Below are 55,752 nucleotides of genomic sequence, written 5' to 3'. Positions count from 1 at the left end.
AACCCGCCGTGACACCCCACTGCCAGGAGCCCATCCCGGTGACGGTGCCCCTGCCGAAGTCGGGCAGCGGGACGATCTTCACGTCGTCCGGGAACGCCTCGGTGTACCGGCCGTACATCCAGTGCCCCTGCCAGGAGAGGGGACTGCGCCCCTTGACGAAGGCCTTGCCGTCCTTGTTCGGGTCGACCAGCCCCTCCTTGACCCAGTTCTGCATGGTGGTCATCGCCCGGACCGCCCCGGGCCCGTTGAGGAAGCCCTCCGCCGTCCGGAAGCTCCGCGGGTCGATGAGGTCACCGCCGGCCGACCAGACGGCGGGCGCGAAGCCGTACGTGTTCCATTCCTCGGCGCGGGCCAGGTCGTTGAGGTGCAGGTCGAGCGGCTTTTCATAACCCTCCTGGCGCAACTTGCGCAGGATGCCGGTCAGTTCGGTCGCCGTCCAGGCGTCGTCCGGGCCACTGGGGACACGGACACCGGCCTTCTTCAGCACGGAGGGGCGTACGTAGAGGCCCAGCCCTGAGTCGAAAGTACCGATGCCCCACAACCGGCCCGCATAGGTGCCCTGTTCGCGGATCGAGCGCAGCAGATCGGACTTCACGTTCCCGGGCACGCAGGAGTCGATCGGCTTCAGCTTGCCCGACCAGGCGTAGTTGTAGAGGTTCGGACCGTCGAAGTCGAGCAGGTCGGGCAGTTCGCCGCTGACGGCGGCGGATTCGACCAGATCCGCGTACGGGCGCTCCTGGGGCAGTGTGATCAGCTCGACCCGTACGGCCTTCTGTACGGCGTTGAAGTCCTTGACCTGACGGCGCAGCGTGTCGACTTCGGTGCTCTGGCCCGTGTGGAACCACACCGTGATGTCGGTGGTGCCTTCGAGTTCGCCGTCGCACGTGGTGTCGCGGCGCTCCTCGGAACGCTTGCCGTCGTCCCCGTTCCCGCCGCAGCCGGCGGCCAGCAGGGCGGCGGACAACGCCCCCGCGAGGACCGCGCGGTGTGTCCGGAGCCGCCAGGCCTTCCTGTGGCGCTTCGTCATCCTGCACCCCCACCCGACCGACACGACACGGTCACCCCAGGGCAGCCGACATGCTACCGCGCGTCATTCGCCGCTGCGCTGCGTAAGCACGTACGAACTTTTCCGGCACAGGCCGTCAGCACTTTCCGGCAGCTGCTTTCCGGGTAGCGGGAAAGCCAGGACGGCAGCCGGTTGGCATGCTGTCCGCATGTCCATGCGCTGTCTCATCGTCGATGACAGCGCCCGGTTCCTGGAGGCCGCGCGTGCCCTGCTGGAACGTGGCGGGGTTCGGGTCGTCGGCGTCGCCTCGACGGGCGCGGAGGCCGTCGAGCGAGCCCACGACCTGGTCCCCGACGTCGCTCTCGTCGATCTCGACCTGGACGGCGAGAGCGGCCTCGACGTGGTGGTACGGCTCGCGGGCACCGTGCCCTCGGTGATCCTCATCTCGACGCATTCCCTGGAGGACTTCCAGGAGCTGGTGGCGGCCAGCCCCGCCCTCGGTTTCCTGCACAAGTCGGCCCTTTCGGCGCGGGCGCTCCGGGACCTCCTGGGGTGCTGATCCGGGACCTCCTCGGGTGCTGAGGGGGTCGCCGCGGGCCGGCCCGGCGACGAGCCGAAGAGCACGGCCGGTCAACGAGGTTGCGCACGAGGTGTTGTCCGGACGTGATCAACACGCTTCAATGCGGGATGACTTGAGCCGGGAACCACGGCGTTCGGGTGTGAACATCCCCCGTACGTCCGTCAGGTGACCCCTCCGACCAGCGCGAACGGCCCGAACAACCGTTGCGGACATTCACAGAAAGGTCTCTGCATGCGGCACGGCACACAGCACGCGGACGTCGCCACGGCGGAGCTGGAGACGGAACTGGAGACGGCCCTGCGGGTCGGCCCCTTCCATGTCGCCCTGCGTGCCGCGATCGCCGCCCGTGGACTGCCGCTGCAGCGCGTACAGCACCATCTGACGCGGTACGGGGTCAAGGTCGGCGTGACGAGCCTGAGTTACTGGCAGCAGGGTGCCCGGCGCCCGCAGCGCCCCGAGTCGCTGCGGGCCGTACGCGCCCTGGAGGAGATCCTCCAGTTGCCGGACGAGTCGCTGATCCGGCTGCTCGCCGCGGCCGAGGAGCGCACCGACGCGGAACGCCCCGCGGCCCGTTCGTACCGCTCGCTGATCGAGGCCTCCGGCGCCCTGGAGGAACTGCTGGCCGAACTGGACTCGCCGGCCGACGGCGGACTCCACGCCATCGGCCACCACGAGCGGGTCCTGATCGGCGCGCGGCGCGAGCTGCTGGGGCGCGACTCGCACCACATCGTGCGCGCCACCAAGGACGGCATCGACCGCTATGTGGCAGTCCACCACGGCGACCCGGGGTGCGCTCCGGAGGAGATGACGGTGCGCGCCCTGGAGAACTGCCGCACGGGACGCGTCCGTTGGCATCACGGCACCGGCGTGCTCGTGGCCGAGCTGCTCTTCGACACGCGGCTGCGGACGGGCGACACCTTCCTGTTCCGCTATGCCGTCGAGGACGGCACGGCCGGCGCGTCCACCGAGTACGTCCGCGGGTTCAGCCTCTCCGGCGGGCAGTACGCCCTCCAGGTGCGGTTCGCCGAGAACGCGGTGCCGGTGCGCTGCCACCGGTTCACCCAGCACTCGGCGGCGGCGCCCCGCAGCGGCCGCCAGGAGCTGGCACTGAGCGGGCGGCACCGCTCGGTGCACATGGTGGAGCCGCGGGTGCGGTCGGGGATCGTGGGGATCGGGTGGGACTGGGAGTGAGCGGCGCCTCCGGCGATTCCTCACCACGCGAGACGTAAACGCTTACGTAAGCGTTTACGTCTCGCGTGGGATGGGATAGGTTCGCCGACGAAAAGCCGGTTCCGGGAGGCGAGGCGCTATGGCGACGATGGCCGAGGTGGCCCGACGCGCGGGTGTGTCCATCGCCACCGTCTCGCACGTACTCAACGCCACCCGCCCCGTGCGGCCCGCCACGCGCCAGATCGTGCTCGACGCCATGGACGAGCTCGGCTACACGCCGAACACGCTGGCGCGTTCCCTGGTCACCGCGCGCACGCGGTCCATCGGCCTCGCGGTGTCGGCCATCAGCAACCCGTATTTCACGGAGACCCTGCAAGGTGTCGAGGCCGGTGCCCTGGAGCACGGCTACAGCCTCCTCATCGCCGATCCGCACGACGACCCCGAGCACGAGCGCAAGGTCGTCCAGCTGCTCCACGAGCGACGCGTCGACGGCATGATCGTCGCCCCCTCCGCCACCCCGCACGAACTCCTCGGCTACCTCGCGAGACATGACGTACCGACCGTGTTCCTGGACCGGCTGGTCGACAGTGGCCACCCGTCCGGCCCGGCGCCCGGCTTCACGTTCGACCAGGTCTGCGCGGAGAACACCGAGCCCGTCAGGCGCCTGGTCACCCACCTCGCCGAACTCGGCCACAAGAGGATCGGCCTGGTCGCGGGTCTGCCGGGGCTCAGCACCACGAGCGAGCGGATCTCCGGCTACCGGCACGGCCTGGCGTACGCGGGACTTCCGTACGACGAGCGCCTCGTGGTCACCGGCAACTCGGAGGCGGCGGGCGCCGAGCGCGCGACCGACGCCCTGCTGTCCCTCGCGGCGCCGCCGACCGCACTGGTCACCGCCAACAACGCGATGACCATCGGCGCGCTCAGGGCCGTGCGAGAGAGGGGCCTGTTCGTGCCCGGCGACCTGGCTCTGTGCTGCTTCGACGACTTCTCCTGGGCGGACCTCTTCTCGCCCCGGCTCACCGCGATCTCCCAGCCCGGCAGGGAGATCGGGGCCCAGGCCGTACGGCTGCTGCTGGACCGGCTGGACTCCCCCGGCCGCGCGGCCCGTACGGTCCGGCTGCCCTCAGCCTTCGTTCACCGCACCTCGTGCGGCTGCCCCGAGAACCCGAGAACCCGAGAGGAAACCGACTCGTGATCGTCGTCGCCGGTGAGGCCCTGATCGACCTGGTGCCGAGTGCGGCGGGCCCGCTCGCGAGGCTCGACCCGCGCCGCGGTGGCGGTCCGTACAACACAGCGGTGGCCCTGGGCCGGCTCGGTTCCCCCGCCGCCTTCTGCTCCCGGATCTCCGCCGACGCCTTCGGCGAGGCCCTGCTCGGCGGGCTGCGCGAGGCGGGCGTCGATGTGGCGTCCGTGCAGCGGGGCGCCGAGCCGACGACCCTCGCCGTCGCGTCGATCGGCGGAGACGGCTCAGCCCGCTACTCGTTCTATGTCGAGGGCACGGCTGACCGGCTGTTCTCGGCTCCGGACCAACTCCCGGACGGGACGAGGGCGGTGTCCTTCGGCACGTGTTCGCTCGTTCTGGAGCCGGGCGCGAGCGCGTACGAGGAGCTGATGCGGATCGCGTCCGCGCGGGGCGTGTTCACCGCGCTCGACCCCAACATCCGGGCGGGGCTGATCCCCGACGCGGACGCCTACCGGGCCCGGTTCAAGAGCTGGCTGCCGTCGGTGTCGCTGCTCAAGCTGTCCGAGGAGGACGCCGAGTGGCTCGGCGGCACTCCGCGCGAGTGGCTGGCCGCAGGACCCGCGGCCGTCGTCGTCACGCGGGGCGGTGCCGGACTGACCGTCTTCACCCGCGACGGCGCGGAGTACGCCATGCCGGGCGAACCGGTCGACGTGGTGGACACGATCGGCGCGGGCGACACGGTGAACGCGGCACTGCTGCACGGCCTCGCCGCCCGTGACGCGCTGTCCGGGCCGGCGCTTGCGGGCCTGGACGCCGACGGCTGGACCGGGTTGCTGCGGTTCGCCGCCCGGGCCGCGGCGATCACCTGCTCCAGGGCGGGCGCGGAACCGCCGTACGCCTCCGAGATGGGCATCAGCCCTTGACGGCCCGGAGCGCCCCCGGCCGGCAGCCGTTGAGACGGTCAAGGGCAGTGGCCGTGCTGTCGTCGGCGGGCAGGTACACGACCAAGCGCTGGCCGTCGTCCGGCAGGGCGAGCGTCTCGTAGGCGAGGCGCAGGTGGCCGGCCTCCGGGTGGGCGATGAGCTCGGCTCCGGAATGCCGGGGCATGACGGGTACGGATGCGAGCCGGTCGGCGAACGCGGCTCCGGCGGTGACGGTCAACTCGTCGGCCAGTGCGGTCATATGAGGATCACTGGACGGAGCCTCGTGCCTGAAGCGGGCGATCTGCTCGTCGGCCACCCGGTCCCAGTCCGCATAGGCGGTGCGCGCCCGCTCGTCGGTGAACACGTACCGCAGGACGTTGGGGTGCGCGCTGTCGAGCAGCCCCAAGGGGGCCGCGATCCGCTGATATCCGGTCGTGTACCCGAGGATCTCGCCGAGCCAGTTCAAGAGTACGGCGGGGGTGGGTTCCAGCCGGTCCAGCAGGGCCCGTGTGGTGGGGCGCAGGGCCCGGCACGGGGTCATTCCGGCGGTGCACAGCACGGAGTCGCCGCCCGCACCCTTCGACAGGCGGCGCAGCAGGAGCCGGTCGGGCACGGCCAGCCGCAGCGCGTCCGCCAGGGTGCCGAGCACCTCGGGCGACGGATTGCGGTCACGGCCCTGTTCCAGGCGGGTGAGGTACTCGACGCTGACCCCGGCCAGTGTGGCCAGCTCGGCGCGGCGCAGCCCCGGCGTGCGACGGCGGGGCCCGGTGGGCAGCCCCACCTCGGCAGGAGTGACCGCCTCACGGCGCGAACGCAGGAAGGTGCCCAACTCGTTGTCGCTCACCCGCTGAACGTACCAACACATGAGCCCCGGATCGTGGCCCTGTCACTACCATCCTCAGCCCGGTCTCCCTCCCGTCCCGCACCTCGCACACAGTGGGACTCATGACGAACGACATCTCCCCGACCCCTGTCACCGCTTCCGCTGTGACCACTTCCGCTCTGCCGCTGCTCCCCGGCGACTGGGAGCTCGACCCCCTCCACTCCGCCGTGAACTTCACGATCCGCCATCTCGGCATCGCCAAGGTGCGGGGCCGCTTCAGGGACCTGAAGGCCGAGCTGTACGTGGGTGAGTCGGCGGACGACGTCAGGGTGAGCGCCGAGATCGACCTGGCCTCCATCGACACCGGCAACGCCGACCGGGACGCACACACCCGCGCCCCGGACCTGCTCGACGTGGCGAGCCGTCCGACGATGACCTACCGGTCCACCCGCGTCTCCGGGAAGGACGGGGACTGGTCGATGGAGGGCGAGTTGACCATCGGCGGGGTGAGCCGGCCGGTGACGCTCGATGTGGAGTTCGGCGGCGTGGTCGACTCCGTCATCGACAACCGCAGGCACGCCGGCTTCGAGGCGACCGGCGAGATCCGGCGCAGCGACTACGGCCTGGACTTCGGCGGCGGGATGCTCGGTGACGTGGTCAAGATCCAGCTGGACATGCAGTTCGTCGAGCCGCAGGGGTAGGAGCAGGAGCGGGGCGGCTGACCGCGTGAACGCGCCGCGCCCCACGAGGAGTTCCCGTGGGGCGCGGCGCGTTCGCGCATGGTCTGCGATGCAGGCGTACGCGTACGAGCCCGGGTCAGGCCTTGCGGGCGCGTGTCGTCTTCTTGGCCGGGGCCGCCTTCTTCGTGACCGCGGCCGCCTTCTTGGTGGCCGTGCTGTTGGTGGCCTTGGCCGTCGTGGTCCTGGCCGTCGCCGTCTTCTTCGCCGCCGACTTGGCGGCCACGGACACCGCCTTCTTGGCCGCCGGCTTGCGCGGGGCCGTCACCTGCGTGCCGTCGCTGATGCGCTCGGCGCCCAGGACCTCACGCAGGAACTTGCCGGTGTGGCTGGCCGGAACCCCTGCGACGTCCTCGGGCGTGCCCTCGGCGATGACGAGGCCACCGCCGCCGCCGCCCTCGGGGCCCATGTCGACGACCCAGTCGGCCGTCTTGATGACATCGAGGTTGTGCTCGATGACGATGACCGTGTTGCCCTTCTCGACCAGGCCGGACAGCACGACGAGCAGCTTGCTGATGTCCTCGAAGTGCAGGCCGGTGGTCGGCTCGTCGAGGACGTAGACGGTGCGGCCGGTGGACCGCTTCTGGAGCTCGCTGGCGAGCTTCACCCGCTGGGCCTCACCGCCGGACAGGGTGGTCGCGGCCTGACCGAGCCGGACGTAACCGAGACCGACGTCGTTGAGCGTCCTGAGGTGGCGGGAGATCGCCGGGACGGCCTCGAAGAAGTTCATCGCTTCCTCGATCGGCATGTTCAGGATCTCGGCGATGGACTTGCCCTTGTAGTGGACCTCCAGGGTCTCCCGGTTGTAGCGCGCTCCGTGGCAGACCTCGCACGGGACGTACACGTCCGGAAGGAAGTTCATCTCGATCTTGATGGTGCCGTCGCCCGAGCAGTTCTCGCAGCGACCGCCCTTGACGTTGAAGGAGAACCGGCCGGGCTGGTACCCGCGCACCTTCGCCTCGGTCGTCTCGGCGAACAGCTTGCGGACGTGGTCGAAGACCCCGGTGTACGTCGCCGGGTTCGACCGGGGTGTGCGGCCGATCGGCGACTGGTCGACGTGCACGACCTTGTCGACGAGGTCGTCGCCGTCCACGCGCGTGTGCCGGCCGGGGACGCTCCTGGCGCCGTTCAGCTCGCGGGCCAGGTGCGTGTACAGGATGTCGTTGACCAGCGTCGACTTGCCGGAACCCGAGACGCCGGTGACGGCCGTGAGGACGCCCAGCGGGAACGACACGTCGATGTCCTGCAGGTTGTTCTCCCGAGCACCGTGCACGGTGAGCTGCCGGGACGGGTCGCGCGGGCGCCGGATGTCGGGCAGCGGGATGGCCTTCTTGCCGGACAGGTACTGGCCGGTCATCGACTCGTCGTTGGCGAGCAGCTCCTTCAGGGAGCCGCTGTGCACGACCTTGCCGCCGTGCTCGCCCGCGCCGGGGCCGATGTCGACGATCCAGTCGGCGACCTTGATGGTGTCCTCGTCGTGCTCCACGACGATGAGCGTGTTGCCCATGTCGCGCAGCCGGACCAGGGTCTCGATGAGCCGGTGGTTGTCGCGCTGGTGCAGGCCGATGGAGGGCTCGTCGAGCACGTACAGGACGCCTACGAGGCCCGAGCCGATCTGGGTCGCGAGGCGGATGCGCTGGGCCTCGCCGCCGGAGAGGGTGCCCGCCGCGCGGTTCAGCGACAGATAGTCGAGGCCTACGTCGACGAGGAACCGCAGTCTCTCGTTGACCTCCTTCAGGACGCGCTCGGCGATCTTCTTGTCGCGCGTGTCGAGCCTCAGCTTGCCCAGGAAGTCCGCGCAGTCGCTGATGGACATGGCGGAGACCTCGGCGATCGACTTCTCCATGACCGTGACCGCGAGGACGACCGGCTTGAGGCGCGTGCCCTGACAGGTGGGGCAGTGCACCTCGCGCATGTAGCCCTCGAAGCGCTCGCGGCTCGCGTCGCTCTCGGCCTCGCTGTGCCGCCGCTTCACGAAGGGAACGGCCCCTTCGAAGGGCGTGGTGTACACCCGCTCGCGCCCGTACCGGTTGCGGTAGCGGACCTCGATCTGCGTCTTGTGCCCGTACAGGAGTGCCTTCTTGGCGCGCTGCGGGAGACCGGCGAAGGGGATGTCGGTCCGGAATCCCAGCGCGTCCGCGAGGGCTCCGATCAGGCGCGCGAAGTAGTCCTTGGTGTGCCCGTGCGACCAGGGGTGGATGGCCCCCTCGTCGAGGGACTTGTCCTCGTCCGGGACGATCAGCTCGGCATCGACCTCCATGCGCGTGCCGATGCCCGAGCACTCCGGGCAGGCGCCGAAGGGCGAGTTGAAGGAGAAGGAGCGGGGCTCCATCTCCTCGAAGGACAGGTCGTCGTACGCGCAGTACAGGTGCTCCGAGTACATGCGCTCGCGCTCGGGGTCGTCGGCGGGCAGGTCGACGAAGTCGAGCACGACCATGCCGCCGGAGAGGCCGAGGGCGGTCTCCACGGAGTCGGTCAGGCGGCGCTTGGCGCCCTCCTTGACCGTGAGGCGGTCGACGACCACCTCGATGGTGTGCTTCTCCTGCTTCTTCAGCGTGGGCGGCTCGGTGAGCTGGATCGTCTCGCCGTCCACCCGGGCGCGGCTGTACCCCTTGGTCTGGAGCTCGGCGAAGAGGTCGACGAACTCGCCCTTGCGCTCGCGCACCAGCGGCGACAGCACCTGGAAGCGGCTGCCCTCCGGCAGCTCCAGGACCTTGTCGACGATGGCCTGGGGCGACTGGCGCGTGATCGGGCGGCCGCATTCGGGGCAGTGCGGCTTGCCGATGCGCGCGAAGAGCAGCCGCAGGTAGTCGTAGACCTCGGTGATGGTGCCGACCGTCGAGCGCGGGTTGCGCGAGGTCGACTTCTGGTCGATGGAGACGGCCGGCGACAGACCCTCGATGAAGTCGACGTCCGGCTTGTCCATCTGCCCGAGGAACTGCCGGGCGTACGAGGACAGCGACTCGACGTACCGCCGCTGGCCCTCGGCGAAGATCGTGTCGAAGGCGAGCGAGGACTTGCCCGACCCGGACAGACCCGTGAAGACGATGAGTGAGTCGCGCGGGAGGTCGAGCGAGACATTCTTGAGGTTGTGCTCGCGCGCGCCACGGACGATGAGACGGTCGGCCACGCCGGTCCGCACCTTTCTTGAGAGAAGTGACAGGGGCGGGGCCCCCGTCATTCACAGACTAGGGGGAGCCACTGACAGCGCCGGTCTGGTTTCCCTGGTTGGTAACAATCCCGGACCCCCAAGAATGCCTGACGCCGCCCCCGACCTTATAGCACGTGCATTCGATTAGCGGGGATGGCCCACCACCTTCACCCAAACGTGTGGCGGCACTATCGTCGGCCCCATGAACGATCATGTGCGCGACCTGGCGTCTGTACGTGACGCGACCGAACGGCTGCTCAGCGCAGTCGCCGAACTGGACAACGCTTCCGTGACCGAGGCGTCACGGCTGCCCGGCTGGAGCCGCGGCCACGTCCTGGCCCATCTCGCCCGCAACGCGGACGCTCTCGTGAACGTCCTCGAAGGCCGGCCGATGTACGTCTCCGGAGAAGCCCGGGACGCCGAGATCGAGCGGGACGCCCCGCGGCCCCTGGACGTGCACCTCGCGGACGTCCGTGAAAGCGCGGCCCGCTTCCAGGAGGCGGGGACCGCGCCCGCGGACTGGTCCCGCACGGTGGAGCTGCGCAACGGAGTCACCGACTCCGCGGCCGGGATCCCGTTCCGGCGGTGGATCGAGGTCGAGCTGCACCACGTGGATCTGGGGATCGGCTACGTGCTGGAGGATCTGCCCGACGAGTTCACGCAGCGGGAGATCAACTTCCTCGCCCGGCGGTTCCGCCACCATCCCGACGTGCCCGCGCTGCTGATCAAGCAGGACGACGGCCGCGCGGTGGCCACCGGTGCCGTCGAGGGCCTCGGCCCGGAGCAGATCGAGAGCGGCCGCGAGCCCAGGTTCGAACTCACGGTCAGCGGCCGCCAGGCGGACCTCCTCGGCTGGCTCTGCGGCCGTCGCGACGGCTCCGCCCTGACCGTCGACGGCGGCCCGCTCCCCGCCCTCCCCCCGCTATAGGCTGAGTGACATGACGTACAGCGGAGCGGTGACGGTCGGCGGCCCTGCCGATGTGCACGAGCTGCGGGACCTGATGATCTCCAAGGCCGCCGTCGGCCCGATGAACAACAACGCCTACCTGCTGCGCTGCCGAGCCACGGGCGAGCAACTGCTGATCGACGCGGCCAACGACGCCGGGACGCTGCTCACGCTGATCGGCGACGACGGCATCGCGTCCGTGGTCACCACGCATCAGCACGGCGACCACTGGCAGGCGCTGGCGGAGGTCGTCGCGGCCACGGGTGCGCGTACGTACGCGGGGCGGGACGACGTCGAGGGCATCCCGGTACCGACGGACGTGCCGGTCGACGACGGCGACACGATCCGAGTGGGGCGCGTGGAGCTGACCGCCCGCCATCTGGTGGGGCACACACCCGGCTCGATCGCCCTCGTCTACGACGACCCGCACGGGCACCCTCATGTGTTCACGGGTGACTGTCTTTTCCCGGGCGGTGTGGGCAACACACGTAAGGATCCGAAGGCGTTCGCCAGTCTCATCCACGACGTCGAGACGAAGCTCTTCGACGTGCTGCCGGACGAGACCTGGGTCTACCCGGGGCACGGCAACGACACGTCGCTGGGCGCGGAGCGGCCGCAGTTGCCGGAATGGCGTGCACGGGGCTGGTGAACCGCCCGGCCCCCAGGGCGAGTTGGTGAAGTGCCGGACGCCGGACAGATATCGGTGAAGTGCCGGACGCCGGGCGGGTGTTGGTGAGTCGTCCGGCACCGGGTGTCGGTCGGTGGGTCGCCCGACGTCGGACGAGCAGTCGGCGGCCGCACGCGTCGGCGCGCGCCCCGTGTGAACCGAGCGCACGCGCCGGTGTCACGCACGCGCTCCCGGTGCGTGGGGTGCACGCGGTCCACTGGGGGCAGTCCCGCGCAGGATGACGGCTCCTGAGCGGACGGGTCGCCGGCCTCTCGAACCCCGCCCTCGGCCGGCGGCCCCGCCCTGGCAGCGGTGGCCGACGTCCGGCGGCCACCGCCCCGGCGGCGTCCGCCGCCTCGGCCGCCCCGTCCGATCGACCCCACCGGACATCCGACGCGTCGTCGGTTCCACCCCAGTTCACAGCGTTGCAACACTCGTTCCCACTATGCGGACAGTTGCCCCTGTGACCTCGACAGACGGGCCCGCGCACTGTCACTCTCCCGCCATGCATCTTGCCCCCAGTACTCTGCGCGGTGCCGCGTCCGCCGCCACCCTCACTCTGCTCGCCGTCGCCGTCGGCTGCGCCCCGCAACCCGAGGAGAAGGCCGCGGACAAGCCCTCCGCCGCGTCGTGCGCCAAGGGCGAACTGGGCACCGAAGTCTCCGGCAAGCTGACGATCGCGACCGACGAGCCCGCGTACGAGCCGTGGTTCAAGGACGGCAAGCCGGCCGGCGGCAAGGGCTTCGAGTCGGCCGTCGCGTACGCCGTGGCGAAGCGGCTCGGGTACGCCGAGGCGGACGTCGTCTGGCAGAGCGTCCCCTTCAACAAGGCCTTCGCGCCCGGTGAGAAGACCTTCGACTTCGACATCAACCAGGTGTCGATCAGCGACGAGCGCAAGAAGGCCGTCGACTTCTCGTCCGGCTACTACGACGTGCGCCAGGCCGTCATCGCACTGAAGGACTCCAAGGCCGCGAAGGCGAAGAGCATCGCCGACCTCAAGGGCGTGAAGCTGGGCGCCCAGGTCGGCACCACCAGCCTCAACTACATCGACGACGTGGTGAAGCCGACCCGGGCGCCGGCCGCGTACGCGAAGAACGACCAGGCCAAGTCCGCGCTGCAGAACGGCCAGGTGGACGCCATCGTGGTCGATCTGCCGACCGCGTTCTACATCACCGCGGCCGAGGTGACGGACGCGACGATCGTCGGGCAGTTCGAGAACACCGGCGGCAAGCCCGAGCAGTTCGGGCTCGTACTGGACAAGGGCAGCCCGCTCACGTCGTGCGTGAGTGGCGCCGTGGACGCCCTGCGCGAAGACGGCACGCTCGCTTCGATCGAGAAGCAGTGGCTGTCCGACGCCGTCGACGCACCGGTCCTCAAGTGACGTTCGTGAAGGAGGAGTCGGGCGAGGAGCCGGGCGAGGGCTCCGGCGAAGGAGACGTGCACGAGGCGTCGTACGTCCCGTCGAAGCGGCGGATCGAGCGGGAGCGCTACAAGCGCGCCCGGGCCCGCCGTGCGACGGCGATAGGCGCGCTCTCCACTCTCGTGACCGGCGTCGTCCTCTATCTCGTCGTCGTCAACGCGCCCGGCTGGCCGCGCACCAAGGAGACCTTTTTCAACGCGGAGTACGCGCGCGAGGCGTTCCCCAAGGTCCTTGAGGGGCTGTGGCTGAACGTCCGGCTCCTGCTGGTGTGCGGCGTCGCGGTCCTCGTGCTCGGCATGCTGATCGCCGTCGCCCGTACGCTGCGCGGCCCGGTGTTCTTTCCGCTGCGCGCCCTGGCCGCCGCGTACACCGACTTCTTCCGCGGACTGCCCCTGATCATCAACCTGATGATCGTCGTCCTGGGCGTACCGGCGCTGCGGCTGCAGGGCATCACCGTCGATCCGGTGCTGCTCGGCGGGACCGCGCTCACGCTGACGTACTCGGCGTACGTCGCCGAGGTGTTCCGCGCCGGCATCGAGTCCGTCCACCCCTCGCAGCGCGCCGCGGCCCGCTCGCTGGGCCTGAGCAACCGGCAGTCCCTGCGCTACGTCGTGCTGCCCCAGGCGGTACGCCGTCAGATGCCGCCGCTCCTCAACGACCTGGTGTCCCTGCAGAAGGACACCGGGCTCGTCTCGATCGGCGGCGCGGTCGACGCCGTGCGCGCCGCGGACATCATCGTGGGCCGCAGCCTCAACTACACGCCGTACATCGTCGCGGGACTGGTCTTCGTCGCACTGACCATCCCGATGACCCGCTTCACGGACTGGGTCACGGCGCGAATGGACCGCCGGCAGGCGCAGGGAGGGAGCATATGAGCGAGACACCCACAGCCTCCGGTGTACCGGCGGTACCCGTGGTGCCGGTGCTGCGGATGGAGGCCGTCCGCAAGACCTTCGGCAGCTCGGTCGTCCTGCGGGACGTCGATCTGGAGGTGGCCCCGCACACGGTGACGGCGCTGATCGGGGCTTCCGGTTCCGGCAAGTCGACGCTGCTGCGCTGCGCGAACCTTCTGGAGGAGATCGACGACGGCGCGATCTGGCTGGACGACGAGGAGATCACCGACCCCCGGGCGGACCAGGACGCCGTGCGCCGCCGGATCGGCGTGGTCTTCCAGGCGTACAACCTCTTTCCGCACATGACCGTCCTGGAGAACGTCACGCTCGCCCCGCGCCGCGTGCACGGCGTGCCTCGTGCGGAGGCCGAGACGCATGCCCGTGAGCTGCTCGACCGGCTCGGTCTCGGTGCCAAGGCGGACGAGTATCCAGACCGGCTGAGCGGCGGCCAGCAGCAGCGGGCCGCGATCGTGCGCGCCCTGGCCGTACGCCCCCGGCTGCTGCTGCTCGACGAGATCACCGCCGCCCTCGATCCGGAGCTCGTGGGCGAAGTCCTCGCCGTCGTCCGGGACTTGAAGGGCGAAGGCATGACCATGGTGCTGGCCACGCACGAGATGGGCTTCGCCCGCGATGTCGCGGACCAGGTCTGCTTCCTCGACGGCGGGGTGGTGCTGGAGCGCGGCACGGCCGAGGAGGTCTTCGGCGACCCTCGGGAAGAGCGCACGCGGCGATTTCTGCGACGGATCGTGGAGGCGGGACGACTCTGAGTGACCATGCGTCGATAGTGGCACCCGCCACTGACAATCGGCCGCCGGCCGATCCCGCCCCGGCCCGTCAGGCCTGCGCCTGCCCCGTGCCCGCCAGTACCGCGACGCGCTCCACCCCGAACACGTACCCCTGCACACCGCAGCCCGCGATCACACCGTCGGCGCGGAGTGAGACGTACGAGTGGTGGCGGAACTCCTCACGCTTGTGGATGTTGGAGATGTGGACCTCCAACACGGGCAGACCGTCACAGGTGTTGAGCGCGTCCAGGATCGCGACGGAGGTGTGCGAGTAGGCGCCCGGGTTGATCACGATTCCGGCGTGGTTGAGGCGCGCTTCGTGGATCCAGTCCACCAGTTCGCCCTCGTGGTTGGACTGGCGGAAGTCCACCGTGCCGCCGTGCGCGGCCGCCGCCTTGGCGCACATCGCCTCGACGTCGGCGAGGGTGTCGGAGCCGTAGATCTCCGGCTGGCGCTGGCCCAGGAGGTTCAGATTGGGGCCGTTGAGAATCATGATAGGTGCGTTGGCGAGGGTGCGGGGCACGGTTCCTCCGGTCCGGTCGGGCGGGTCGGCCCGTTCAGGACCGCTGCTCGGACCCGGTCTATCACGGTGCGTGGACGCCGAGACGGCCTCTTCTCCGGTGAACGGCCCTGCCCGGCGCGTCAACGGTGACGTACTGAGGGCGCGTCACGGGTCGCGCTGAGGCCGCCGGGCCCCCGCACGCCCCCGTAACCCCTGGTGACCGTGGGTAGTTGACGCGGCATGCACCGTGTACGCACAGTAAAGCCCCCTTCCATGCCGCGGCTCGCGGCCGCCTCGCTCGCCGGGACGGCCATCGAGTTCTACGACTTCTTCGTCTACGGGACCGCTGCCGCGCTGGTCCTCGGGCCGCTGTTCTTCCCGACGTTCTCTCCGGTGGCGGGGACGCTGGCGGCGTTCGGGACCTTCGGAGTGGGCTTCTTGGCGCGGCCCCTGGGCTCGATCCTGTTCGGGCACATCGGGGACCGGCACGGACGGCGGCCCGTTCTCGTCGCCTCCTTGTTGCTGACCGGCGCCGCGACCGTCGCTGTCGGCTGCGTACCGACGTACGACACCATCGGTACGGCCGCTCCCGTGCTGCTCCTTGTGCTGCGCTTTCTGCAGGGCCTCGGGCTGGGCGGGGAGTGGGGCGGGGCGGTGCTGCTGACCGCGGAACACGCGCCGCCGGAGCGGCGCGGGCTGTGGGCGAGCTTCCCGCAGATCGGTCCCGCGGTGGGGTTCGTCCTCGCCAACGGCGTGATGCTGGTGCTGTCGGCGACCCTCTCCGACGCGCAGTTCGCCGCCTGGGGCTGGCGGGTGCCGTTCTGGGCGGCGGGCGTGCTCGCGGCGGCGGGGCTGTGGCTGCGCTCCTCCCTCGCGGAGAGTCCGCAGTTCCTCGAACTGCGGGAGCACGCGCGCGTGCCGCTCGCCGAAGTGGTGCGCGGCCACTGGCGGCTCGTCCTGCTGACGGCGGGGGCGCTCGCGGTCGGATACGCGGTGTTCTACGCGGTGACGACCTGGTCCCTCGCCTACGCGACCGAGCGGCTCGGAGTGAGCCGTACCGTCATGCTGGCCTGCATCATGGCGGCCGTGGTGGTGAAGGGTGCCCTGACGCCGCTGATGGCCCTCCTCGGCGACCGCTACGGACGGCGGCCGCTGTGTCTGGCGGGCTGCGCGGGCGCCGCCCTGTGGATGTTCCCGATGATCGCGTTGCTGTCGACCGGCGAACCGCTGCTGATGTTCCTCGGCTTCGTGGTGGCGCTGATCGCGTTCGTCACGATGTTCGCGGTGATCGCCGCCTATCTGCCGGAGCTGTATGAACCGCGGGTGCGCTGCACAGGTGCCGCCGTGGGCTACAACCTGGGCGGGGTGCTCGGCGGCGCGCTCACACCGATCGCGGCCACGGCGATCGCCGAGCAGAGCGGGCGGGTCCCCTGGGGCGTGGCCGCCTATCTGACGGGTATCGCACTGCTCAGCCTGGGCTGCTTCGCCCTGCTGCCGGAGACTCGCCCCGAGCGCGTGGTGGCGGTGGAGCCCGCTGTGGCATGACGTGTACCGATGGGCTCGACACACGAACGAGCACCGGGAGCGGTGGCCGGCAGTTCGCCGAGCCTCGCTCCCGGTGCTGGTTGTTCCTACGTTCGGCCTGCGTCCGGCCTACGTCCGACGCGGTCAGACGTCGATGCTGTCCTTCTCAGTTCCTTCGGCCTGCCGGGCCTCTTCGGCCTCCTGCTTCTTGGAGGCCATCAGGCTGGTGATCGTGGTGATCAACAGGACACCGCCGATCACGCCCAGGGAGACCGGAATGGAGATCTCCGGGACGTGGACGCCGGACTCGTGCAGCGCGTGCAGCACCAGCTTGACGCCGATGAAGCCGAGGATGACCGACAGGCCGTAGCTGAGGTGGACCAGCTTCCTGAGGAGTCCGCCGATCAGGAAGTACAGCTGCCGCAGCCCCATCAGCGCGAACGCGTTGGCCGTGAAGACGATGTACGGGTCCTGCGTCAGGCCGAAGATCGCGGGGATCGAGTCGAGCGCGAAGAGCACGTCCGTCATGCCGATCGCGAGCATCACGACCAGCATCGGCGTCATGACCCGCTTGCCGTTCTGCTCGATCCACAGCTTGGTGCCGTGGTAGCGGTCGGCGACACCGAAGCGGCGCTCGGCGGCCTTGAGCAGCTTGTTCTCCTCCCACTCCTCGTCGTCTTCGTCGGCCCGGGCCTCCTGGATCAGCTTCCAAGCGGTGTAGATGAGGAACGCGCCGAAGATGTAGAAGACCCACGCGAAGCTCGCGAGGATGGCGGCGCCCGCTGCGATGAAGATCGCGCGCAGAACGAGGGCTACCAGTACACCGACCAGGAGTACCCGCTGCTGATACTGCGAGGGCACCGAGAACTTCGCCATGATCAGGACGAAGACGAAGAGGTTGTCGACGCTCAGCGATTTCTCGGTGATGTAGCCCGCGAAGAACTCTCCGGCCGGCTGCCCCCCGCCGAATATGAGCAGTCCGACTCCGAACAGTGCGGCCAGGACGATCCAGACGACTGTCCAGATTCCGGCTTCCTTGATCGATACGTCGTGCGGCTTGCGGCCGATGAAGAAGTCGATGGCGATGAGGGCGCCAAGGCCCACGATGGTCAGGACCCACAGGGTCAGGGAAACATTCACTGCGCCTCCGGCAGTACGTAACGGCAGATTTCAGCGTCGTCGCTACCGGAGGTCTCTTCCACCCGCGGCATCCGTGACGCGAGATGCGCCTGATGTGCCTCGGGCCGACGCCCCGGGATCTGGCCTGATCCGTATTGACGGGTACGCCGCAGCTGGTAGGGAGTACTCCCCTCCGTACGGATGACAGTACCCCAATCACCAAGGAAAGGTAAAGTGATTGGCAAAGGAAAGGCCAAATGTCCTGGTCAGACGAGTTGACCAACTCTTGGGTAAAGGATGTGGCAGGAGTCGGGACAGCCCTCAGCGGTTCCAGGAACGGCGGGCTTCCGCGACCTGGGTGAGGACGCGCTGGAGCACCTTGCTGCCGGGCGGGACGCGCGAGGGGTCGTACGTCCACGCGTGCCCGACCCAGGGGTCGGCGAGGTGGTCGTCGGGCACCGGGGTGAGCCGGAGCAGCGAGCGCCACAGCGGGTCGAGCAGCGGCCCGTAGGCGGCGGCGTCCTCCCGGTCGGCGACCATCATGAGGTGGACGCCGACGGCCGGGCCCTCGTCCGCGAGGTAGCGCAGCTGGGTCACGGCGCGGTCGTCGAAGCCGTGCGGGAAGTCGTTGACGATCAGCAACTGCTCAGCTGTGTCGAGGTCGGGCGGCAGTGAGTCGGTCACGCCACCGCGGATCGCCATCTGCACCAGGTCGACGCGCTGGGTGAGCCGGGCCAGCACCTCGTTCACCCCCGCGGCACCGGCCGCGGGCGGGCCGCCGAGCACTCCGGTGCTCACGAGCGGCGCGAGCGACGAGGTTCCCGATCCGGCCGGGTCGATGACATGCACCGTGTACTCGCCCGCCGGGTGGACGGCGAGCAGCCGGGCGGCGTGCCCCACCGCCGTGTCCATGGCGAGGCGGCGCAGTTCGTCGGAGTCCGTGAGCGAACCGTCGAGGGACCCGCGGCCACTGTCGATCCACAGGCCGCGCTCCAGCGGCAGCCGCACCAGCATGGGAATGCTGAGGCCGTCGCTCTCGGGCAACTGCAGATCGCCCAGGCGCAGGGCCATGGGAATCTCCATCGGCACCCGGTAACCGTGCCAGACGGGGCTGGCCCAGCGTGCGAACGCGGCCGGCAGTGCGGGCTCGACGACCTCGGCTTCGGCGGTGAGCTGGGCGAGGTCGCGGTCGAAGGCCTCCCGGGCCCGGTCGACCAGCTCGGCGTGCTTGGCGCGGGCCGCCTCGCGTGCGGCGTCGCCCTGACCGCCGATGCGGCTGCGCGGGTCGGAGAGGGTCTTGTCGAGTTCCTGCTCCATGCGCGATTCGGCGAAGTCGACTGCGCTGCGGTACGCGGCCGCGCTGCGGGCGAGGTCCTCGAACATGCCCCACACCTGGTTGTAGAGCCGCTCCTCCATGGACCAGCCGGTCGCGTCGCCCGCCACCGGCTGCGCCGGCTGACCGGGCCGGGCCGGAGGCGCCGTCGGCGGGGGTGACGGAGGCTCGGCCGCCTGCCGTCCCGGATGGCTGTAGTCGACGGGGCTGTCGGCTCCGGTCATGGCGGGCTGCGTGGTGGCGGACGGGTCCGTCTGCCCGGGCCCGCCGGGGTAGTCGGCCTGCGGTGTCGCGTGCCCCGTCGGGCCGGACGCGGGGGATGCCGCCTGTCCGCCCGGGTGTCGGCGGTGCGGTGGTGCGTGGTCCGGGGTGCCCTGGGACGTGGTCCCGCCCTGGTCCTGGCCGTGCGCGGGTGTCGCCGCGTGCCGCGAGCGGTCGCCCTCGGCCGTACGCGGCGGGGGTGCGGCCACCGAACGCGCCAGGCCCTGCGCGACCGCCTCGTTGATACTGCCCGCGAGCTGGGGCGCCTGGGGCAGGCCCTGGTCGGCGAGGAGTTCGGCCAGGCCGCCCGCGTACCCCTGGCCGACGGCGCGCACCTTCCAGGCGCCCTGCCTGCGGTAGAGCTCGAGGGCGACGACGGCCGACTCGGCGTCGAGGCCCGTGACCGTGTAGCTGGCGACCTCCGAGCCGTCGAGTCCGGTGACCGCGAGGAAGGGCGCGGCGACGGCGCCGAACCGGACAGGACCGCCGACTCCGGACGGCAGCGCGAGCAGCACACTGACCCGGTGCACGGACTGCGGCAGGGCGTCGAGGTCGCAGGCGAGGCGGTGGTCGGCCGCCGCCTGCTTGGAGACCTCCAGGCCCGGGAGGGTGGGTGAGCCCGGGTGGGCCACCCACTCGACTCCCCGCACCTTGCCGTGCTCGTCGCTGAGGGTGACCCCGGCCACGATCGGCTTGCCGGCCGACACCCGGATCTCAAGTCGGGCCTGGGAGAGGGGGTGGTTCTGCCCTCGGACCAGCTCAGCCGTCATCGCCTTCGTTCCCCCTGTGTACTCGTGCGCCGCGTGCCGGGTTTCTTACAGGTGCGGCAGGATCGCCGGCATCAGGTCCTGGAAGGTACGGCCGTTGGCCGGCGTACCGAGAGCGGTCATCTGCCAGCCCGTGCCCGCGCGGTGGACCTTCGCCATGATCTGCGCCGTGTACTGGCCGCCGCCGGCCAGTGTGTAGCGGGCCAGCTCCTGGCCGTTGGTCTCGTCGACCAGGCGGCAGAACGCGTCCTGCACCTCCTGGAACGTCTGGCCCGTGAAGGAGTTCACGGTGAAGACGATCTGGTCGATGTGGACCGGAATGCGCGCGAGGTCCACGAGGATCGCCTCGTCGTCGCCGCCCTGGCCCACACCGCCGACGAGGTTGTCACCGGTGTGCCGCACGGAGCCGTCGTCACTGACGAGGTGACGGAAGAACACCACGTCGACCGGCTGCTTGTCCGCGAACAGCACGGCGGAGGCGTCGAGGTCGATCTCCCGGGTGCGAGAGCCGAACAGGCCACGTCGCGGAGCCGCCTGCCAGCCGAGCCCCATGCGCACCGCGGTCAGCGTGCCTCCGTCATTCTTCTGCAGATTGATGGCCTGACCCTTGGTCATGTTGACCGTCACGCGCTGTTCCCCTCTCGAACCGTCCCCTGTTGCCGCAGAACCCTGCGGTTGACCAGCAACCCTACGCAGGGCCACTGACAGCACCGAACCCTGGTGCACGCTTTGTGTCGTTCTTGCAACACTGCGCGCCGTCCCGGGTGTCAGGCGAGGCCGGCCTCCTTCATCTGCCGCAGCTCTTTCTTCATCTCCGAGACCTCGTCACGCAGCCGGGCGGCGATCTCGAACTGCAGGTCCCCGGCGGCCGCCCGCATCCGCTCCGTCATCTCCTCGATCTGTCCGGCGAGTTCCGCCGCGGGGCGGTCGGTCGGCACGGTCTCCTTGGCCTTGCCCTTGGCGGACCTGGCCGACTTCGAGCCGAGCGCGGGCACCGGGGCCTTGGCGGCCTTGCCGTCCTTCGCCTTGCGGTAGCCGGAGCCGAGCAGCTGCTCCGTGTCGACGTCCTCGCGGGCGATCTGCGCCACGATGTCGTTGATCTTCTTGCGGAGGGGCTGCGGGTCGAGGCCCCGCTCCTTGTTGTACGCGACCTGCTTCTCCCGGCGGCGGTTGGTCTCCTCGATGGCCTTCTCCATCGCCGGGGTGATCTTGTCGGCGTACATGTGGACCTGACCGGAGACGTTGCGCGCCGCGCGGCCGATGGTCTGGATCAGGGATGTCCCGGAGCGCAGGAAGCCCTCCTTGTCGGCGTCGAGGATCGACACCAGGGAGACCTCGGGCAGGTCGAGGCCCTCCCTGAGGAGGTTGATGCCGACGAGAACGTCGTACTCGCCGGCGCGCAGCTCGCGCAGCAGCTCGACTCGGCGCAGGGTGTCGACGTCGCTGTGGAGGTAGCGGACCTGGATGCCCAGTTCGAGGAAGTAGTCGGTGAGGTCCTCGGACATCTTCTTGGTCAGCGTGGTGACCAGGACGCGCTCGTCCCTCTCGGTGCGCTTGCGGATCTCGTGCACCAGGTCGTCGATCTGGCCCTCGGTGGGCTTGACCACGACCTCCGGGTCGATGAGGCCGGTGGGGCGGATGATCTGCTCGACGAAGCCGTCCCCGCGCGAGAGCTCGTACTTCCCCGGAGTTGCCGACAGGTAGACGGCCTGGCCGATGCGCTGCTGGAACTCCTCCCACTTCAGGGGACGGTTGTCCAGGGCGGAGGGCAGCCGGAAGCCGTGGTCGACGAGGGTGCGCTTCCGGGCGGCGTCGCCCTCGTACATGGCGCCGATCTGCGGCACTGTGACGTGCGACTCGTCGATGACGAGCAGGAAGTCGTCCGGGAAGTAGTCGAGCAGCGTGTTCGGCGGGGAGCCGGGCTCTCGGCCGTCGAAGTGCATCGAGTAGTTCTCCACGCCGGAGCAGGAGCCGATCTGGCGGAGCATCTCCAGGTCGTACGTCGTGCGCATGCGCAGCCGCTGGGCCTCCAGGAGCTTGCTCTGCTTCTCCAGCTCCGCGAGGCGCTCTCCCAGCTCCTTCTCGATGTCGTTGGCGGCGCGCTCCAGGCGCTCGGGTCCTGCCACGTAGTGGGTGGCCGGGAAGACGTAGAGCTGCTCGTCGTCGCTGATGACCTCGCCGGTGAGCGGGTGGAGCGTGGAGAGGGCCTCGATCTCGTCACCGAACATCTCGATGCGGACGGCCAGCTCCTCGTAGACCGGGAAGATCTCGATCGTGTCGCCGCGGACCCGGAAGGTGCCCCGCGCGAAGGCCACGTCGTTGCGCGTGTACTGGATGTCGACGAAGCGGCGCAGCAGGTCGTCCCGGTCGACCTCCTCGCCGACCTTGAGGTTGACCATGCGGTCCACGTACTCCTGCGGCGTGCCCAGGCCGTAGATGCAGGAGACCGAGGCGACCACGACGACGTCGCGGCGGGTGAGCAGCGAGTTGGTCGCGGAGTGCCGCAGGCGCTCCACCTCCTCGTTGATCGAGGAGTCCTTCTCGATGTAGGTGTCCGACTGGGGGACGTACGCCTCGGGCTGGTAGTAGTCGTAGTACGAGACGAAGTACTCGACCGCGTTGTTCGGCAGCAGCTCGCGGAACTCGTTGGCCAGCTGGGCGGCCAGCGTCTTGTTCGGCGCCATCACGAGGGTGGGGCGCTGGAGCTTCTCGATCATCCACGCGGTGGTCGCGGACTTGCCGGTGCCGGTCGCGCCGAGGAGGACGACGTCCTTCTCACCCGCGCGGACGCGCCGTTCGAGCTCGGCGATGGCAGCGGGCTGGTCGCCGCTGGGCTGATAGGGACTGACGACCTCGAAAGGCGCCACCGTGCGTTCGATCTTGGATACGGGCCGCATGGAATCCACCGTACGACCCCGCACTGACAACGGGGTCTGATCACCAGTTCTGCGGGGTGCGGGAGCCGGGGTGTCTGGGGCGCCGGCGCGAACCGGACGGGAACCGGCGGCCGGTGTGGCGGACCGTGTGGGCCGGGATGCCCGGCTTCTGCTCGGCGGGGCTCCAGTCGGGCTTGCCCATGACCATCAGCGGGTCGAACATCACGACGACGCCGGCCAGCAGCAGGAAGGCGAGGGGGCCGATCATCAGGGGCGCCAGCAGGGACGCGGTCGACTCCCCGGAGGGGTCGCTGGAGGCGCCGTGCAGATGCACGCTGAGGGCGGCCATGCCCGTGTAGTGCATGCCGCTGACGGCGAGGCCCATGACGAGGCTCGCGCCCACACTCCACAGGAAGCCCCGGACCTGTCCCGCCGCCCACAGGGCGGCGATCGCGGCGACGACGGCTATGACGACCGAGGCGGCGACGGTGAGGGTGTTGTACTCGAGCTTTCCGTTGAGTCGCATTCCGGCCATGCCGAGGTAGTGCATCGTGGCGATGCCGAGACCGGTGATCGTGCCCCCGGTGAACAGGGCCGCTCCCGAAGGTCCCCGGTAGCCGACGATGAAGATCCCGATGCCGACCATGACGATCGCGACGCCGAGGCTCGCGAACGTTGTCGGCTTGTCGTAGTGGATCGGGGTCTCCTGGACGGAGAAGCCCATCATCGCGATGAAGTGCATGGTCCAGATGCCGGAGCCGATCGCCGCCGCGCCGAGCGCGAGCCAGCCGGCTCTCCAGGAGCGGGTGACAAGCATCGATCTCGTGGTGCAGCGCAGGCCCAGCGCTCCGCCGAGGCAAGCCATCAGGTACGCCACCAGCGGCGTGACGAGTCCGTAGCTGAATCCGTCGACCGTGCCCTGCATGCGCGGTTGCCCTTCCGCCCTGTTGCGTCCCGGAATTTTGTGAAATGCCCCGTCCCAGGACCGCCACGGCGGCCGGGGTTGACGCAGAGAGTATGACTCGCCCCGGAACGCTCGAACGATTTTCCGGCAAAGAATCACGGCCTTGCCCCACTTGTGCGGCACAGGTGAGCGGACTTGGGCAACTCCATTCAATTTGTGGCCATCCTGCACCCCCCTAATGTTGACCCTCTGCTGTCACTCTGGGACCGTCCGTCATCACAGACGCAAGGAGTACGCATGCAAGCGCGCGCTGCCACCGCCACGACCACCGCGCTCCTGGGAGCTGCCGCCCTCGTTCTCCCCGCCGCCACCGCTCATGCCGACACGAGCACCGACCGGCCCCTGGTCATCGCCCACCGCGGCGCCTCGGCCTACGCCCCCGAGAACACTCTGGCCGCCATCGACAAGGCGGACGACCTCGGGTTCCGCTGGGTCGAGAACGACGTCCAGCGCACCAAGGACGGCGAACTCGTGGTGGTCCACGACGACAGCCTGACCCGCACGACCAACGTCGAGGAGGTCTTCCCCGAGCGGGCCCCCTGGAAGATCAAGGACTTCACCGCCGCGGAGATCGCGCGCCTCGACGCGGGCAGCTGGTTCAGCCCCCGGTTTGCGGGCGCGCGCGTGCCGACGCTGAAGCAGTACATGAACCGGGTCTCGCGCAACCACCAGAAGCTCGTCCTGGAGATCAAGAACCCGGCGCTCTACCCGGGCATCGAGCGGGAGACCCTCAAGGTCCTCAGCAACGAGGGCTGGCTGGGACCGGCCCACGTACGGAGCAAGCTGGTCATCCAGAGCTTCAGCGCGGACAGCGTACGGACCGTCCACGCACTGCGGCCCGACATCAAGACGGGCTTCCTGGGCACCCCGTCGGTCGCGGAGCTGCCCGCGTACGCGCAGTTCGCCGACCAGATCAACTCGTCGCACACGTCCATCTCGCTCGGCTACGTCGCGTCGATCCACGCGCTCCGCGGCCCGCACGGCAAACCGCTGGAGATCTTCACCTGGACCGTCGACACCGCGGAGGGCACGCGGCGCGTCGCGGAATTCGGTGTGGACGGCGTCATCACGAACAAGCCCGACGTGGTCCGGGAGGCGCTGAACGAAGGCTGAGCCCGTCATGACAGGCCCGTCATGACAGACGAGTCGTGACAGGCCAGTCGTGACAGGCCAGTCGCCGGTGGTGCGGACGTTCGTCGGCGTCCGCACCACCGGCGTTGTCAGTGGCGCGCCGTACGGTGGATCACATGAACAGCGATGGGCAGAACGAGCAACAGGTGGTGTGGGCCGTCGTCGACAGCTCCATCGGTCCGCTGCTGCTGGCCGCGACCGGCGAAGGCCTGGTCAGCGTCGTCTTCCACGCCACAGACGCGGTGCGCGACCAGGCGCTCGACCGGCTCGGATCCCGGCTCGGCACCGAGCCCGTGGAAGCTCCCGACTCACCACTCCTGGCCGAGGCGATACGTCAGGTCAGGGCGTACTTCGCGGGCGAGCGCCACGACTTCGAGCTGCCGCTGGACTGGTCCCTGATCTCCGGGTTCAACCGTCAGGTACTGCGCGAGCTGGCGTCCGGCGTTCCGTTCGGGAAGGTGGTGGGGTACGGCGATCTGGCCCGGCGGGTCGGCCAGCCGGGTGCGGCCCAGGCGGTGGGGATGGCCATGGGCGCCAATCCGCTGCCGGTCGTGGTGCCCTGCCACCGGGTCGTGGAGAGTGACGGCGGCATCGGCGGGTTCGGGGGCGGCCTGGAGACCAAGCGGAAGCTGCTGGCGCTGGAAGGGGTGCTGCCGGAGCCGTTGTTCTGAGGGGCGCGGGTTTCTGGGGGCGGCCGTTGTCGTGAGGGTGTCCTGAGTTCGGGACCAGGGGGAGACTGCGCCGGTGACCACATCGTTCGCGTTCACGTGCGGGCGCGCGTCCGGCTTCGCCGGTGAGTGCGCACGAGGGGCCGCCACATTCGGTCCCCTCGCTTCCCTTGCCTCCCTTGCTCTGGTGTGTTCGACGTGACCGCCGTCGAGCGCCCTGTCGCCGGGCCCGTCGACGCGGACGGACTGCCGGCGTTGCGGCGCCGGATATCCGCTGTGCTCGTCGCCAGTCAGATCCTCGGCGGTCTCGGGGTGGCCACCGGCATCGCGCTCGCCGTCGTACTGGCCCAGGAGGTCGCCGGCACCGAGTCGCTGGCCGGGCTCGCGCCCACCGCGACCGTCGCGGGGACGGCGGTGCTCTCCGTGCCGCTGGCCGCGCTGATGACCGCGCGCGGTCGCCGGCCCGGGCTCGTCCTCGCCTATCTCATCGGGGCGCTGGGGGCGGGGGTCGTCGTGGCCGGCGCGGCCGTGGACAGCTTTCCGTTGCTGCTGCTCGGCATGGCGGGGTTCGGTGCGGCCTCCTCCGCCAACCTGCAGGCACGGTTCGCCGCCGCCGACCTGGCCGAGCCGCAGCGGCGCGCGCGAGCCATCTCCAACGTCGTGTGGGCCACCACGATCGGTGCGGTCCTCGGCCCCAACATCGCCGCGCCCGCGGGCCGCAGCGTCTCCGGCCTCGGCATACCGGAGACGGCGGGCCCGTTCCTGTGGGCGGCCGGGGTCTTCCTCCTGTCGGCGCTCCTGGTCGCGGTGCTGCTGCGGCCCGACCCGCTGCTCACCGCCCGCGCACTGGCACCGGTCGAGGAGCAGTCCCCCGCGGCACGCTCCATACGGGCCGGGATGGCCGCGGTCCGGGCCTCACCGCGGGCCCGTCTGGCTCTGGTGACGGTGGCCGTCTCGCACACGGCGATGGTCTCGGTCATGTCGATGACGCCGGTCGACCTCGGTCACCACGGCGCGAGTATCGACCTGATCGGACTGGTCATCAGCGGCCATATCGCGGGCATGTACGCGTTCTCGCCCGTCATGGGGCGGCTGTCCGACCGGTTCGGGCGGCTGTCGGTGATCGGCCTGGCCGTGGCGCTGCTGGCCTGCGCGGCACTGCTCGCGGGCACCGCGGGCGCCGGCCATGGGCAGACCGCCGCGGGGCTCTTCCTGCTGGGCCTCGGCTGGTCGGCCGGTCTCGTCTCGGGCTCCGCGCTCCTGACGGACTCCGTGCCCGCGCCCGCTCGCGCCGCCGCTCAGGGGCTCTCCGACCTGACCATGAACACTTCGGCGGGCATCGGCGGCGCGGCTGCCGGCCTCATCGTCGCCCAGGCGAGCTACGGCTGGCTGAACCTCATCGCCGCCTGCCTTTTGCTGCCGCTCGGCGCGCTGGCTCTGTTCACTCGCCGGACCACCACATCGAGTGGCCCGACGCCCACGCCGTAGGAGCAGTCGCAAATCCATGTCCCCTGGACCCGCACGAAGGGTGGCCGGAACGTTGCGGCGGTAGCAGACTCCGCCATGCGCACAGCCACTGGCATCCGAAGTCACGGGGCCGAAGGGACGGCGATCACGTATGAGCGGGAACAGGGCAGTCGCGTACCTCAAGCCGGGCGCGGTGGAAGTCAGGACCATCGACTACCCGACGCTCGAAATGCAGGACGGGCCAGGGGTGGCATCCGAGAACGTCGGCCGCAAGTGCCGGCACGGGGTCATCCTCAAGGTGCTCGCCAGCAATATCTGCGGCAGCGACCAGCACATGGTGCGCGGCCGTACGACCGCGCCCGAGGGGCTCGTACTCGGGCATGAAATCACCGGAGAGGTCGTCGAGCGGGGTCCCGACGTCGAGTTCGCCGAGGTCGGGGACATCGTCTCGGTGCCCTTCAACATCGCCTGCGGGCGATGCCGCAACTGCAAGGAGCGAAAGACCGGCATCTGTCTGAACGTCAACCCGGCCCGCCCCGGTGCGGCCTACGGCTATGTCGACATGGGCGGCTGGGTCGGCGGCCAGGCGGAGTACGCGATGGTCCCGTACGCGGACTTCAACCTGCTGCGGTTCCCGGACCGGGACCAGGCCCGCGAGAAGCTCCTCGACCTGACCATGCTGTCGGACATCTTCCCGACCGGCTTCCACGGCGCGGTGTCCGCGGGCGCCGAGGTCGGCTCGACGGTGTACGTCGCGGGGGCGGGTCCGGTCGGTCTCGCCGCCGCGGCGTCGGCGCAGCTTCTCGGCGCGGCCGTCGTCATCGTCGGCGACCTGAACGCCGAACGTCTCGCGCAGGCCCGGAGTTTCGGCTGCGAGACGGTCGACGTCAGCCGGGGCGACGTGGGCGAGCAGGTGGAGCAGATCCTGGGCGAGCCGGAGGTGGACGCGGCCGTCGACGCGGTCGGCTTCGAGGCACGGGCCCACGGCCCCGACGCCGCGGAGGCACCCGCGACGGTCCTCAACTCGCTGATGGGCGTCACGCGCGCGGGTGGCGCGCTGGGCATTCCGGGCCTGTACGTCACGGACGACCCCGGCGGGGTCGACCAGGACGCGCGGACCGGAACCCTGAAGGTGCGGCTCGGCCTGGGGTGGGCGAAGAGCCATCGCTTCACCACGGGTCAGTGTCCGGTGATGCAGTACCACCGGGGGCTGATGAAGGCGATCCTCCACGAACGGGTCCACATCGCCAAGGCCGTCAACGCGACGGTGATCGGTCTGGACGACGCACCGCGCGGCTACGCCGAGTTCGACCAGGGCGCCAGCCGCAAGTACGTCCTCGACCCGCATGGCGCGCTGAACGGCGTACGGCCGGTCTGAGGCTCCGAGGGCCGGAAGGCATGAAGGCCCGAAACCTCGAAGGGGGTGTCCACGCGTGCGTGGACACCCCCTTCTCATGTCTGAGAGCTATTCGTAGTGCCGCGCTTCGAAGATGTTGCCGTCCGGGTCCCGGAAGTAGAAGCTCCGCTTGGCCATTCCGCGGGCTCCGAACGCGTCGTGCGTGAAGTCCGAGAGGGGCACGGCTCGTTCCTTCAGGCGGGCGCGGAGCGTGTCGAAGTCGTCCTCGCTGAAGGACAGGCATACGTGGTTGACCGGGTGGCCCGCACTGTCGGCCGCTCCGGGGACGACGTCCATGCGCGCGGCCATCGAGAGGGGCGCGAGGTCGAAGATGGTCTCCTCATTGAGGCGTACCGAGGGGAACGACGCCTGCCCCGCGGCGAACTCGGTGACCCTGATGGGCTCCAGCCCCAGCGCCTTCTCGTAGAAGTCGGCCGAGGCCACGGGATCGCGCACCCAGAGAACGACATGGTCGAGACGTGTCGAGTTGTCCGTCATGCCCTCAGGCTGCTGCTCTCTCGGGGCGGCCGCAAGGGTCTGGCCGGGCGCGTCGCCCACCGGAGAGGAGGCGGGCTCCCTCTCCTGGCCGTCCGAGCCCGGCCGAGCCGAGCAGATCCGGGCGCTGGTGGCGGTGGCTCTGGAGTCGGCACGCGCGCGTGATGTGCCGGCCCCAGATCCGCCGCCCCGGAACCGCAGCCACGCACAGGCCTCTTGGTCGGGCGTGGGCGGCGGCACCAGCGGAGGTGCCGCGCCGTCAACGCCCGTCCTTCACGGGACTCCGCCCCGCTCCGGAGTCACGCCTTGCGCCCCCACGCCGAAATCAGCGGCGCGGTGGCCAGATCCATGCCGCCCGCGGCCACCTGCGCCAGGTGGCGATCGACGTCCTGGTCCGTGGCGAGGCCCGCCGCGACGAGCGCGCCGCGGATCTGACGAACCGTCGCGGACTCCAGGGCGGCCAGGGCGGGTGAAGCGATCGGGAAGTACGCGTCGGCCTCGACCTTCCGCAGGCCGGCCTCGCGGAGCAGGCGGGGAAGCCGACGCCCGTACGCGAGGTCGGCGCCGCGTTCGGCGAGCAGTTCGCGGAACCCGTGGCGCAGCCGGTTGGCCAACTGCTGCTCAGGACCGCACTCGTCGGGGCAGGCCAGCGGCTGCAGCGCGGGGTCGGCGTCCTCCACCAGGAGCCGTCCGCCGGGCCGCAGCGCCCTGATCATCGATCGCAGGGCCCGCTCCCTGTCCGGCACATGGGCCAGCACGAGCCGGGCGTGCACGAGGTCGAAGCCCTCCCCCGGCGGCTCGTCCACGCCCACGTCGTGGACACGCAGCTCGATCGGCGGACGGATGGACGAGGTCGCCCACGAAGTGTCGATATCGGTCGCGACGACGCGACCGGTCGGACCGACCTTCTTGGCGAGCCACGAGACCACAGACGTACCGCCCGCGCCGACCTCCCAGCAGCGCCAGCCGGATCCGATGCCGAACCGTTCGATATGCCGGAACGTCGTGGGGTCGAACAGGGCCGCGAGGGCGGCGAAGCGCTGCCCCGCCTCGGTCTGCCGGTTGTCGAGGAGATATCCGTCGGTTCGCGTCATACGGGAATCATCCCAGTTGTCCGGCTTGTCGGTGATGGTCGACGCTCCCGTCGCCCACGCGTCGTATACGGAGCGGAATATTCCGTTCCCACAGGCCGCTCCAGCCGTCAAAACATCCTGGCAGACTGGCCGCGGAAAGGCGCAGAGTGCGGCGCGAGAGGATCCATGCAAGGAGATCCAGATGTCCATGGCAGGGAACCTGCGGAAGGTCACGAGCCTGAGCAAGGTCGGCGGCCTCCGCAGGGTGGCACGGCTGACACGCCGACGTGCCCGCGTCGACCTGAGCCACCCCGCCAGATCCCCATTGGGTTCCGCGGTCGTGAACTGCGTGGCGTACGAGGAGGGGGCCAGGGTCCCCGCCGGCCGCGATCTGGTCGAAACGGTGGAGCGGGTCCGCAAGGCCGACGGCGGCTTCGTCTGGCTCGGGCTGCATGAGCCCACAGAGGTGGAGTTCGCGGGCATCGCCGATCTCTTCGACCTGCACCCGCTGGCGGTCGAGGACGCGGTCGACGCCCACCAGCGCCCGAAGCTGGAGCGGTACGGCGAGACGCTGTTCGCGGTGTTCAAGACGGTCTGCTACGTCGAGCACTCCGAACTGACCGCGACCAGCGAGGTGGTGAACACCGGCGAGATCATGGTGTTCGTCGGGCAGGACTTCGTGGTCACCGTGCGGCACGGCCGGCACGGTTCGCTGGGTCCGCTGCGCGAGGAGTTGGAGGCGAACCCCGAGCAGCTCGTCAAGGGGCCGGCCGCGGTGCTGCACGCGATCGCGGACCATGTGGTGGACGAGTATCTGAACGTCACGGACTCGGTGCAGGAGGACATCGACCAGGTCGAGACGGACGTGTTCTCCGCGAACGGCGCACGGGCCGACCCCGGGCGCATCTACCAGCTCAAGCGTGAGCTCCTGGAGCTGAAGCGGGCGGTGGCTCCCCTGGGCCGCCCCATCATGGACCTCGCCACCCGGCCGATACGGGTGATCGGCCCGGAGATACAGGCGTACTTCCGGGACGTCTCCGACCACCAGCTGCGGGCCGCCGAGCAGATCGCCGCATTCGACGAACTGCTCAACTCGATTCTGCAGGCGCACCTGGCGCAGGTCAGCGTCGCGCAGAACGAGGACATGCGGAAGATCACGGCCTGGGCGGCGCTGATCGCCGTACCGACGATGGTCTGCGGTGTCTACGGCATGAACTTCGACAACATGCCGGAACTGCACTGGAGGTTCGGCTATCCCCTGGCGCTCAGCGGAATCGCCGTCGCGTGCTTCGCCCTCTACCGGGGCTTCAAGCGCAACGGCTGGCTCTGACGCCGCTCGTCCGGCACGGCCGACCGGCCGGACGAGCCCGCGCCCGCGCCCGGGGTCAGTGGGTCGCGCTCTTCGCGTAGACGCTCTCGACCCAGCTTGCGAGTTGTCCGTCCGTCAGATGCTGCGCCAGGTCGGCCTCGCTGATCATTCCGACCAGGCGCTTGTTCTCGATCACAGGAAGGCGGCGGATCTGGTGCCCCTGCATTTCGCCGAGTACTTCGCTGACATCGGCGTTCGCTTCGATCCAGCGTGGCGTGCCCTTGGCCATCTCGCCGGCGGTGATGCGTGCCGGGTCGTGGCCCATGGCCACACAGCCGATCACGATGTCGCGGTCCGTGAGGATGCCGCAGAGCCGTTCGTTCTCGTCGCTGATGGGCAGCGCGCCCACGTTGAGCTCGCGCATCAGCTGCGCGGCGCGGTCCAGGGTTTCGTGAGCGGGGATCCACTGGGCGCCGCGGTGCATGATGTCTCCGGCGGTGGTCATGAAGTACCTCCCGGTGCCGGACGGCCGGCGCGGCGCGGAGAGGCACCGCTAGTCCCGGCGCCCTACATTCTCGCCGGGTACGGGGAGATACGCACCCGGAGGTTCCCGGCTTCCGGCTGACGTCGCGCCGATGTCGCTCTGATGTCGCGGTCGGCCCGTGTCTCACGCCGAGAAGCCGACGATCCGTTCGGGCACCACACGGATGATCACCCGGACCCGGTCCTCCTTCTCCGCCGGAGGGTCGATGCCGAGGTACTTGTGCGAGAGCTCGTGAGCGAACCGCTTGCCCTCGTCGGGGAGGAGCTCGGCGGTGCCGCGGATCTCCACGGACGTATAGGGGTTGGCGAGGTCGAAGACCGAGAGGCTGATGCGGGGGTCGCGTCGGAGGTTGCGGACCTTCTGACGGCCGTCGGTCGAGGAGAAGAGGACGGTGTCGCCCTCGCGCTTGATCCAGACCACCGAGTTCTGGGGAGCTCCGTCGGGGCCGAGAGTGGCGACACTGGCGAAGTTCTTGCCGTCGAGGAGTGCGCGGACCGAGTCACCGAAGGAGATCGTCATGGCGCCAGAGTAACTACATGCACGCGCATGCAAAAGCCCTTCGCGAGGGAATGCAGGACGGAATAAGGCACGGAATAAGGAATGGTCCTCGGTCGCCGGGGTCAGCCGTTCCACGCCGGGTGGCGTGGGTCGTCCGCGCGGATCAGGATGTCGGCCGTGACGCCCGGGTCCGTCTCGCTCTCGTAGCGCTCGTAGGCGGGGAGCGTCCAGTGTTCGCTTTCGGAGGTGCGCCGGCGCAGGGCGCCCGGGGAGAGACGCAGGTGGACGGTGAGGTCGAACGGGAACCAGTGACGCAAGAGCAGTGGTCCGTGCAGTAACAGCAGGGTCCCGGGCGGGAGTTGGACGTACGGGCTGCGGGTGGCGCGGTCGGTGGCCGGGTCCCAGAGGTCGGGCAGGACACGGCCGTCGCCACCGGATTCCAGTGGGCCGAAGACCTCGCGCCACAGGGCTCCGGTGTCGAACCAGCCGTCGTAGTACGCCTCCACGTCCTGGTGGCCGTACTCGAACCGGAGGGAGGCGGGGCGCAGGAAGCCCTCCGCGCCGACGACGAGCGCGGATCGGCCGCGCGGGCGCAGGGCCTCGGCGACGCGTTCGGCGAGGTCGCCGGGGCGGGCGGCCGGGGCTCCGTCGAAGGCGATGCGCGGCCAAGGGCTGCCGTCGGCCGGCTTCAGGTCGAGCAGGCGCTCGGCGAGGAGGTCGCCGAGCCGTTCCCAGGTGATCGCTTCGAGTCGCACACGGCCCATGATGCCGCGCGGGCAGAGGCGACCGGCGTGCGCGTGGTCACGGTGGGGGCGAGGGCTTCTCGGAGGGGTTTCCCGGAGGGGTTTCGCTGGAGGGCTGCTCTGAAGGGCTTCCCGGATTCCGGAGAGCCAGGGCGGGTGAGGGGCGGGGCGAGGGGGTGGGGGCGGGGGCGGGGGGCGGGCCCCCAGAAGGAAGGCCAGATCCACGGCAATGAAGGAGCAACCAGCCAAGCCGCATACCCCCCGCCCCACCCCGGGAACGGAACCCCCATGGCGACCACGGCAACTCCCCCACCCCCCGGCGGCCTTCTCGTCATCCAGCCGCTCAAGAGGCGGCACTGCGCCGAGTGCCGGGGCGGGCCGCTCCCGTTGCTGGTGATGGAGGACGGGGCGGCGCGCTGTCTGGACTGTGCCGACCTCGGGCATCTGGTGTTTCTGCCGCGGGGCGACACCGCGTTGACGCGGAGGTCGCGGGAGGGGAGCGCGTTGTCGGTGGTGGTCGTGCGGTTCAACCGGCGGCGGAGTCGGTACGAACGGCAGGGGGTGCTGGTCGAGGAGGCGGCGCTCGCGCGGGCTGAGGAGCGGTGTCTGGCGGATGCGGAGGCGCGGCGGCGACGGCGGACTCGGGACGCACAGCGGCGAGCCGCGGAGGATGTGCGGTTCACGGATGCGTTCGCGGAGCGGATCCGGCGGCTGTTTCCCGGTTGCCCGGCCGATCGGGCGCGCGCGATCGCCGCGCACGCCTCGGTGCGGGGCAGTGGGCGCGTGGGCCGCAGCGCCGACGGGCGCGCTCTGTCGGAGGCCGCGGTGACGTCGGCGGTGCGCGCGGCGGTCCGGCACACGGACACTCCGTACGACCAGCTGCTGATGGGCGGGGTGCCGCGGCATGAGGCCCGGCGCCGGATCGCTCCGGTGGTCGAGGCGACGCTGCAGGGCTGGCGCGGGGCCGGGGCGATGCGGCCATGACCGTGCGCGTGTCAAGAGGTCCGCCGGACGCCTGGTGACCGTGACAAGAGGTCCGCCGGACGCCTGGCGGCCGTGGCAAGAGGCCTCTTCCGGGCTCCGGATGTCCGATCGAGGGCGCCCTGGTCGGATTCCGCCGCTGCCCCGAGACGCTGGAGCATGCACCCGAGTCGCTCGACGATGGTGACCCTCCTCGTACGACGGTTCACTTGTGGTCACAGAGAGTGCCGTGCAGGATTTCGGGTTCGGGGTCTTCCGGCCCGGCGGTTCTGGGAGCGGTGCGCGAGTTGTTGTTGGCGGGGACAGTGCTTACGCGGGAGTTGCCATGATCGAGGGACCGTACTTCGTACTTACGGTGCTGGGGGTGCTCGGGACCGGGCTGGTGGCCGGGGTCTTCTGCGCGTTCTCCACGTTTGTGATGAAGGGGATCGCCGCGTTGCCGCCCGCGCAGGGCGTCGCCGCGATGCAGGCGATCAACGTGACCGCGCTGCGGCCGCCGTTCATGATCGTGTTCGTGGGTTCCGCCGTGCTGTGCGCGGTTCTGGCGGTGGTGACCTTCGTGCTGTGGCCGGACGAGGGGACGGTGGAGTTGCTGCTGGGCAGCGCGCTGTATCTGTTCGGCTGTTTCGGGGTCACGATGGCCGCGAACGTTCCGCGCAACGACAAGCTCGACACGATGGAGCCCGGTACCGCGGAGGCCGCCACGTACTGGCCCTCGTACGTGAGTGAGTGGTCGACGTGGAATCACGTCCGCGGGGTCGCGTCGGCCGCCGGGGCGATCTCGTACGTGCTGGCGCTCACCTGAGGCTCGCCGACGACAGACGCCGGCCGTGCTCGCCCGAGGCGGGCGCGGCCGCGGCGTCGTATCGTGGCGGGAAGAGTCTGCCGATAGGCCCTGCCGGCCCGTCTTCCGAAGACGTGAGACGGAGTGCGGCGGGTCCCGTTCGCGTACGTGAGGGAGACGGCCATGGCCGATCCCAAGGGTTTCCTCAACGCCTCCCGCCAGGAGTGGCCGCGTCGCGCTGTGGAGGAGCGGGTCCGTGACTGGGACGAGGTGTATGTCCCCGGGGCGCTGCTGCCGATCATCCGCACGCAGGCCGACCGGTGCATGGACTGCGGCGTTCCGTTCTGTCATGAGGCCTGTCCGCTGGGGAATCTGATCCCCGACTGGAACGATCTGGTCTCCCGCGACGACTGGCGTACGGCGAGTGATCGCCTGCACGCGACGAACAACTTCCCCGAGTTCACCGGGCGGTTGTGTCCCGCACCGTGCGAGGCAGGTTGTGTGCTGGCGATCAACCAGCCCGCGGTCACCATCAAGAACGTGGAGGTCGCGATCGCCGACCGGGCGTTCGAGGAGGGGTTCGCGCCGCCGCGTCCGCCGGACCGGCTGTCCGGGCGGACGGTCGCGGTGATCGGCTCGGGCCCCACCGGCCTGGCGGCGGCGCAGCAGTTGACCCGGGCCGGGCACACCGTCGCGGTGTACGAGAAGGACGACCGGCTCGGCGGGCTGATGCGGTACGGGATCCCCGAGTTCAAGATGGAGAAGCGGCACCTGGAGCGGCGGCTCGCCCAAATGCGGGCGGAGGGAACCAAGTTCCGGACGTCGACCGTGGTCGGCCGGGACATCGGGGGCGCCGAGCTGCGGGCCCGTTACGACGCTGTCGTCCTCGCCGTCGGCGCCACTGATCGGCGTGAACTTCCGGTTCCGGGACGGGAGTTGAGCGGCATCCATCAGGCGATGGAGTATCTGCCATGGGCCAACCGGGTGTGTGAGGGGGATCTTGAGGTGTCCCCGCTGTCCGCCGCGGGCAGGCACGTCGTGATCGTCGGGGGCGGTGACACGGGAGCCGACTGTCTGGGGACGGCGGTGCGCGAGGGTGCGGCGTCCGTGACGCAGCTCGACATCTACGCGCAGCCGGGTCCGGAGCGCGACGAGGACACCGATCCGTGGCCGACGTACCCGAAGGTCTACCGGCTGTCGGCCGCGCACGAGGAGGCCCGCGACCTGGGTTCGGCTCCCGCCGCGGACGCGGACGCGCGGCTCTTCTCGGCGTCCACGCTCCGCTTCACCGGCGACGCGGACGGGCATGTCCGCGCGCTGCACCTGGTCGAGGTCGACGCCGAGCGCCGCCCGCGTCCCGGGACGGGCCGTTCGCTTCCCGCCGGCCTCGTCCTGCTCGCCCTCGGTTTCTCCGGCCCCGACCGCGGCGACGGTCTCGTCGACCAGCTCGGTCTCGCCCTGGATCCCCGTGGCACGATCACCCGCGACGCGGAGTTCGCGACGAACGTTCCCGGCGTGTACGTGGCGGGCGACGCCGCGCGCGGCCAGTCCCTCATCGTCTGGGCGATCGCGGAGGGCCGGGCGGTGGCAGCGGCGGTGGACCGCCACCTGACGGGCGGCGACTCACATCTGCCGGCACCGATCGGGCCGTACGACCGTCCGATGAGGGTGTGACCGTCCACCCGCCGTCCACTGACTGCCTGCAGCCGGACGCGTCAGGCCCGCATGCCGGCCCCCGTCAAGCCCGCGCGCGTCAAGCCCGCGCCCATCAGGCTCGCGTGCCTGTCAGGCCCGGGTGTCCGTCCCCGCTGCCTTCGCCGTCGACAGGGCGATCCGGTTCCATGTGTTGATCGCGAAGATCAGCGCCAGCACATGGGCCAGCTCCTGGTCGTCGAACTGTGTCGCGGCCCGGGCATAGACGTCGGCCGGGACACCGCCGTCCGCGACCAGGGTCACGGCCTCCGTCAGTGCGAGCGCCGCCCGCTCCTTCTCGGTGAAGAAGTGCGGGGCCTCGCGCCACACCGCGACCATGTGCAGCCGGTCCTCGCTCTCGCCCGCCTTTCGGGCGTCGTTGGTGTGCATGTGCAGGCAGTAGGCGCAGTGGTTGAGGTGCGAGGCGCGGATCTGGATCAGCTCGACGAGGGCCGGGTCGAGTCCGTCCCGGGCCGCGGCGTCGAAGCCGATGAGGGCGCGAAAGGCCTTCGGGGCGGACTTCGCGAAGTCGAGGCGAACGTTTTCGGCTACCCCGGCGCCGGTCATCGCATTTGCGGTGTTCGTCATGCTCGTCGCGTTCATCGTTTTCGTCGTCATAACCAAGAATCTACGGGCCGGAAAGACCCACGGTATGGTGCATTTCTATGGCGGATTCATGGGTCAATTCAGCGGAGCGCATCGGCGCCGACCTGTATCTGGAACTGTCGGGCCCGCCGGGCCCGCCGGCTCCGGGTGGCCGCCGTGCCGCCCTGATCGGTGCCCTCAGGGAGGCCGTCCGCAGCGGACGTCTCGCTCCGGGCACCCGCCTCCCGCCGTACCGCTCGCTCGCCGCCGACCTCGGTGTCGCCCGCAACACGGTCGCCGACGCGTATGCCGAACTCGTCGCCGAGGGCTGGCTGACCGCGCGCCAGGGCTCGGGCACCCGGGTCGCCGAGCGTGCCGAGCCGTTGGGTACCCACGCGCGCGTGCCGAAAGAGGCGCCTCCACGCGCGCGTGGACCGCGGTTCGATCTGCGGCAGGGCACGTCGGACGCGTCGTCGTTCCCGCGTGCCGCGTGGCTCGCCTCGTACCGGCGGGCGCTGAACGCCGCCCCCAACGAGGTCTTCGGGCCCGGAGATCCGGCGGGCCGGATCGAGCTGCGGCGGGCGCTCACCGAGTACCTGGCACGCGCACGTGGCGTCCGCACCGAGCCGGAGCGGATCGTGATCTGCTCGGGCTTCGCGCACGCCCTGCGGCTGCTCTTCACGAGCCAGGGCCAGGGACAACGCCAGGGACAAGGCCAGATCCGAGGCGGCGTGCTGCGCGGTCCGCTGGCCGTGGAGGCGTACGGCCTGGGCTTCCACCGTGAGTTGCTGGCGGCGGCGGGCGTACGGACCGTCCCGCTGCCTCTCGACGAGGACGGCGCCCAGGTCGACGGACTGGGCGGGGAGCGGGCCGTGCTGCTCACGCCCGCGCACCAGTTCCCGACGGGCGGACCACTGCATCCCGCACGGCGTGCCGCGGTGATCGGCTGGGCACGCGCGCGTGGCGGGGTGATTCTGGAGGACGACTACGACGGGGAGTTCCGCTACGACCGCAAGCCCGTCGGTGCCGTACAGGGCCTGGATCCGGAGCGGGTCATCCACATCGGGTCGGTCAGTAAGAGTCTGTCGCCCGCGCTGCGGCTGGGGTGGATGGTCCTTCCGGAGCGGTACGTCGCCGGGGTGCTGGCCGCGAAGGGCGAGCGGGAGGCGTGGGTGAGCGTGCTGGACCAGTTGGCGCTCGCGGATTTCGTCGTCTCGGGGTCGTACGACCGTCATGTGCGGCGGATGCGCCAGCGGTACCGGAGGCGGCGGGACCGGCTGGTCGCCGCGCTCGCCGAGCGGGCGCCGCACGTCGAGGTCACCGGGATCGCGGCCGGGCTCCACGCGGTGCTGCGGCTGCCGCCCGGCAGCGAGCGGTCCGCGGTGAAGGCCGCCGCGTGGCGGGGTCTCGCGCTGGACGGGCTCGCGGAGTTCCGGCACCCGGAGGCGGCCGGGCCCGCGCCGGACGGACTCGTCGTGGGGTATGCGACGCCTTCGGAGTTTGCGTACGGCGCGGCGCTGGACGCGTTGTGCGCGGTGCTGCCGCCCGGCTGAGCGTCGGGCGAGCGGAATTCCTGACTGGCTGAGCGGGTTTTCACAGGGTGAATGGCCGAATGTCGTTTTTCACTGACATGTACTACAACAGGGGGTGGGATCATTGATTCCAGGAGGCGTGTCGTTGTCACGACCGTGAGGCCGTGAGCGGCGGCGGCCCGCCCCCATCCTTCGTTCCGCCGTCAGGCGTAGGGCCACCCCCGCGCGTCCCCCCTGTTGGCGGTCGGTCCTGGAGGGTGCGCGATGACGACGATCGACGAGCGTTTCGAAGACGGTGCGCGAGACGGGGATGACCGGGGCTCGCGCCACGACGGCGGCGCGAGGCAAGGTCCGCGACGCGCTCCGGATGCGCTCCGTCCGCGCGGCGCTCCGGACGTTCCCCGAGCGCAAGATCCAGTTGATTCCCTGTTCCTCCGGGCCGCGTTCGAAGCGGTCCCGTTGAGCGATCCCCGGGCCGCGCACATCCCGTTCGCCGGTTCCAAGGCCGCGCATCTGGCACGGGCGGCGCGGGCCGGGCTGCCGGTGCTGCCGGGGTTCGTCGTGCCGCACAGCGAGAGCGCGGACGGTGCGTGGGCGGACGGTGATCGGGCGAACGGCGGCGAGTGGGCGGGTGCCGAGTCGGAAGGGCTTCGCCGTGCCTGGCAGGAGCTCTCCGACGGCGGCACGCGCCCACTCGTCGTACGTTCCTCCTCACCGCAGGAGGACACGCAGGAGTCGTCCCTGGCGGGCCAGTTCGCGTCCGTACTGGACGTGCGGGGCCTGCGTGAATTCCGTGCGGCCGTCCGGACCGTGCTCGACTCGGCGCACCGGGCCGACGGCTCGGTCGCGCCGATGGCCGTGCTGGTGCAGCCGATGCTCGCGGCCCGCGTCGGAGGGGTGCTGTTCGGCGCCGACCCCGTGGCGGGGCGGGCGGACCGGATGCTGGTGAGTGTGGTGCGGGGCGGGCCCGACTCGCTGGTCAGCGGTGCGCAGCCCGGCACCGACTACTGGCTGAGCCGCCGGGGACGGGTCCTGCGCACCGAGCCCGAGGATGCCGAACGGCTGCTCGGCGCCGCCGACCTGCGCCGGCTCGCGCGGCTGGCCCGGCAGACGCGCCGGATCTTCGGCGGGCCGCAGGACATCGAGTTCGGGTTCGACGGGGACGGGCGGCTGTGGCTGTTCCAGAGCCGGTCCATCACGGCGATGGCGGCGCGGCCCGCGCGCGGGGCGCGGCTGCTCGGTCCCGGGCCGGTGGCGGAGACGCTGCCGGATCAGCTGGAGCCGCTGGAAGAGGACCTGTGGGTGGCTCCCATGGCGCGCGGGCTCGCCGCGGCGCTCGACATCGGGGGCACCGCGCCGCGACGGCTGCTGCGTACGACCCCGGTCGTCAGGGCGATCGGCGGGCGGGCCGCGGCGGACCTGCGGCTGCTCGGCGCCGCGCCGCCTCCGCACCGGTGGCTGGCGCTGCTCAACCCGGCGCCCGGCGCCCGTCGGCTGGCCGCCGCCTGGCGGGTGGGCCGGCTGTCCACGGCGCTCCCCGGCCTGGCGGTGGACCTGGTCGCGGACATCGACCGCCGGCTCGCCGAAACGCCGCCCGTGAACCGGCTCGGCCGCCCGGACCTCGTCTCCACCCTGCGCTGGAGCCGGGTCACGCTGGTCTCCCTCCACGCCCAGGAGGCCCTCGCGGGCGCCCTGCTGCCCGAGCCCCGCACCACGGCCGCGCGAGCGGGCCTCACCGCCCTCGCGGAGGCCCGCGCTCTCGGCGTGCCGGATCAACGGGTGGTGGCGGCGGAGCCGGTGGTGCTGGCGTTGGTGACACCCGGCCTGAGCCGGGAGCTGAGGCTTCCGGGGTACGGGCCGGGCGGCGCGGACCGCGCCCCGGAAGCGGTCCCGGCCGACGCCCGCGCGTCCACGGTCATGGCGGCCCTCCCCGCCGCACCGACCTCCTTCACCTCCGCTTCCCTCTCAACTTCCACCTCCACCTCCACCTCCGCCGCCGCCCTCCCCACGCGTGAAGCCCTCCGCCTCCGTATCCGCTGGGTGCAGGAGCTCCAGGTGCGGCTCGTCCGGGAGGCGGCCCGGCGGCTGGTCGTACGAGGGGCCCTGGGCGACGTCTCGAAGGTCGGTCTGCTGCGCTGGCGGGAGCTCGTCGAGGCGCTCGAAGTCGGACGCCTCCCCGGGGACTTCGAGGAACGCCTGCCGCAAGCCGCGTCGGCACCCCTGCCCGACGCGTTCCGGCTCGCGGCGGGCGGCAAGGTCGTCGCCGAGCGGCCCGCAGGCAAGGGCGATGGCGGGAGCGTGGGGCGGGGTGTGTCCGCCGGGCGGGCCGCCGGTACGGCCTGGGACGGAACCGGGACCCGCCCGCCGAACCCCGTGCTCGTCGTCCGCACGCTCGATCCCGCGCTCGCCCAGCTCCTTCCGGGTCTCGCCGGACTCGTCGCGCAGACCGGCAGCCCGTTGTCCCATCTCGCCGTGCTGGCCCGGGAGTTCGGCCTGCCGGCCGTCGTCGGGGTCACGGATGCCGTACGCCGCTTCCCGCCGGGGTCCCGCCTCACGGTCGACGGCGCCACCGGCGACGTACACCTCGACCGCCCCGACCACCTGGACGGTGCCGCCGGCGAGGGCCGGCCCGACGGCCCCGACGGCGACGGACACGTACCCCGCGGACACCTGCCCGACGGCCACGTGCGTTCGCCCGCGAACGAGCCTCAGGGAGACCCGCGATGAGGCGCCTTGTCTACTTCTTCGGGGGTGTGGCGGCCACGGGAGCCGGTACGTACGTCGTCGTCTACCTGTACCGGTGGCAGTGGCAACGGGCCATCCTGTCCGGGGTGTTGCTGCTCGTCGTCGAGGTGATGCTCCTCGGGGTCGTGCTCGTGGGACGGCTCGCACGGATCGAGGAGCGGATGCGCGAGGCGGACCGGCGGCAGGAGGACATCCTGACGCGGTTGCGGGAGAAGGAGGCGCGGCCGGCCGGCGACCGGTTCCGCTGGCTGGACGACGAGCCGGCGAATCCGACGTACGTCTTCGTACCGGTTCTCATGATCACCGGTGTGCTGCTCTCCGGTCTCGCCTGGCTGGTCCAGCGGATCGCCTCGGTCACGGCCCGGCCTTCGGCGGAGCGGCGCCTCGCCGGGCGGCTCGCCGTCCTGGCCGCGCCCGACCCGGCCCGCGGCGCCGGACCGGACGCCCCGGACGGTTGGGAGGACCTGGAAGACCTGCCGCCGCTCGGCGCCCCGCGGCAGCGCGGCCGTACCGCACGCGTGCTCTCCGTGAGTGTCATCGCGACCGTGCTGCTCGGCGCGCTCGTCGTCGGGCTCGCCGACCTCACCCAGACCCGGGAGGAGAAGGCGGAGGACTCCAAGGCGACCTCCGTGCTCCTGCGCATCGACATGCGCGGCACGAACATGACCGCCGAGCGGGAGTCGCTCGCCGCGCACCAACTCTGGGAACGCTGCCGGGACTCGACGTCCGTCCCGCTGAACCGTGCCACACTCGGCGAGCTGGGCGACGGCCTCTTCGCGGGCGTGGTCCAGCCCGCGCTCACCGATCACGACCGCATGCGGCTGCGCGGCTGCCTGGAGGACACCGGCCTGGACCGTACGCACCTCACGGTGGTCGGCATCGGCGACGCGGACTCGGACACGGATGACGACTGAGGGCCGAGGGCCGAGGGCTGAGCGGGTCCGTGTGCAGGTCGCGGTCCGACAACCTCCGCCCCTTCATGCACACAGGTAACTCCTGTCCCGCTTTACGTGTCAGTAGTTGACATCATTAGCGGGTAAACTGCCCCATACGCACACAAGCCATCACCTCGGAGACCGGGGTTACGATGCCAAATGCGTTCCCCGTCCCCAAACCTCCGGGTCGTTCATGGCTGTCATCACCCCACCCTCCCCCTCACTCACCCCGCCCACCGGTCGTTCCCGCAGGCCCCTGCGCAGAACCGTCCTGCGGGCTCTCGGCATTCTCGGCCTCGGTTACCTGGCTCTCTGGGCGACCGGCGCGCTGGGCATCCTCGCGCTGTCGTTCTGGACCCGCGACCAGACCCCGGAGCCCGAGGGCACCCGTGCGGTGCAGGGGATTCATCACTTCCAGCCCGTGGACGCCGAGGGAGGACTGTGGCGCGGTGCCGCCCCCTCCCCCGCGGGCTACCGGGCACTGAACCAGCTCGGCTTCACCACGGTCGTCGACCTGCGCGCCGAGGACCTGAGTGCCTCCCAGCTCGCCACACCGAAGAAGGCCGGCCTCGACGTCGTGCGGATGCCCATCCGTGACGGACAGACTCCGACGCCCGACCAGGTGCGGCGTTTCCTCGATGTCGTCGGTGCGGCCCCGGGGCCGGTGTTCGTGCACTGCGGTGCGGGTGTGGGTCGTACGGGGACGCTGGCCGCGGCATATCTCGTACAGGACCGCCAGGAGTCGCCGTCGGAGGCGGTCCGCCGCAACCTCGCGGTCGGACCGCCGTCGATCGAGCAGATCTACTACGGGTTGAGCCTCGGCCGGGACCGTGCCGAGCAGCCGCCGTTCCCGGTGGTCGCCGTCAGCCGGCTCGTGGACGCGCCACGCCGCATGTGGTCCTGGCTCTGAACAGACTGGAACATCGGATTCCACTGCATCATCAACTGCATCAACAGAACGCCAAGTTAGAGAAGCAGGCTGAACAAGAAGAGGCCTGACGGCGGCCTCAGGAAAGCAGGAAGTCCGCCTCCCCCGCCTTGGCGCCCTGGATGAACGCGGTCATCTCACCAGGTGTGTAGATGAGGGCCGGGCCGTCCGGGTCCGCCGACTGGCGGACCGCGATGCGGCCGTCGGAAAGCTTCATCGCCTCCAGGCAGTTGCCTCCGTTACCGCCGCTCCACGGCTTGTGCCAGCCCTCACTGCCCAGCTCCCGTGCGGGCATGCCGTTGTAGATCCGCGCATGGCGTATCCGGGACTTGATGCGATCCATTCACAACTCCTTGCGGAGATCCCGGAGGATCTCCTTCGTGCGATGTGCCGTGGCGGCCTGCGCCGCCATGCGGTCCATGACCTCGAGATGAGTGGCCACCTCGGAGCGCGCGTCCAGGTAGACGGCGCCGGTCAGGTACTCGCTGTAGACCATGTCCGGGAGCTCCGGCATGGCAAAGCGGAACAGCACGAAGGGCCCGTACGTGCCGGCGTGCGGCCCCGAGGAGAACGGGGCGATCTGCAGCGTCACGTTGGGCAGCTTCGTGGCCCAGAGCAGCTTGTCGAGCTGGCCGCGCATGACCTCGCGGCCGCCCACGGGGCGGGCCACGGCGGTCTCGTCCATCACGGCCCAGAACCGGGGCGCGTCCTCGCGCGTCAGCAGCTCCTGGCGTTGCATGCGCAGCGCCACATGGCGCTCGATGTCCTCGGGTCTCGTCTGGCCGATGGCGCCGGATTCCATGACGCCACGCGCGTACTCCTCGGTCTGCAGCACTCCGGGCACGAAGTGGGGTTCGTACGAGCGGATCAGGGAGGCGGCGCCCTCCAGGCTCACGTACATCGAGAACCAGCCCGGCAGGATGTCGTGGAAGCGCTGCCACCAACCCGGCTGGTTCGCCTCCTCCGCGAGCGCCACGAAGGCCTCGGCCTCTTCGTCGGAGACCCCGTACGACTTCAGCAGGAGCTGGAGGTACGGGATTTTGAGCGTGACCTCGGCCGTCTCCATACGGCGGACGGTGGCAGCGGTGACGCGCAGGATGCGCGCCGCCTCCTCGCGCTTGAGCCCCGCACGCTCCCGCAGGTCGAGCAGGCGCCGTCCGAGGACGACCTGCCCGACCGTCGGCGCGGACCGCGGCTCGCTCACGTCCACCTCCAGATAGTCCTGACAGCCCGGGCGGCGCCCGTTCGAGTCCCCGAACGGGTACCCAACTGACGCCGCGCCACGTGCTGTTGCGAGCAGTGTGCCACGGCCCTCCCGTGAGGGAACACTGCACTCTGCAATTTTCAGAGTGACACTTGCCAAGTGTTCACGACGGGGAGATAGTGGCAAGCGTGATTCCGTCCGCGCCGTTAGGAACAGATGCTGCCGGGGACCGGTTCGGTCTCGGTGCCGCTGGGGCGTGCCCCAGTACGGCCGCCGACCGCCGGTTCCGCTTCGAGCTGGCCGCACACCCGGGCTCTGCCGCGCAGGCCCGGCATCTGACGCGTGCCCGGCTCTCGGGCTGGGCGGTCTGCGAGGACACCTGCGACACGGCGGAACTGGTCGTCTCCGAGCTGGTCACCAACGCCATCGTGCACACGGCGAGCCGGCATGTCGTGTGCGAGCTGCGCGACGGCGAGGACCTGGTGCGGATAGCCGTCCGTGACGAGGGGTGTGCACCGGGTGAGCCCCACCCGTCGCCACAGCGCCCCGAGGAGGAGCACGGGAGGGGACTGCTCCTCGTAGCGGCGGTGTGCACTGCCTGGGGCGCCCAGGAAACCGGTCCCGGCCTGCTGGTCTGGGCGGATCTGCCGCGCTCGGCGAACAACGGCGCCGAGCCGCGGTCGGACCTGGGCTGGGGTGCGAGGAGCCGGCCGGCCCCAGTCGGCTCCTCGCATGCTCGGGCGCAGACTCCGGCGGCCGGGCTCGAGTGGTTCTGACGATGCTGACCTGAATCGTTCCAGCCGGTGTGCGGCTGGTTTTCGACAACGTGAGAACGGACGGGGCTGAATGGGTGTGAGGGCTACGTCGGCCGGTGCGTCAGGGGTGCTGAACCTGGACACCCTGATCCGCCTGGAGCGCGGACGGCGATCATCCGGCGCCGGACCCTCGCGGCGGCTGACCGTGCCGGAGGGCATGCGGGAGCCGCTCGGCTGCGACGCGGTGGCGATGCCCGCGGGACTCGGACCGCTGCTGATGCCCCGCCTGCCGCGGGTGGGCTGTGTGTATGCCGACAGCACCCACTGGTGGTGGCTCGTACCCTCCGACTCCGACGTCGCCCTGGAGTGGCCGGCGCCCGCGCACTACGCCACCGGCGCGCTCGCCCCCGCCTCGCCCCGCCTCCCCGGACTCATCCACCACCCGGGCGGCACGCTTCCGTACACTCCGCCGATTCCCCTCTATCTGGCCCTGTGCCGGGTGACGGGGACGGCACCGGCCTGGTCCCGGTCGGTCAGCGCCTGAGCCGTATGCCCTTGGGCTGCGCCTGGCCTGCATGGCCTGCATGGGCAGCTCTTGACCTGCGTGGCCTTGCACAAGCGCCCGGGCGTGCTCCGGTTGCGCCGTGGCCGACCCGGCGCGCGCCCTGCCCGCCGGCGTCGGGCGCCGCGATAGTGGCCGTTCGGCCACTATCGGGGGAGGTCATCTGTGGGACCGGCGGCATCGGCGGGACCGACTGATTCAGCTGGATCGAAGAAGTCGACGGAATCAACTGAACCGACTGAATCGGCTGAGTCGGCTCAATCGGCGAGGAAGAAGCGCGGTGCGGGCAAGCCCGAGCCGACCGAGTCGGAACGGCTGCTGTTCGGCGGCCCGTTGCGCTACGACATGGGCTGGTCCCAGCATTCCGACGCTTTCCTGGAGTTGAACTTCCGCGCCATGGTGACGCGGCTGCCCGCGCTGCTCGCGTCCAGCTTCCGGCTCGCCTGGCAGGCGGACCGCCGGGCCGCGCGGACCGTGCTGGTCGCCGAGGTGGCCCGTGGTCTGGCGCAGGCGGTCAGCCTGCTGGCAGTCAACAGCGTCCTGGGGCGCCTGATGACCAGCGGCCCGGTCGAGGACCGGCTGCGCGGCGCGGTGCCCGCGCTCGTCACGATCGCCGTCGTGATGCTGCTCGCCGCGCTGCTGCGGGCCGCCTCGACGTACGCCACGGGCCGTCTCGAACCGAAGGTGGAGCGCGTCGCGACGGAGCTGTATCTGGAGCGGGCGGCGGCGGTCGAGTTGTCCGCGATCGAGGACGACGCCTTCCACAAGCTGCTCGACACGGCGCAGTACGGCGCCTCGTCCGCCCGGCGCATGATCGGGATCGCCACCCGCGTGGTGAACGCGATGATCTCGCTGATCGCGGCGGCCGGCGTCCTGACGGTGCTGCACGCGGCGCTGCTGCCGCTGCTGGTGACGATGACGCTGCCGCGCGCGTGGAGCGCGCTGACCATCGCCCGGCGCCGCTACGCGTCGTGGCACGCCTGGGTGCAGCACGCCCGGGCCGGCCGGCTGATCAGCGGCCTGCTCACCGAGCCCGCCGCGGCGCCGGAGATCCGCGTCCACGGCGTCGGCCCCTTCCTGCTGCGCCACTTCCGCGCGATGTCGGAGTCCGCCGAGGCGGAACAGGCCCGCCTCGCCCGCCTGGAGGCCAGGACCGGTCTGATCGCCGCCGCCTGGACCGGTCTGGCCACCGTGGCGACGTACGCGACACTCGGCGGGCTGCTCCTCGCCGGTGCGATGGCGCTGTCCGTGGCGGGCACGGCGGTGATCGCGATCCGTACGGGCTCCGCGAACCTCGACACGCTCGTCCTGGAGGTCAACACCCTCCACGAGGAAGCCCTGTTCGTCGGGGATCTGCAACGCCTCTACGTAGAGGCGGCCGAGCGCGCCATCCCGGTCGGCGGCGAGCCGCTGCCCGAGGAGCCTCGCGAGATCCGCTTCGAGAACGTCACGTTCAGCTATCCGGGCAGCGCCGCCAGGCCCGCTCTGTCGAACCTGACGCTCAGCGTGCCGCTCGGCAAGATCGTGGCGCTCGTCGGCGAGAACGGTTCGGGCAAGACCACCCTGGTCAAGCTGTTGTCGGGGCTGTACGCACCGCAGCGCGGCCGGATCATGTGGGACGACGTCGACGCGGCGACCGCCGACCGGCACCAACTCGCCGAGCGCATCGCGATGGTGGCGCAGGATTTCAAGCGGTGGCCGTTCACGGCCCGGGTGAACGTCGCGATCGGCCGGACGTCCGCGCCGCTCACCGACGACAGACTCGACGAGTCCGTGGCCGAGGCCGGCGCCGAGGACGTCGTGGCCGATCTGCCGCGCGGGCTCGACACGCTGCTGGCCCGGATGTTCAGTGGCGGCCACGAGTTGTCGGGCGGCCAGTGGCAGCGGCTCGGCATCGCGCGGGCGGCGTACCGGCGGGGCGCGATCCTGGTCGTCGACGAGCCGACGGCGGCCCTCGACGCCCGCGCCGAACTGGAGGTCTTCGAGAAGATCCGGGCCCTGGCGGGCACCGGTCAGACGGTCATCCTCATCACGCACCGCCTCGCGTCGGTGCGCCACGCCGACCTGGTGCACGTCCTCGACCAGGGCCGGCTCGTGGAGTCCGGCACTCCGGACGAACTCCTCTCCACGGGTGGCGTCTACGCCGAGCTGTACTCGCTCCAGGCGGAGCAGTTCACCGTGAAGATCCCGGCGCCCAAGGCGGGGTGAGGCCCACCGGGCGGTCCGAGAGCGCCGAGGGAACCGCCGCGGGAGCCCAGGAGGCTCGTACGGCTCACTCGGTGAGGTCCCGCACGATCACCAGGAAGGCGTCCGAGGTCAGGTCCATCACGACCTCCGCGTGCTGCCCCTGCTGGCGGCACGCCTGCGCGAACTCCTCCGCCGGCCACGAACCGCGCGGTCCACCGGCGGGAAAGCGCTCAAGCACCATTCGCCCGTTCACCCTGTACCTCCATGTCCTGCCACTCTTCGAGAGAGCCCTTGAAGAGTTAAACGCCAATCATGGGGTGAACGTCTCGCGAAGTGACGTTACTGAGACGTAGTCGACACTTGGCCATAACGAAGTGTGAAACCCTTCTCGGGTCGTTTCCGGCCGTGGTGAGGCGATCGTTCCGGCTTTTGAGGCGCCCGTTCCGGCTTTCGTGAAGCCGCCGTTCCGGCTTTCGTGAAGCCGCCGTTCCGGCTTTTCCGCGGCGGTCCGCTCAGTCCTCGTACTCGTCGTGGTAGCGGATGCGCCCACTTCCGGCGGGCGCCCCCAACGCCGACGCGCGCCCCTCGGGCTTCTCCCACTCCTCCTGCCGTCCCAGGGCCGTGAGGTCCAGGAAGCTGGTGGTGGAGCCCAGTCCGTCGAGTCCTCGCTCGTACGTCGAGTACGTGTGGAAGATCCGCTCGCGGTCCCGCAGGAAGCAGCTCACCCCCGGCCGCTCGTAGAACTCGTCGTCCTCGTCGCCCCCTTCGCCTTCACCTTCGCCTTCGAGTGTCACCTGGAAGTCGTGGTTGAAGTCGCTTTCGTACGACGAATACCAGGGCACGGTCCATCCCATGCGTGCTTTGAAAGGCAGGATTTTCGTGTACGGCGCACGGGAAACCGCCGCGAACTCGGTGCCACGCGCGCGCAGATGCGCGAGATGCCCTATCTGGTCGAGGAACGCCGAGCAGCTGCGGCAGCCCGCGTCCCACTCGGGCGCGAACATGAAGTGGTAGACGACGAGTTGGTCCCGTCCGGCGAAGAGGTCGAGCAGCGTCGCCTTGCCGTCCCCGCCCTCGAAGACGTACTCCTTGCCGATCTCGACCATCGGCAGCCGCCGCCGCTCGGCGTTCAGCGCGTCCCGCGCACGGGTCGCGGCCTTCTCCCTGACCAGCAGTTCCTCGCGCGCGGCCCGCCACTCCTCGCGCGAGACGATCTGCGGAAGCGTCATTGTCCCGTCCTCTCCTCCGGCTCCGGTTCCGGCTCCGGTGCGGTGCCTTCTCTGAGGTGGACCGGAGGGCGGAGCGGAACTCATCGGTGGGGCGCGGGATTTCTGAGCGGGTCCGGCGAAGTCCGGTGCGGTACCGCACCCCGACAGGGGCGCGGGGCTGTGTCGACGTGCGGCTCCGCCGCGGGCGCGACCAGCCCCCACCGGCCCGCACTCACGGCGGAGCCGCACGTCGACACCGCATCACCGTTCCTCCAGCGGAGCGCTCACGTGTCGTAGTCCTGGATCTTCCTGCCGTGGCTCCGGTCGATCAGGGCGGGCATCCGCTCGTTCAACTCCCGTACGGTTCCCGGCACGTCGAGTGTCAGCAGCTCGCGGTCGCACATGAGGACACGCCCGTCGACGATCGTCGTGCGTACGTCACTGGAGCGGGCACTGTGCACGAGGGTCGCCGCGAGGTCGTGCACGGGCTGGGTGTGCGGGCCGGTCAGGTCGACGAGGACGATGTCGGCCCGCCGCCCCGGCGCGAGGCTGCCGATCTGCTCGCCGAGTCCGACGGCCCGCGCGCTCTGGAGTGTCGCGTGGTGCAGGGCTTGACGGGATGTCAGCCATCGCGGGTCGCCTTCGGTGGACTTCTGGACGAGTGCGGTGAGAGCCATGGAGTCCCACACGTCCAGGGAGTTGTTGGAGGCGGCGCCGTCCGTGGCGAGCCCTACGGAGATGCCGAGTTCCCGTAGCGCGCGTACCGGAGTGGTGGTGGGCCAGGCGAACTTGAGGTAGCCCCGGGGCGCGCTGGCCACGCCGATCCGGCCGGTGGCGCGGGCGAGTACGGGCAGGTCGCGCTCCATGATGCCGGTGCCGTGCGCGATGAGCACGTCGGTGTCGAGGAGGCCGGTGTCCGCGAGGATCTCGATGGGCGTACGGCCGTGGCGGGCGAGGCTGGTGTCGGCCTGGTCGCGGTTCTCGGAGGCGTGGATGTGCACGAGCAGGCCGTGTTCGCGGGCGAGTCGGGCGGTCGCGGCGAGGTCGGCGTCGTCGACGGTGTAGGGCGCGTGCGGGGCGAGCGAGGTGGTGATGCGGCCGTCGGCGGTGTCGCGGTGCCGGAGAGCGAAGTCGAGCGATTGCTCGCGCCCCTCGGCGCCCTGCGAGGAGAAGAAGGCCTGCCCGAGGTTGGCGCGCAGCCCGCTCTCGGCCGTCACCGCGGCGACCGTGTCCATCGAGAAGTAGTGGTCCGCGAAGCAGGTGACCCCGCCCCGGATCATCTCGGCGCAGGCGAGCCGCGCGCCCAACTCCACGTCCTTCTCGGCGAGGTTGGACTCGATGGGCCAGATGACGTCGTTGAACCACTCCTCGACGGGGAGGTCCTCGGCGATACCGCGCAGGGTCACCATCGGGGCGTGCGTATGGCAGTTGACGAGGCCGGGCATCGCGAGTTGGCCGTGGGCGTCGATGCGCTCGGCCGCGGGGAGGTCGCGTGCCTCGGGCCGGGTGGTGACCGTCTCGATGCGCCCGTCCCGTACGACGATGGTGGCGTCCTCGATGAAGTCGATCCGCTCATGATCGTCGTGCACGAGTGCGGTGCATCGGGTGATGATGAGATCGGCCGGGGTGTTCGCGGCGGACGAGGGCTCCGGCGGGATACCGGTCGGCGAGGTGTCGGCCTGCGCGGCACCGGCCGACGGGATGTTGGCCGACGAGGTGTTGGCCGACGAGGTGTTGGCCTTCGCGTCCAATGAAGGCTCGGGCTCGGGCGAGGTCATCACGCCACGGTACGACGGCATCGTGCCGTCGGGTGACGTGAACCGCGCATCCGGTCCCGGCCCTGTCGCCGCCCCCGTTTCGCGCGCACGCTGGCCCCACCATCCGACCGGCGGCGCCCCCTGGGCGAACGCTCCCTGGAAGGAGCCCGGCATGCTCCTCGGCACCTGGAACCTGGAGAACCTGTACCGGCCCGGCGGCCCCTTCGGCCCGCGCACCGAGGCCGCGTACAAGGCGAAGCTCACCGCCCTGGCCTCGGTCATCACGGAACTCGACCCGACGCTGCTCGGCGTGCAGGAGGTCGGCGACCGGGACGCGCTGGAGGAGCTGGCCGGGATGCTCGACGGCGACTGGCACATCGCGCTGTCGGAGCATCCGGACAGCCGCGGCATCAGGGTCGGCTTCCTCAGCCGTTCCGAGCCGCGGACGCTCACCGACACGAACACCTTCCCCGCGCCGCTGCGGCCCGTGCAGGGCGACGACGACGGTGAGCCGGTGCCCCGGACGGGACGCGGCTTCCTGGCGGTGGAGATCGTCAGCGGGGCCACGACTTTGACGGTGGCGGTCTGTCATCTGAAGTCGAAGCTGCTGACCTACCCGGGCGGCCGGTTCCAGCCGCGGAACGAGGGCGAGCGGGCCCGCTACGGCGCGTACGCCCTGTACCGGCGGGCCGCCGAGGCCGCCACCCTGCGTGCCGTCGCCGACGATCTCCTCGACGGCCGGGGCAAGGAGCGGAACGTGGCCGTGCTCGGCGATCTCAACGACGAGGTCGCGGCCGCCACGACGCAGATCCTGCAGGGTCCGCCCGGTTCCGAGATCGGCACGCCCGGCTTCGAGCGGCCCGACAGGGGCGACGCGGCACGGCTCTGGAACATCGCGCCGCTCATCCCGGAGGAGCAGCGTTTCTCCCGCGTCCACTCCGGGCGTCCCGAGCTGATCGACCACATACTCGTCAGCCGTCTGCTGCTCGACCGGGTGACCGCGGCGGGCACGGGGGTGCCCGCGCCGGCCCGGCAGACTCCGCTGCCGTCGGTCGACGAGGACCCGGGGAAGCGGCGGGACGCGGCGGGGTCGGACCACGCTCCGGTGTGGGCACGAATACAGCCGTGAAGCCATGAAGTCGTGAAGTCGTGAAGTCGTGATCATCAGAAGCTCTTGGAGGCCGGGACCCACAGAGCCCGGAGCTAGGCCGTGAGGAGGTCCCCCGGCCCTCTGCCCTCCCCGAGGCCCGCGCGCTCGCCCTGCTCCACGAGTTCGTCCAGGAGCGTGGCGAGGCGTTCGGTGTGGCGTGGGGTGAGCCGTCCCGTGTCGTCGAGGTGGACGGCGCAGGCGGTGGTGGTGTCCACGAGGCGTTCGAGCGTGGCGGCGAACTCGTCGGTGCCCTCGGTGTGCCGGGCCAGGGTGGGGAGTTCGGCGGCGGCCCGCTCGATCGCGGCACGCGCCTCGGCCAGTGTCCGGTAGGCCTCGCGGCGCAGCGCCCAGCGCGCCGCCCGGTCGTCCGCGCCGCTCAGTACGTGGGTGAGGTACGCGTGCGCCGCGTCCGATGCCCGCGCCAGGCGCGCCCGTACGTTCCCGCCGCGCCGCCCGGGCGCCGGCAGGTGCCCGCCGATCAGCACGATCGCGCAGGCCAGCAGGGTCTCGCCGATGCGGCTCCAGGAGGCCTGCGGTTCGCCGCCCACCATGACGAGGGAGAGTACGAGGACGGTGACGACGGCGGTCTGGGCGGCGAAGTGCCGGGTGGCCACGGGGATCAGCGCGCCGCTGATCGCCACGACCGCCACGAGTCCTCCCGGTTCGGGCAGGAGGGCCGCGAGCCCGGCGAAGAGGACGGCGCCGAAGACGGTGCCCGCCGCCCGGTTCAGTACGCGCGAGACGAGCGGCCCGAGATCCGGTTTCACCAGGAAGACGGCGGTGGCCGGCAGCCAGTACCAGTGCACGTGGTGCAGTGCCTGCGCGACGGCCGCGCTGGCACCGAAGCAGAGGGCGACCCGAAAGCCGTACTCGCGTCCGCCCGCGCCGGTGACGGTGCGCAGGAGCGCCTTGCCGCTGACGGTGCGGGCGTGCAGGCCCTGCTGCTGGGTCTGCTGGGCGGCGTGGTTGAGGGGATTGGGGTGCTCGGTGCCGTGGGAGGCGGCAACGCCCTTGCCCGCCGTGTCCTGTGTGTTCTGCTTCCTGCCGCCCCGGTCGAAGGCCTCGGCCGCGTGCAGCAGCGCGTCGTCGAGGGCCCGCAGCCCGGCCACGGACCGGGCGGGCGCGGGCAGCGGCCCGCACGGCTCCCCCGTACGGACGGAGACGGCGAGCCGTCGCGGCCCCTCCGCCGTACGCGCGGGCAACGCCTCCCCCGCCCAGGCCAGCGCGGTCGCGGCCTCGGCGAGCGGCAGCGCGGCGGCGTACTGCGCCCGCAGTCGCCGCTCGGCCGCGGAACTGGCGTACCGCCGCAGCCGCGGCCCCGCGAGCGCGTCCTGGGCGTGATCGAGCGCGGCGGTCAGCGCGGCCCGCCGGGCTCCGGCCTCGGGCCCGCCGACGGCGGCGAGCAACGCGGCGACGGCGTCATAGACGGCGCTGACGGCGATGCGCTCCCCGTCGAACCGGAAGTCGTTCGCCAGGGACCCCGCCCCGGGCGTGGGCAGCGCCAGCCGCAGCGCGATCAGCCAGCCGGCGCCGGCCAGGAAGAACAGCGCCCGCTGCCACCCCGGCTCGGGCAGCGGCATGCCGGCTCCGATGGCCGCCGCGACGAGCAGTTGCGTTCCGGCGCCCGAGGCCACGGGCCCCACCGCGCTCACGGCCCCGGCGACCAGCCCGAGCCCGGTCAGTATCAACGTGAGGGGCACGGCTCCGAGCTGCTGCCCCGCGTACGTCCCGACGACCAGCCCCGCGGCCCCGGCCAGCCCGGGCAAACCGAGCCGGTGCACAGCGGCCCGCCGGCTCCCGGGCCGGTCGTTGATCCCGGCGAGCATGGCTCCGAGCGCGGCCACCACTCCGAGGGACTCCCGCCCGGCGAGGACGGCCGCGAGCAGCAGGGGCCCGGCGGCCAGCGCCCCCCGCACGACGGCATTCCAGGGCACGGGCCCTCTTTGCGTACGCAGCGCGTGAGCAAGCCAGAGCGGCAGAACAGCGGAGAGGGAGACGGAGAACGGGCGCGGCACGGGACTCCTGTCGTGACGAGGGCGGGGGTCTGCCTTCGGGCGACGTCGGCCTGGGCGGTGGTGTCCACGGTAGGGCGGGTTCCTGGAGGGATTGGGGCGTATGTATTTCCGCGAGGTGACGATCGGCGCGATGGCCGCGTTCTTTATGTACGCAATCGGGAGCGGGGCGGTCGGCCGGCCGGCCGGCCGCGGAGTACGGCCTGCTCGTGCTCCGCGAAGGGTTACTCGTGCTCCGCGAAGGGTTCGGTGATGTCGGCTTCAATCGCCGTAAGGGACGCCTCGAAGAGCCCCTCGGCGTCGCCGACCGCGCGGGTCAGGTCCGCCGAATCCTGGCGCAGATCCCCGATGATGTCGTCGACCCCGCGCAACCCCGCCCGCTCCAGCAGCCGCTTCTCGTTCGTCACCCACTCCCCCCGCGCCGCCAGCACCGCGTGCCCGGCCTGCATCGCGGCCGTCGCGATGGCGCCCGCGACCTCCGTGCGGCGGCCGTGCGGGGCGTGGTTGGTCCGGGCGTAGGCGAGGGTCATGCGGGCGGTTCCGTGCCAGCGGTCGCGGGCGGTGCGGCGGAGTTCGGCCGGGTAGGTCGCGGGGCGGGGCAGCGTGCCGCGCAGGACCTCGTTGACGGCCAGTTCCGCGACCACCAAGTAGCTGGGGATTCCCGCGAGATGGAAGAGGAGGGGCTCAGTGTGGAAGCGGCCCTCCGCCGCCTCCGCCAGCTCGTGTTCGACCACGTCGAGGTCGCGGTAGTGGACGTCGACGCGGCGGCCGTCGATCGTGAGCCACGCGCCGCCGTTGAAGACACCGCCGCCCCAGGCGCCGATCTCGGAGACCTCGCCCTCCCAGCCGACGGCGCGGAGAGCGGCGGGGGTGAAGTCGCCGCCGCGGTAGTAGACGGCCAGGTCCCAGTCACTGTCGGGGGTGTGGGTGCCCTGGGCACGGGAGCCGCCGAGGGCTACCGCCCGGACGGCCGGGAGGGCGGCCAGGCGGTCGGCGACGGCGTCGAGGAAGGGCGAGTCGTCGTTCATGGGGATTCGGTCACTCCGGCATGGGGATTCAGTCACTCTCCGGGGCGCTCACTGCGGTCGTTCCGGGCCTCACGCCCGTCCTTCCTTGCTTGCACCAGAGAGGCTCGTCAGGTGGCCCGTCACCCGCGGCGCGGAGGCTGCCCGATCGTCAGGGCGCCGACCGTGTACGTCTGGACCACGGTGCTGTTCTGCACGCTGCCGCTGACGGTGTTGTGAAGGGTGCCCGGTGCGGAGGCGATCGACGGCTGGGCCAACTCGTCGAGCAGGGCTCGGAGTTCGGCGGCCGCCTCGGGGTCGTCGCGGAGCGTGCGCCGGAGACGGCTGCGCCAGGACGCCTGTACGTCGGCCGCGGCCTCCTCGTCCTCGCCGTCCCGCGCGGCGACGAGATCGGCCCGCGATTCCTCCAGCTCGGCCACGACGACGTCTTCGTCCCGCCCCCGTGAGAAGAGGGCGCCGACGCGATCCCGTACGCTCCCCCACCCGTCGGTCACCATCTGCTGTACGAGCGCCGTCGCCCCCGCCGCCGCCAGCGCCGTCAACTCCGCGTCCATCGAGCCCCCTTCGTCGATGTTCCGGGTATCCACGTTAGCCGGAGGGACCGACAACGCTCAGAGACGTTCCGGCCCTGTACGCAAAATCAGGCGGGCGCCGCGCCGGGCGGCGCGGCGCCCCGCCCGGGGCCGCACGGGCAGCCCCCCACCCCCGCCCGCCCCGGCGCGCGAGGGGAAGAGCGGGGGGGGGGGCAAGAGG

General features: G+C 70.9%; 50 protein-coding genes (1 of these 50 only partly in view). 27 read left to right on the top strand and 23 right to left on the bottom strand.

Translation table 11 applies throughout. From position 1 onward, the window contains the following. Positions 1 to 1,027, bottom strand: the 5' portion of a protein-coding gene (locus AB0I18_RS17750; RefSeq protein WP_363106413.1) for an extracellular solute-binding protein. Its footprint begins 353 nt before the window's first position; only the first 1,027 of its 1,380 coding nucleotides appear in the window; its start codon is at positions 1,025 to 1,027; the stop codon falls past the left edge of the window. Between the two features lie 187 nt (positions 1,028 to 1,214). On the opposite strand from AB0I18_RS17750, the gene AB0I18_RS17745 reads away from it, so the two are divergent. From AB0I18_RS17745 to AB0I18_RS17730, 4 genes are all read left to right on the top strand, one after another. After that, a complete protein-coding gene (locus AB0I18_RS17745) occupies positions 1,215 to 1,565 on the top strand; it encodes a response regulator transcription factor (RefSeq protein ID WP_363106412.1) in 351 nt (116 codons plus the stop codon). Positions 1,566 to 1,817: 252 nt separating this feature from the next. Beyond that, entirely contained in the window at positions 1,818 to 2,777 is a 960-nt protein-coding gene (locus AB0I18_RS17740) for a hypothetical protein (protein ID WP_363106411.1), read from the top strand. Between the two features lie 118 nt (positions 2,778 to 2,895). Beyond that, on the top strand, positions 2,896 to 3,954 hold the full coding sequence (locus AB0I18_RS17735; RefSeq protein ID WP_363106410.1) for a LacI family DNA-binding transcriptional regulator: 1,059 nt from the start codon (positions 2,896 to 2,898) through the stop codon (positions 3,952 to 3,954). Further along, positions 3,951 to 4,865 carry a carbohydrate kinase gene (locus AB0I18_RS17730; RefSeq protein ID WP_363106409.1) on the top strand — a complete coding sequence of 305 codons (915 nt, stop codon included), beginning with the start codon at positions 3,951 to 3,953 and terminating at the stop codon, positions 4,863 to 4,865. The genes AB0I18_RS17735 and AB0I18_RS17730 overlap by 4 nt, the downstream gene beginning before the upstream one ends. Here the strand turns inward: AB0I18_RS17730 and AB0I18_RS17725 are convergent. Beyond that, positions 4,855 to 5,709, bottom strand: coding sequence for a helix-turn-helix transcriptional regulator (locus AB0I18_RS17725; RefSeq protein ID WP_363106408.1), 855 nt, complete (start codon positions 5,707 to 5,709; stop codon positions 4,855 to 4,857). The genes AB0I18_RS17730 and AB0I18_RS17725 overlap by 11 nt on opposite strands. A gap of 101 nt (positions 5,710 to 5,810) precedes the next feature. Between AB0I18_RS17725 and AB0I18_RS17720 the strand changes: the two genes are divergently transcribed. Then, positions 5,811 to 6,389, top strand: coding sequence for a YceI family protein (locus AB0I18_RS17720; protein WP_363106407.1), 579 nt, complete (start codon positions 5,811 to 5,813; stop codon positions 6,387 to 6,389). A gap of 115 nt (positions 6,390 to 6,504) precedes the next feature. On the opposite strand, the gene uvrA is transcribed toward AB0I18_RS17720, so the two are convergent. Beyond that, positions 6,505 to 9,555, bottom strand: a complete 3,051-nt coding sequence (gene uvrA / locus AB0I18_RS17715) for an excinuclease ABC subunit UvrA (protein ID WP_363106406.1) — start codon at positions 9,553 to 9,555, stop codon at positions 6,505 to 6,507. A gap of 223 nt (positions 9,556 to 9,778) precedes the next feature. Here uvrA and AB0I18_RS17710 point away from each other — a divergent pair, with 223 nt between their 5' ends. The 5 genes from AB0I18_RS17710 to AB0I18_RS17690 all read left to right on the top strand — a co-directional run bounded on the left by AB0I18_RS17710 (position 9,779) and on the right by AB0I18_RS17690 (position 14,269). Then, complete coding sequence (locus tag AB0I18_RS17710) at positions 9,779 to 10,504, top strand: maleylpyruvate isomerase family mycothiol-dependent enzyme (protein WP_363106405.1); 726 nt, start codon at positions 9,779 to 9,781, stop codon at positions 10,502 to 10,504. Between the two features lie 10 nt (positions 10,505 to 10,514). Next, on the top strand, positions 10,515 to 11,171 hold the full coding sequence (locus AB0I18_RS17705; protein ID WP_363106404.1) for an MBL fold metallo-hydrolase: 657 nt from the start codon (positions 10,515 to 10,517) through the stop codon (positions 11,169 to 11,171). 523 nt (positions 11,172 to 11,694) lie between these two features. Further along, a complete protein-coding gene (locus AB0I18_RS17700; protein ID WP_363106403.1) occupies positions 11,695 to 12,570 on the top strand; it encodes an ABC transporter substrate-binding protein in 876 nt (291 codons plus the stop codon). Then, a complete protein-coding gene (locus AB0I18_RS17695) occupies positions 12,567 to 13,484 on the top strand; it encodes an amino acid ABC transporter permease (RefSeq protein ID WP_363106402.1) in 918 nt (305 codons plus the stop codon). Before AB0I18_RS17700 ends, AB0I18_RS17695 begins: the two co-directional genes overlap by 4 nt. Further along, positions 13,481 to 14,269 carry an amino acid ABC transporter ATP-binding protein gene (locus AB0I18_RS17690; RefSeq protein WP_363106401.1) on the top strand — a complete coding sequence of 263 codons (789 nt, stop codon included), beginning with the start codon at positions 13,481 to 13,483 and terminating at the stop codon, positions 14,267 to 14,269. The genes AB0I18_RS17695 and AB0I18_RS17690 overlap by 4 nt, the downstream gene beginning before the upstream one ends. Before the next feature lie 67 nt (positions 14,270 to 14,336). Here the strand turns inward: AB0I18_RS17690 and aroQ are convergent, their stop codons facing one another. After that, positions 14,337 to 14,810, bottom strand: a complete 474-nt coding sequence (gene aroQ, locus AB0I18_RS17685) for a type II 3-dehydroquinate dehydratase (RefSeq protein WP_363106400.1) — start codon at positions 14,808 to 14,810, stop codon at positions 14,337 to 14,339. A 219-nt stretch (positions 14,811 to 15,029) separates the two neighbouring features. Here aroQ and AB0I18_RS17680 point away from each other — a divergent pair, with 219 nt between their 5' ends. Continuing rightward, on the top strand, positions 15,030 to 16,334 hold the full coding sequence (locus AB0I18_RS17680; protein WP_363106399.1) for an MFS transporter: 1,305 nt from the start codon (positions 15,030 to 15,032) through the stop codon (positions 16,332 to 16,334). Positions 16,335 to 16,457: 123 nt separating this feature from the next. On the opposite strand, the gene AB0I18_RS17675 is transcribed toward AB0I18_RS17680, so the two are convergent. The 5 genes from AB0I18_RS17675 to AB0I18_RS17655 all read right to left on the bottom strand — a co-directional run bounded on the left by AB0I18_RS17675 (position 16,458) and on the right by AB0I18_RS17655 (position 23,594). Then, complete coding sequence (locus AB0I18_RS17675) at positions 16,458 to 17,453, bottom strand: TerC/Alx family metal homeostasis membrane protein (protein WP_363106398.1); 996 nt, start codon at positions 17,451 to 17,453, stop codon at positions 16,458 to 16,460. 300 nt (positions 17,454 to 17,753) lie between these two features. Next, complete coding sequence (locus tag AB0I18_RS17670; RefSeq protein ID WP_363106397.1) at positions 17,754 to 19,796, bottom strand: TerD family protein; 2,043 nt, start codon at positions 19,794 to 19,796, stop codon at positions 17,754 to 17,756. A 45-nt stretch (positions 19,797 to 19,841) separates the two neighbouring features. Next, the gene (locus tag AB0I18_RS17665) at positions 19,842 to 20,420 is read right to left on the bottom strand and encodes a TerD family protein (protein ID WP_363106396.1); all 579 of its coding nucleotides are present in this window, start codon (positions 20,418 to 20,420) and stop codon (positions 19,842 to 19,844) included. 140 nt (positions 20,421 to 20,560) lie between these two features. After that, on the bottom strand, positions 20,561 to 22,690 hold the full coding sequence (gene uvrB / locus AB0I18_RS17660) for an excinuclease ABC subunit UvrB (RefSeq protein WP_363106395.1): 2,130 nt from the start codon (positions 22,688 to 22,690) through the stop codon (positions 20,561 to 20,563). A gap of 40 nt (positions 22,691 to 22,730) precedes the next feature. After that, positions 22,731 to 23,594 (bottom strand): MHYT domain-containing protein, encoded by an 864-nt coding sequence (locus AB0I18_RS17655; RefSeq protein WP_363106394.1) that lies wholly within the window; start codon positions 23,592 to 23,594, stop codon positions 22,731 to 22,733. 276 nt (positions 23,595 to 23,870) lie between these two features. Here AB0I18_RS17655 and AB0I18_RS17650 point away from each other — a divergent pair, with 276 nt between their 5' ends. From AB0I18_RS17650 to fdhA, 4 genes are all read left to right on the top strand, one after another. After that, positions 23,871 to 24,746, top strand: a complete 876-nt coding sequence (locus tag AB0I18_RS17650) for a glycerophosphodiester phosphodiesterase family protein (RefSeq protein WP_363106393.1) — start codon at positions 23,871 to 23,873, stop codon at positions 24,744 to 24,746. 134 nt (positions 24,747 to 24,880) lie between these two features. Further along, positions 24,881 to 25,435, top strand: coding sequence for a methylated-DNA--[protein]-cysteine S-methyltransferase (locus tag AB0I18_RS17645; protein ID WP_363106392.1), 555 nt, complete (start codon positions 24,881 to 24,883; stop codon positions 25,433 to 25,435). Between the two features lie 195 nt (positions 25,436 to 25,630). Continuing rightward, positions 25,631 to 26,920 carry an MFS transporter gene (locus AB0I18_RS17640; protein WP_363106391.1) on the top strand — a complete coding sequence of 430 codons (1,290 nt, stop codon included), beginning with the start codon at positions 25,631 to 25,633 and terminating at the stop codon, positions 26,918 to 26,920. A gap of 130 nt (positions 26,921 to 27,050) precedes the next feature. Then, complete coding sequence (gene fdhA, locus AB0I18_RS17635) at positions 27,051 to 28,277, top strand: formaldehyde dehydrogenase, glutathione-independent (protein WP_363106390.1); 1,227 nt, start codon at positions 27,051 to 27,053, stop codon at positions 28,275 to 28,277. Between the two features lie 87 nt (positions 28,278 to 28,364). Here the strand turns inward: fdhA and AB0I18_RS17630 are convergent, their stop codons facing one another. Together AB0I18_RS17630 and AB0I18_RS17625 are read right to left on the bottom strand one after the other, a co-directional pair. Continuing rightward, positions 28,365 to 28,793 carry a VOC family protein gene (locus AB0I18_RS17630; protein ID WP_363106389.1) on the bottom strand — a complete coding sequence of 143 codons (429 nt, stop codon included), beginning with the start codon at positions 28,791 to 28,793 and terminating at the stop codon, positions 28,365 to 28,367. A gap of 296 nt (positions 28,794 to 29,089) precedes the next feature. After that, positions 29,090 to 29,884, bottom strand: coding sequence for a methyltransferase domain-containing protein (locus AB0I18_RS17625; RefSeq protein WP_363106388.1), 795 nt, complete (start codon positions 29,882 to 29,884; stop codon positions 29,090 to 29,092). 181 nt (positions 29,885 to 30,065) lie between these two features. Between AB0I18_RS17625 and AB0I18_RS17620 the strand changes: the two genes are divergently transcribed. Further along, positions 30,066 to 31,193, top strand: a complete 1,128-nt coding sequence (locus AB0I18_RS17620) for a magnesium and cobalt transport protein CorA (protein ID WP_363106387.1) — start codon at positions 30,066 to 30,068, stop codon at positions 31,191 to 31,193. Positions 31,194 to 31,248: 55 nt separating this feature from the next. On the opposite strand, the gene AB0I18_RS17615 is transcribed toward AB0I18_RS17620, so the two are convergent. From AB0I18_RS17615 to AB0I18_RS17605, 3 genes are all read right to left on the bottom strand, one after another. Then, complete coding sequence (locus AB0I18_RS17615) at positions 31,249 to 31,677, bottom strand: CBS domain-containing protein (RefSeq protein WP_363106386.1); 429 nt, start codon at positions 31,675 to 31,677, stop codon at positions 31,249 to 31,251. Positions 31,678 to 31,839: 162 nt separating this feature from the next. Then, complete coding sequence (locus tag AB0I18_RS17610; RefSeq protein WP_363106385.1) at positions 31,840 to 32,235, bottom strand: PPOX class F420-dependent oxidoreductase; 396 nt, start codon at positions 32,233 to 32,235, stop codon at positions 31,840 to 31,842. Between the two features lie 101 nt (positions 32,236 to 32,336). Continuing rightward, the gene (locus tag AB0I18_RS17605) at positions 32,337 to 32,978 is read right to left on the bottom strand and encodes a uridine kinase (protein ID WP_363106384.1); all 642 of its coding nucleotides are present in this window, start codon (positions 32,976 to 32,978) and stop codon (positions 32,337 to 32,339) included. A 267-nt stretch (positions 32,979 to 33,245) separates the two neighbouring features. Here AB0I18_RS17605 and AB0I18_RS17600 point away from each other — a divergent pair, with 267 nt between their 5' ends. The 3 genes from AB0I18_RS17600 to AB0I18_RS17590 all read left to right on the top strand — a co-directional run bounded on the left by AB0I18_RS17600 (position 33,246) and on the right by AB0I18_RS17590 (position 36,396). After that, on the top strand, positions 33,246 to 33,941 hold the full coding sequence (locus tag AB0I18_RS17600; RefSeq protein ID WP_363106383.1) for a DUF2293 domain-containing protein: 696 nt from the start codon (positions 33,246 to 33,248) through the stop codon (positions 33,939 to 33,941). Positions 33,942 to 34,263: 322 nt separating this feature from the next. Next, positions 34,264 to 34,743, top strand: coding sequence for an anthrone oxygenase family protein (locus AB0I18_RS17595; RefSeq protein ID WP_363106382.1), 480 nt, complete (start codon positions 34,264 to 34,266; stop codon positions 34,741 to 34,743). A gap of 162 nt (positions 34,744 to 34,905) precedes the next feature. Then, the gene (locus AB0I18_RS17590) at positions 34,906 to 36,396 is read left to right on the top strand and encodes a glutamate synthase subunit beta (protein WP_363106381.1); all 1,491 of its coding nucleotides are present in this window, start codon (positions 34,906 to 34,908) and stop codon (positions 36,394 to 36,396) included. Positions 36,397 to 36,507: 111 nt separating this feature from the next. On the opposite strand, the gene AB0I18_RS17585 is transcribed toward AB0I18_RS17590, so the two are convergent. Continuing rightward, on the bottom strand, positions 36,508 to 36,981 hold the full coding sequence (locus tag AB0I18_RS17585; protein WP_363106466.1) for a carboxymuconolactone decarboxylase family protein: 474 nt from the start codon (positions 36,979 to 36,981) through the stop codon (positions 36,508 to 36,510). Between the two features lie 98 nt (positions 36,982 to 37,079). On the opposite strand from AB0I18_RS17585, the gene AB0I18_RS17580 reads away from it, so the two are divergent. The 4 genes from AB0I18_RS17580 (at position 37,080) to AB0I18_RS17565 (ending at position 43,121) form a co-directional block, all read left to right on the top strand. Beyond that, positions 37,080 to 38,552, top strand: a complete 1,473-nt coding sequence (locus AB0I18_RS17580) for a PLP-dependent aminotransferase family protein (RefSeq protein WP_363106380.1) — start codon at positions 37,080 to 37,082, stop codon at positions 38,550 to 38,552. 438 nt (positions 38,553 to 38,990) lie between these two features. Then, on the top strand, positions 38,991 to 41,258 hold the full coding sequence (locus AB0I18_RS17575) for a PEP/pyruvate-binding domain-containing protein (protein ID WP_363106379.1): 2,268 nt from the start codon (positions 38,991 to 38,993) through the stop codon (positions 41,256 to 41,258). Further along, positions 41,255 to 42,190, top strand: coding sequence for a hypothetical protein (locus AB0I18_RS17570; protein ID WP_363106378.1), 936 nt, complete (start codon positions 41,255 to 41,257; stop codon positions 42,188 to 42,190). Before AB0I18_RS17575 ends, AB0I18_RS17570 begins: the two co-directional genes overlap by 4 nt. A 214-nt stretch (positions 42,191 to 42,404) precedes the next feature. Then, complete coding sequence (locus tag AB0I18_RS17565; RefSeq protein WP_363106377.1) at positions 42,405 to 43,121, top strand: dual specificity protein phosphatase family protein; 717 nt, start codon at positions 42,405 to 42,407, stop codon at positions 43,119 to 43,121. A gap of 97 nt (positions 43,122 to 43,218) precedes the next feature. Here AB0I18_RS17565 and AB0I18_RS17560 read toward each other — a convergent pair whose 3' ends face one another. After that, a complete protein-coding gene (locus AB0I18_RS17560; protein WP_363106376.1) occupies positions 43,219 to 43,482 on the bottom strand; it encodes a DUF397 domain-containing protein in 264 nt (87 codons plus the stop codon). Continuing rightward, positions 43,483 to 44,343, bottom strand: a complete 861-nt coding sequence (locus tag AB0I18_RS17555) for a helix-turn-helix transcriptional regulator (protein ID WP_363106375.1) — start codon at positions 44,341 to 44,343, stop codon at positions 43,483 to 43,485. It lies immediately after the preceding gene. Positions 44,344 to 44,522: 179 nt separating this feature from the next. On the opposite strand from AB0I18_RS17555, the gene AB0I18_RS17550 reads away from it, so the two are divergent. The 3 genes from AB0I18_RS17550 (at position 44,523) to AB0I18_RS17540 (ending at position 47,868) form a co-directional block, all read left to right on the top strand. Then, positions 44,523 to 45,119 (top strand): ATP-binding protein, encoded by a 597-nt coding sequence (locus AB0I18_RS17550; protein WP_363106374.1) that lies wholly within the window; start codon positions 44,523 to 44,525, stop codon positions 45,117 to 45,119. 70 nt (positions 45,120 to 45,189) lie between these two features. After that, entirely contained in the window at positions 45,190 to 45,642 is a 453-nt protein-coding gene (locus AB0I18_RS17545) for a hypothetical protein (protein ID WP_363106373.1), read from the top strand. A gap of 363 nt (positions 45,643 to 46,005) precedes the next feature. Then, positions 46,006 to 47,868, top strand: a complete 1,863-nt coding sequence (locus AB0I18_RS17540) for an ABC transporter ATP-binding protein (protein WP_363106465.1) — start codon at positions 46,006 to 46,008, stop codon at positions 47,866 to 47,868. 64 nt (positions 47,869 to 47,932) lie between these two features. On the opposite strand, the gene AB0I18_RS17535 is transcribed toward AB0I18_RS17540, so the two are convergent. The 3 genes from AB0I18_RS17535 to AB0I18_RS17525 all read right to left on the bottom strand — a co-directional run bounded on the left by AB0I18_RS17535 (position 47,933) and on the right by AB0I18_RS17525 (position 50,833). After that, positions 47,933 to 48,100, bottom strand: coding sequence for a hypothetical protein (locus AB0I18_RS17535; protein ID WP_363106372.1), 168 nt, complete (start codon positions 48,098 to 48,100; stop codon positions 47,933 to 47,935). A 259-nt stretch (positions 48,101 to 48,359) separates the two neighbouring features. Then, positions 48,360 to 49,076 (bottom strand): DUF899 domain-containing protein, encoded by a 717-nt coding sequence (locus tag AB0I18_RS17530; protein ID WP_363106371.1) that lies wholly within the window; start codon positions 49,074 to 49,076, stop codon positions 48,360 to 48,362. Between the two features lie 263 nt (positions 49,077 to 49,339). After that, the gene (locus tag AB0I18_RS17525) at positions 49,340 to 50,833 is read right to left on the bottom strand and encodes an amidohydrolase (protein WP_363106370.1); all 1,494 of its coding nucleotides are present in this window, start codon (positions 50,831 to 50,833) and stop codon (positions 49,340 to 49,342) included. A 151-nt stretch (positions 50,834 to 50,984) separates the two neighbouring features. Here AB0I18_RS17525 and AB0I18_RS17520 point away from each other — a divergent pair, with 151 nt between their 5' ends. Beyond that, positions 50,985 to 51,941 (top strand): endonuclease/exonuclease/phosphatase family protein, encoded by a 957-nt coding sequence (locus AB0I18_RS17520; RefSeq protein ID WP_363106369.1) that lies wholly within the window; start codon positions 50,985 to 50,987, stop codon positions 51,939 to 51,941. A 74-nt stretch (positions 51,942 to 52,015) separates the two neighbouring features. Here the strand turns inward: AB0I18_RS17520 and AB0I18_RS17515 are convergent, their stop codons facing one another. From AB0I18_RS17515 to AB0I18_RS17505, 3 genes are all read right to left on the bottom strand, one after another. Then, entirely contained in the window at positions 52,016 to 53,977 is a 1,962-nt protein-coding gene (locus tag AB0I18_RS17515) for an FUSC family protein (protein ID WP_363106368.1), read from the bottom strand. A gap of 221 nt (positions 53,978 to 54,198) precedes the next feature. Continuing rightward, positions 54,199 to 55,002: a nucleotidyltransferase domain-containing protein gene (locus AB0I18_RS17510; protein WP_363106367.1), complete on the bottom strand. Its 804-nt coding sequence runs from the start codon at positions 55,000 to 55,002 to the stop codon at positions 54,199 to 54,201. A 119-nt stretch (positions 55,003 to 55,121) separates the two neighbouring features. Next, positions 55,122 to 55,553, bottom strand: a complete 432-nt coding sequence (locus AB0I18_RS17505; protein ID WP_363106366.1) for a hypothetical protein — start codon at positions 55,551 to 55,553, stop codon at positions 55,122 to 55,124. Positions 55,554 to 55,752 lie beyond the last annotated feature (199 nt).

The organism is Streptomyces sp. NPDC050704, from assembly GCF_040654355.1.
In the GTDB taxonomy this organism is placed as follows: domain Bacteria; phylum Actinomycetota; class Actinomycetes; order Streptomycetales; family Streptomycetaceae; genus Streptomyces.
This window is presented reverse-complemented; position numbering and strand designations above follow the sequence as displayed.

Excerpts from the sequence above, each read along its gene's own strand:
- AB0I18_RS17590 (WP_363106381.1), top strand. The coding sequence starts at position 34,906 with ATGGCCGATCCCAAGGGTTTCCTCAACGCCTCCCGCCAGGAGTGGCCG.
- AB0I18_RS17630 (WP_363106389.1), bottom strand. The coding sequence starts at position 28,793 with ATGACGGACAACTCGACACGTCTCGACCATGTCGTTCTCTGGGTGCGC.
- AB0I18_RS17520 (WP_363106369.1), top strand. The coding sequence starts at position 50,985 with ATGCTCCTCGGCACCTGGAACCTGGAGAACCTGTACCGGCCCGGCGGC.
- AB0I18_RS17510 (WP_363106367.1), bottom strand. The coding sequence starts at position 55,002 with ATGAACGACGACTCGCCCTTCCTCGACGCCGTCGCCGACCGCCTGGCC.
- AB0I18_RS17610 (WP_363106385.1), bottom strand. The coding sequence starts at position 32,235 with ATGACGATCTCCTTCGGTGACTCGGTCCGCGCACTCCTCGACGGCAAG.
- fdhA (WP_363106390.1), top strand. The coding sequence starts at position 27,051 with ATGAGCGGGAACAGGGCAGTCGCGTACCTCAAGCCGGGCGCGGTGGAA.
- AB0I18_RS17560 (WP_363106376.1), bottom strand. The coding sequence starts at position 43,482 with ATGGATCGCATCAAGTCCCGGATACGCCATGCGCGGATCTACAACGGC.
- AB0I18_RS17650 (WP_363106393.1), top strand. The coding sequence starts at position 23,871 with ATGCAAGCGCGCGCTGCCACCGCCACGACCACCGCGCTCCTGGGAGCT.
- AB0I18_RS17620 (WP_363106387.1), top strand. The coding sequence starts at position 30,066 with ATGTCCATGGCAGGGAACCTGCGGAAGGTCACGAGCCTGAGCAAGGTC.
- AB0I18_RS17625 (WP_363106388.1), bottom strand. The coding sequence starts at position 29,884 with ATGACGCGAACCGACGGATATCTCCTCGACAACCGGCAGACCGAGGCG.
- AB0I18_RS17525 (WP_363106370.1), bottom strand. The coding sequence starts at position 50,833 with ATGACCTCGCCCGAGCCCGAGCCTTCATTGGACGCGAAGGCCAACACC.
- AB0I18_RS17600 (WP_363106383.1), top strand. The coding sequence starts at position 33,246 with ATGGCGACCACGGCAACTCCCCCACCCCCCGGCGGCCTTCTCGTCATC.
- AB0I18_RS17655 (WP_363106394.1), bottom strand. The coding sequence starts at position 23,594 with ATGCAGGGCACGGTCGACGGATTCAGCTACGGACTCGTCACGCCGCTG.
- AB0I18_RS17570 (WP_363106378.1), top strand. The coding sequence starts at position 41,255 with ATGAGGCGCCTTGTCTACTTCTTCGGGGGTGTGGCGGCCACGGGAGCC.
- AB0I18_RS17615 (WP_363106386.1), bottom strand. The coding sequence starts at position 31,677 with ATGACCACCGCCGGAGACATCATGCACCGCGGCGCCCAGTGGATCCCC.
- AB0I18_RS17530 (WP_363106371.1), bottom strand. The coding sequence starts at position 49,076 with ATGACGCTTCCGCAGATCGTCTCGCGCGAGGAGTGGCGGGCCGCGCGC.
- AB0I18_RS17700 (WP_363106403.1), top strand. The coding sequence starts at position 11,695 with ATGCATCTTGCCCCCAGTACTCTGCGCGGTGCCGCGTCCGCCGCCACC.
- AB0I18_RS17645 (WP_363106392.1), top strand. The coding sequence starts at position 24,881 with ATGAACAGCGATGGGCAGAACGAGCAACAGGTGGTGTGGGCCGTCGTC.
- AB0I18_RS17580 (WP_363106380.1), top strand. The coding sequence starts at position 37,080 with ATGGCGGATTCATGGGTCAATTCAGCGGAGCGCATCGGCGCCGACCTG.
- AB0I18_RS17745 (WP_363106412.1), top strand. The coding sequence starts at position 1,215 with ATGTCCATGCGCTGTCTCATCGTCGATGACAGCGCCCGGTTCCTGGAG.
- AB0I18_RS17605 (WP_363106384.1), bottom strand. The coding sequence starts at position 32,978 with ATGGGCCGTGTGCGACTCGAAGCGATCACCTGGGAACGGCTCGGCGAC.
- AB0I18_RS17670 (WP_363106397.1), bottom strand. The coding sequence starts at position 19,796 with ATGACGGCTGAGCTGGTCCGAGGGCAGAACCACCCCCTCTCCCAGGCC.
- AB0I18_RS17680 (WP_363106399.1), top strand. The coding sequence starts at position 15,030 with ATGCACCGTGTACGCACAGTAAAGCCCCCTTCCATGCCGCGGCTCGCG.
- AB0I18_RS17710 (WP_363106405.1), top strand. The coding sequence starts at position 9,779 with ATGAACGATCATGTGCGCGACCTGGCGTCTGTACGTGACGCGACCGAA.
- AB0I18_RS17735 (WP_363106410.1), top strand. The coding sequence starts at position 2,896 with ATGGCGACGATGGCCGAGGTGGCCCGACGCGCGGGTGTGTCCATCGCC.
- AB0I18_RS17585 (WP_363106466.1), bottom strand. The coding sequence starts at position 36,981 with ATGACCGGCGCCGGGGTAGCCGAAAACGTTCGCCTCGACTTCGCGAAG.
- AB0I18_RS17540 (WP_363106465.1), top strand. The coding sequence starts at position 46,006 with ATGGGCTGGTCCCAGCATTCCGACGCTTTCCTGGAGTTGAACTTCCGC.
- AB0I18_RS17545 (WP_363106373.1), top strand. The coding sequence starts at position 45,190 with ATGGGTGTGAGGGCTACGTCGGCCGGTGCGTCAGGGGTGCTGAACCTG.
- AB0I18_RS17705 (WP_363106404.1), top strand. The coding sequence starts at position 10,515 with ATGACGTACAGCGGAGCGGTGACGGTCGGCGGCCCTGCCGATGTGCAC.
- AB0I18_RS17720 (WP_363106407.1), top strand. The coding sequence starts at position 5,811 with ATGACGAACGACATCTCCCCGACCCCTGTCACCGCTTCCGCTGTGACC.
- AB0I18_RS17740 (WP_363106411.1), top strand. The coding sequence starts at position 1,818 with ATGCGGCACGGCACACAGCACGCGGACGTCGCCACGGCGGAGCTGGAG.
- AB0I18_RS17565 (WP_363106377.1), top strand. The coding sequence starts at position 42,405 with ATGGCTGTCATCACCCCACCCTCCCCCTCACTCACCCCGCCCACCGGT.
- AB0I18_RS17595 (WP_363106382.1), top strand. The coding sequence starts at position 34,264 with ATGATCGAGGGACCGTACTTCGTACTTACGGTGCTGGGGGTGCTCGGG.
- uvrB (WP_363106395.1), bottom strand. The coding sequence starts at position 22,690 with ATGCGGCCCGTATCCAAGATCGAACGCACGGTGGCGCCTTTCGAGGTC.
- AB0I18_RS17690 (WP_363106401.1), top strand. The coding sequence starts at position 13,481 with ATGAGCGAGACACCCACAGCCTCCGGTGTACCGGCGGTACCCGTGGTG.
- AB0I18_RS17505 (WP_363106366.1), bottom strand. The coding sequence starts at position 55,553 with ATGGACGCGGAGTTGACGGCGCTGGCGGCGGCGGGGGCGACGGCGCTC.